Annotated in this window: 52 protein-coding genes and 1 riboswitch (2 of these 53 only partly in view); of the genes, 30 read left to right on the top strand and 22 right to left on the bottom strand. The window is 47.1% G+C overall.

The window, feature by feature from the left end:
- On the bottom strand, window positions 1-47 hold the 5' portion of the coding sequence (locus tag M3630_RS20245; protein ID WP_251253287.1) for a DinB family protein. 475 nt of this gene lie to the left of the window's left edge; 47 of the gene's 522 nt are visible here — the first part of the coding sequence; the start codon lies at window positions 45-47; its stop codon lies beyond the left edge, outside the window.
- A gap of 64 nt (window positions 48-111) precedes the next feature.
- Entirely contained in the window at window positions 112-1059 is a 948-nt protein-coding gene (locus M3630_RS20240) for a helix-turn-helix transcriptional regulator (protein WP_173610697.1), read from the bottom strand.
- A gap of 144 nt (window positions 1060-1203) precedes the next feature.
- Here M3630_RS20240 and M3630_RS20235 point away from each other — a divergent pair, with 144 nt between their 5' ends.
- The 5 genes from M3630_RS20235 to M3630_RS20215 are packed head-to-tail and all read left to right on the top strand — an operon-like array spanning window position 1204 to window position 7250.
- Window positions 1204-2085: a M15 family metallopeptidase gene (locus tag M3630_RS20235; RefSeq protein ID WP_251253286.1), complete on the top strand. Its 882-nt coding sequence runs from the start codon at window positions 1204-1206 to the stop codon at window positions 2083-2085.
- Between the two features lie 5 nt (window positions 2086-2090).
- On the top strand, window positions 2091-3143 hold the full coding sequence (gene vanG / locus M3630_RS20230) for a D-alanine--D-serine ligase VanG (protein WP_251253285.1): 1053 nt from the start codon (window positions 2091-2093) through the stop codon (window positions 3141-3143).
- A gap of 3 nt (window positions 3144-3146) precedes the next feature.
- Window positions 3147-3944: a M15 family metallopeptidase gene (locus M3630_RS20225; RefSeq protein ID WP_251253284.1), complete on the top strand. Its 798-nt coding sequence runs from the start codon at window positions 3147-3149 to the stop codon at window positions 3942-3944.
- On the top strand, window positions 3931-6093 hold the full coding sequence (gene vanT / locus M3630_RS20220; RefSeq protein WP_251253283.1) for a serine racemase VanT catalytic subunit: 2163 nt from the start codon (window positions 3931-3933) through the stop codon (window positions 6091-6093). The genes M3630_RS20225 and vanT overlap by 14 nt, the downstream gene beginning before the upstream one ends.
- Before the next feature lie 41 nt (window positions 6094-6134).
- Window positions 6135-7250 carry a sensor histidine kinase gene (locus tag M3630_RS20215; RefSeq protein WP_251253282.1) on the top strand — a complete coding sequence of 372 codons (1116 nt, stop codon included), beginning with the start codon at window positions 6135-6137 and terminating at the stop codon, window positions 7248-7250.
- 141 nt (window positions 7251-7391) lie between these two features.
- Here M3630_RS20215 and M3630_RS20210 read toward each other — a convergent pair whose 3' ends face one another.
- From M3630_RS20210 to M3630_RS20195, 4 genes are all read right to left on the bottom strand, one after another.
- The gene (locus M3630_RS20210; protein ID WP_251253281.1) at window positions 7392-8507 is read right to left on the bottom strand and encodes an aminopeptidase; all 1116 of its coding nucleotides are present in this window, start codon (window positions 8505-8507) and stop codon (window positions 7392-7394) included.
- A 94-nt stretch (window positions 8508-8601) separates the two neighbouring features.
- Entirely contained in the window at window positions 8602-9801 is a 1200-nt protein-coding gene (locus tag M3630_RS20205; protein ID WP_251253280.1) for an iron-containing alcohol dehydrogenase, read from the bottom strand.
- A gap of 94 nt (window positions 9802-9895) precedes the next feature.
- Entirely contained in the window at window positions 9896-11032 is a 1137-nt protein-coding gene (locus M3630_RS20200) for a methyl-accepting chemotaxis protein (RefSeq protein ID WP_251253303.1), read from the bottom strand.
- A gap of 32 nt (window positions 11033-11064) precedes the next feature.
- The gene (locus M3630_RS20195; RefSeq protein ID WP_251253279.1) at window positions 11065-11601 is read right to left on the bottom strand and encodes a hypothetical protein; all 537 of its coding nucleotides are present in this window, start codon (window positions 11599-11601) and stop codon (window positions 11065-11067) included.
- Window positions 11602-11867: 266 nt separating this feature from the next.
- Here M3630_RS20195 and purC point away from each other — a divergent pair, with 266 nt between their 5' ends.
- From purC to purN, 7 genes are read left to right on the top strand one after another with little or no spacing between them, the layout of a single operon-like run.
- A complete protein-coding gene (purC, locus tag M3630_RS20190) occupies window positions 11868-12587 on the top strand; it encodes a phosphoribosylaminoimidazolesuccinocarboxamide synthase (protein WP_012684340.1) in 720 nt (239 codons plus the stop codon).
- Window positions 12580-12828, top strand: coding sequence for a phosphoribosylformylglycinamidine synthase subunit PurS (gene purS / locus M3630_RS20185; protein WP_007717324.1), 249 nt, complete (start codon window positions 12580-12582; stop codon window positions 12826-12828). Before purC ends, purS begins: the two co-directional genes overlap by 8 nt.
- 4 nt (window positions 12829-12832) lie before the next feature.
- On the top strand, window positions 12833-13525 hold the full coding sequence (gene purQ / locus M3630_RS20180) for a phosphoribosylformylglycinamidine synthase subunit PurQ (protein ID WP_017249709.1): 693 nt from the start codon (window positions 12833-12835) through the stop codon (window positions 13523-13525).
- A complete protein-coding gene (gene purL / locus M3630_RS20175; RefSeq protein ID WP_251253278.1) occupies window positions 13506-15749 on the top strand; it encodes a phosphoribosylformylglycinamidine synthase subunit PurL in 2244 nt (747 codons plus the stop codon). Before purQ ends, purL begins: the two co-directional genes overlap by 20 nt.
- Window positions 15734-17152 carry an amidophosphoribosyltransferase gene (gene purF / locus M3630_RS20170; RefSeq protein ID WP_251253277.1) on the top strand — a complete coding sequence of 473 codons (1419 nt, stop codon included), beginning with the start codon at window positions 15734-15736 and terminating at the stop codon, window positions 17150-17152. The genes purL and purF overlap by 16 nt, the downstream gene beginning before the upstream one ends.
- 56 nt (window positions 17153-17208) lie before the next feature.
- A complete protein-coding gene (purM, locus tag M3630_RS20165) occupies window positions 17209-18249 on the top strand; it encodes a phosphoribosylformylglycinamidine cyclo-ligase (protein ID WP_251253276.1) in 1041 nt (346 codons plus the stop codon).
- A complete protein-coding gene (gene purN, locus M3630_RS20160; RefSeq protein ID WP_251253275.1) occupies window positions 18243-18851 on the top strand; it encodes a phosphoribosylglycinamide formyltransferase in 609 nt (202 codons plus the stop codon). Before purM ends, purN begins: the two co-directional genes overlap by 7 nt.
- Before the next feature lie 60 nt (window positions 18852-18911).
- On the opposite strand, the gene M3630_RS20155 is transcribed toward purN, so the two are convergent.
- A complete protein-coding gene (locus M3630_RS20155; protein ID WP_173610682.1) occupies window positions 18912-19847 on the bottom strand; it encodes a magnesium transporter CorA family protein in 936 nt (311 codons plus the stop codon).
- 294 nt (window positions 19848-20141) lie between these two features.
- Window positions 20142-20309: riboswitch (M-box (ykoK) riboswitch) on the bottom strand.
- A gap of 189 nt (window positions 20310-20498) precedes the next feature.
- On the opposite strand from M3630_RS20155, the gene M3630_RS20150 reads away from it, so the two are divergent.
- From M3630_RS20150 to M3630_RS20130, 5 genes are all read left to right on the top strand, one after another.
- The gene (locus tag M3630_RS20150; protein ID WP_173610681.1) at window positions 20499-20876 is read left to right on the top strand and encodes a hypothetical protein; all 378 of its coding nucleotides are present in this window, start codon (window positions 20499-20501) and stop codon (window positions 20874-20876) included.
- 181 nt (window positions 20877-21057) lie between these two features.
- The gene (purH, locus tag M3630_RS20145; protein ID WP_251253274.1) at window positions 21058-22608 is read left to right on the top strand and encodes a bifunctional phosphoribosylaminoimidazolecarboxamide formyltransferase/IMP cyclohydrolase; all 1551 of its coding nucleotides are present in this window, start codon (window positions 21058-21060) and stop codon (window positions 22606-22608) included.
- 79 nt (window positions 22609-22687) lie between these two features.
- Window positions 22688-23965: a phosphoribosylamine--glycine ligase gene (gene purD, locus M3630_RS20140; RefSeq protein WP_251253273.1), complete on the top strand. Its 1278-nt coding sequence runs from the start codon at window positions 22688-22690 to the stop codon at window positions 23963-23965.
- Window positions 23966-24266: 301 nt separating this feature from the next.
- Complete coding sequence (locus M3630_RS20135) at window positions 24267-25250, top strand: hypothetical protein (protein ID WP_251253272.1); 984 nt, start codon at window positions 24267-24269, stop codon at window positions 25248-25250.
- A 76-nt stretch (window positions 25251-25326) separates the two neighbouring features.
- Window positions 25327-26172 (top strand): hypothetical protein, encoded by an 846-nt coding sequence (locus M3630_RS20130; RefSeq protein WP_221866784.1) that lies wholly within the window; start codon window positions 25327-25329, stop codon window positions 26170-26172.
- Window positions 26173-26393: 221 nt separating this feature from the next.
- Here M3630_RS20130 and M3630_RS20125 read toward each other — a convergent pair whose 3' ends face one another.
- The 4 genes from M3630_RS20125 to M3630_RS20115 form a co-directional block, all read right to left on the bottom strand.
- A complete protein-coding gene (locus M3630_RS20125; RefSeq protein ID WP_251253271.1) occupies window positions 26394-27602 on the bottom strand; it encodes an MFS transporter in 1209 nt (402 codons plus the stop codon).
- An 11-nt stretch (window positions 27603-27613) separates the two neighbouring features.
- Window positions 27614-27997 carry a MarR family winged helix-turn-helix transcriptional regulator gene (locus tag M3630_RS20120; RefSeq protein ID WP_483298472.1) on the bottom strand — a complete coding sequence of 128 codons (384 nt, stop codon included), beginning with the start codon at window positions 27995-27997 and terminating at the stop codon, window positions 27614-27616.
- A gap of 171 nt (window positions 27998-28168) precedes the next feature.
- Entirely contained in the window at window positions 28169-28303 is a 135-nt protein-coding gene (locus tag M3630_RS30980; protein WP_285861517.1) for an EYxxD motif small membrane protein, read from the bottom strand.
- Between the two features lie 18 nt (window positions 28304-28321).
- Window positions 28322-28864 carry a YgaP family membrane protein gene (locus M3630_RS20115; RefSeq protein WP_251253269.1) on the bottom strand — a complete coding sequence of 181 codons (543 nt, stop codon included), beginning with the start codon at window positions 28862-28864 and terminating at the stop codon, window positions 28322-28324.
- A gap of 194 nt (window positions 28865-29058) precedes the next feature.
- Here M3630_RS20115 and M3630_RS20110 point away from each other — a divergent pair, with 194 nt between their 5' ends.
- From M3630_RS20110 to pdxR, 7 genes are all read left to right on the top strand, one after another.
- On the top strand, window positions 29059-30816 hold the full coding sequence (locus M3630_RS20110; RefSeq protein WP_251253302.1) for an adenine deaminase C-terminal domain-containing protein: 1758 nt from the start codon (window positions 29059-29061) through the stop codon (window positions 30814-30816).
- A 218-nt stretch (window positions 30817-31034) separates the two neighbouring features.
- Window positions 31035-32270: a branched-chain amino acid ABC transporter substrate-binding protein gene (locus M3630_RS20105; RefSeq protein WP_173610675.1), complete on the top strand. Its 1236-nt coding sequence runs from the start codon at window positions 31035-31037 to the stop codon at window positions 32268-32270.
- A gap of 61 nt (window positions 32271-32331) precedes the next feature.
- A complete protein-coding gene (locus M3630_RS20100; RefSeq protein WP_082910039.1) occupies window positions 32332-33378 on the top strand; it encodes a branched-chain amino acid ABC transporter permease in 1047 nt (348 codons plus the stop codon).
- Window positions 33379-33387: 9 nt separating this feature from the next.
- Window positions 33388-34671, top strand: coding sequence for a branched-chain amino acid ABC transporter permease (locus M3630_RS20095; protein ID WP_251253301.1), 1284 nt, complete (start codon window positions 33388-33390; stop codon window positions 34669-34671).
- Window positions 34672-34692: 21 nt separating this feature from the next.
- Window positions 34693-35469 (top strand): ABC transporter ATP-binding protein, encoded by a 777-nt coding sequence (locus M3630_RS20090; protein WP_007717354.1) that lies wholly within the window; start codon window positions 34693-34695, stop codon window positions 35467-35469.
- A gap of 14 nt (window positions 35470-35483) precedes the next feature.
- A complete protein-coding gene (locus M3630_RS20085; RefSeq protein ID WP_221866787.1) occupies window positions 35484-36191 on the top strand; it encodes an ABC transporter ATP-binding protein in 708 nt (235 codons plus the stop codon).
- An 82-nt stretch (window positions 36192-36273) separates the two neighbouring features.
- Entirely contained in the window at window positions 36274-37725 is a 1452-nt protein-coding gene (pdxR, locus tag M3630_RS20080) for a MocR-like pyridoxine biosynthesis transcription factor PdxR (RefSeq protein WP_251253268.1), read from the top strand.
- Between the two features lie 164 nt (window positions 37726-37889).
- On the opposite strand, the gene M3630_RS20075 is transcribed toward pdxR, so the two are convergent.
- On the bottom strand, window positions 37890-38153 hold the full coding sequence (locus M3630_RS20075; RefSeq protein WP_251253267.1) for a hypothetical protein: 264 nt from the start codon (window positions 38151-38153) through the stop codon (window positions 37890-37892).
- 149 nt (window positions 38154-38302) lie between these two features.
- On the opposite strand from M3630_RS20075, the gene M3630_RS31220 reads away from it, so the two are divergent.
- Entirely contained in the window at window positions 38303-38575 is a 273-nt protein-coding gene (locus tag M3630_RS31220; RefSeq protein WP_353057252.1) for a hypothetical protein, read from the top strand.
- A gap of 3 nt (window positions 38576-38578) precedes the next feature.
- On the opposite strand, the gene M3630_RS20070 is transcribed toward M3630_RS31220, so the two are convergent.
- Together M3630_RS20070 and M3630_RS20065 are read right to left on the bottom strand one after the other, a co-directional pair.
- Window positions 38579-39118, bottom strand: coding sequence for a hypothetical protein (locus tag M3630_RS20070; protein WP_251253266.1), 540 nt, complete (start codon window positions 39116-39118; stop codon window positions 38579-38581).
- Window positions 39119-39356: 238 nt separating this feature from the next.
- A complete protein-coding gene (locus tag M3630_RS20065) occupies window positions 39357-40118 on the bottom strand; it encodes an IclR family transcriptional regulator (RefSeq protein WP_106785379.1) in 762 nt (253 codons plus the stop codon).
- A gap of 228 nt (window positions 40119-40346) precedes the next feature.
- Here M3630_RS20065 and M3630_RS20060 point away from each other — a divergent pair, with 228 nt between their 5' ends.
- Genes M3630_RS20060 through M3630_RS20040 form a run of 5 tightly spaced genes read left to right on the top strand, consistent with a single transcriptional unit; the run spans window position 40347 to window position 45360 of the window.
- Window positions 40347-41465: an ABC transporter substrate-binding protein gene (locus tag M3630_RS20060; RefSeq protein WP_251253265.1), complete on the top strand. Its 1119-nt coding sequence runs from the start codon at window positions 40347-40349 to the stop codon at window positions 41463-41465.
- 8 nt (window positions 41466-41473) lie between these two features.
- Complete coding sequence (locus M3630_RS20055) at window positions 41474-42568, top strand: ABC transporter ATP-binding protein (RefSeq protein ID WP_251253264.1); 1095 nt, start codon at window positions 41474-41476, stop codon at window positions 42566-42568.
- A 3-nt stretch (window positions 42569-42571) separates the two neighbouring features.
- A complete protein-coding gene (locus M3630_RS20050; RefSeq protein ID WP_173610662.1) occupies window positions 42572-43414 on the top strand; it encodes an ABC transporter permease in 843 nt (280 codons plus the stop codon).
- Entirely contained in the window at window positions 43411-44211 is an 801-nt protein-coding gene (locus tag M3630_RS20045) for an ABC transporter permease (RefSeq protein ID WP_173610661.1), read from the top strand. The genes M3630_RS20050 and M3630_RS20045 overlap by 4 nt, the downstream gene beginning before the upstream one ends.
- A gap of 12 nt (window positions 44212-44223) precedes the next feature.
- Window positions 44224-45360 carry a M20 family metallopeptidase gene (locus tag M3630_RS20040; protein ID WP_106785383.1) on the top strand — a complete coding sequence of 379 codons (1137 nt, stop codon included), beginning with the start codon at window positions 44224-44226 and terminating at the stop codon, window positions 45358-45360.
- 91 nt (window positions 45361-45451) lie between these two features.
- On the opposite strand, the gene M3630_RS20035 is transcribed toward M3630_RS20040, so the two are convergent.
- The 8 genes from M3630_RS20035 to M3630_RS20000 all read right to left on the bottom strand — a co-directional run.
- Complete coding sequence (locus tag M3630_RS20035) at window positions 45452-45748, bottom strand: hypothetical protein (protein ID WP_251253263.1); 297 nt, start codon at window positions 45746-45748, stop codon at window positions 45452-45454.
- A gap of 170 nt (window positions 45749-45918) precedes the next feature.
- Entirely contained in the window at window positions 45919-46272 is a 354-nt protein-coding gene (locus M3630_RS20030; RefSeq protein WP_047072301.1) for a hypothetical protein, read from the bottom strand.
- An 89-nt stretch (window positions 46273-46361) separates the two neighbouring features.
- Window positions 46362-48860, bottom strand: coding sequence for a hyaluronate lyase N-terminal domain-containing protein (locus M3630_RS20025; RefSeq protein WP_251253262.1), 2499 nt, complete (start codon window positions 48858-48860; stop codon window positions 46362-46364).
- Window positions 48860-51016 carry a hypothetical protein gene (locus tag M3630_RS20020; protein WP_251253261.1) on the bottom strand — a complete coding sequence of 719 codons (2157 nt, stop codon included), beginning with the start codon at window positions 51014-51016 and terminating at the stop codon, window positions 48860-48862. Before M3630_RS20020 ends, M3630_RS20025 begins: the two co-directional genes overlap by 1 nt.
- 3 nt (window positions 51017-51019) lie before the next feature.
- Window positions 51020-52177: a discoidin domain-containing protein gene (locus M3630_RS20015; RefSeq protein WP_251253260.1), complete on the bottom strand. Its 1158-nt coding sequence runs from the start codon at window positions 52175-52177 to the stop codon at window positions 51020-51022.
- A 65-nt stretch (window positions 52178-52242) separates the two neighbouring features.
- Window positions 52243-55065, bottom strand: a complete 2823-nt coding sequence (locus M3630_RS20010; RefSeq protein WP_251253259.1) for a discoidin domain-containing protein — start codon at window positions 55063-55065, stop codon at window positions 52243-52245.
- Between the two features lie 20 nt (window positions 55066-55085).
- On the bottom strand, window positions 55086-56234 hold the full coding sequence (locus M3630_RS20005) for a beta-xylosidase family glycoside hydrolase (RefSeq protein ID WP_251253258.1): 1149 nt from the start codon (window positions 56232-56234) through the stop codon (window positions 55086-55088).
- A 12-nt stretch (window positions 56235-56246) separates the two neighbouring features.
- A protein-coding gene (locus tag M3630_RS20000; RefSeq protein ID WP_251253257.1) for a hypothetical protein crosses the window boundary here: on the bottom strand, window positions 56247-57671 show its 3' end. Its footprint extends 2535 nt past the window's final position; 1425 of the gene's 3960 nt are visible here — the last part of the coding sequence; its start codon lies off the right edge, out of view; the stop codon is at window positions 56247-56249.

Here is a 57671-nt window from a genome sequence, read left to right as displayed (position 1 = left end):
TGGTTTGTCACGTCTTCGAATTTGGTTACGATTTCTTTTGTATTCATGGGCGAATCAGCTCCTCTTGGTTTTCTTGCTTTATCATATGAAAACGCTACTGACAGCAGTATGTCAGTAGCGTTCGAATAATTTTTTGGCTTCTTCGCGTATTCGGCTGCGCAAGGATTCAGGCGTAAGAACAACCGCATCTGCCCCCAACCCAAGTACCCAAGACAATATTTCTTCGATTTGTCTGACGCGCAATCTAACGAGAATGCCGTCCGGATGCTCCGTAATCTCTTCGATAAAAAAATTGCCCGATTCCTTTACCCGATCAGCGATAGCTGCGCTGATGACGATCTGCACCTCCAGTGACCGATCGTCGAGAGGCTGGTAATCAGCAAAATGGAAATGGTCAGGGAGGATAAAGCGGTCTTCCAAAACGATCAGCCCGCTCATGCGTGACAGGCGGAATCGACGAATATCCTGTCGCAGATCGCAATGCGCGAGAAGTATCCAAGAACCACGAACCAGCACGAGACCATATGGAGCAACATCACGAACTGTTTCACGATCATCACCCTCCCCAGGCGTGCCCCTCCGATAGCGGAACCGCACCTTCTGCTCACTAATGATCGCATCGTGGAGGAGCTGCGCGTGCGCTTTTTCCTGTTCGCGCAGATCGTTTGCTCTGGGGCTTACGAGGCGAAAGGTTGAACGGATACGTCTGGTTTGTTCGCCTACATCCTCCGACAGGATCGCTTCGACTTTGCGTTGTACGGCTCTTGCGCTATTTCCAAAGTTTTGGTCAAATGCTTGCTCGACCAAGTCTGCTCCGATTAAGAGTGCAACGGCTTCTTCTACGGAAAAGCTGACGGGCGGCAGAAAATACCCTTCCATTAACGAATATCCCTGACCCGGTGCCCCAACGATGGGGACGCCGGCTTCGCTCAATGCCTGCATATCACGATAAATCGTCCGGACGCTCGTCTCGAAAGTCGCGGCCAAATCTTCTGCGCGTAGCGTACCTTTTCGCTGCAGTTCCAGAACGATCGCCAACAGACGGTCTGTTTTATTCATGCTAGGCTGTTGACCTCCTCTCTATCCAGTTAAGCAACTTTATAAAAATGAATGGACTTCTTTAAAATTATTTTAGATTTACCCTACTTTTTATTTTAACAGTTTTCCCTATCCTACATGTGTAAGTGAAGGAGGAAGCTGTCAATGAAAAAGAGGGTTTTTTGGCTTGTCATTTTAGCGCTGTTCGGATATATCGTTTTTCAAAAAATAACAGAAGGACCACCTAATGATGGCGGATATATCGAAACAGTGGGAGAGGCTACCGGTGTGGGTGTGGAGTACCAATCGATACAAATAACAAAAGATCAAATTTATCAGGGAGACCTTCTCTTGGTCAATAAAGACTATCCGGTTCATGGGGCAGGGGTAAAAAACGATGTGGTTCGGTTGTCTGAGCATGAAGAACTGTTACAAGGCTATACTTTGCTCGATCATAGACTCGAAGTGTCGGAGCGTGTAGCCAAAGAATTTTTGGAGATGGTCAAAGCTGCGCAACAAGATAACGTGAGTCACTTTATCCTGAACAGCGGTTATCGAGGTAAGGAAGAACAAGAGAAGCTGTATGAAGAAATGGGGCCAGCGATCGCGATGCCAAGCGGTTATAGCGAACACAATGTAGGTTCCGCGCTGGATATTGGATCGACGCAAATGAAAATGGAGCACGCCCCTGAAGGCAAGTGGTTAGAAGATCATTCTTGGAAATACGGTTTCATTTTGCGCTACCCAAAGGACAAGGTAGCCATTACAGGAACGGTATTCGAGCCTTGGCACTTCCGATATGTCGGTTTGCCGCATAGCGCGATCATGAAGCAGAATAACTTCTCGCTGGAAGAATACCTGGATTACCTACGAGAAAAAAGAAGTATCTCCGTGACAAACGATGGGAAGATCTACGAAATTAACTACTACCCTGTCGATCAAGAGATGACGATCAATGTACCGATTTCGAGGAACTATGAGATTTCGGGTGACAACATGGGCGGCGTGATTGTGACAAGCTACGTCAACGAGGAACAGAAGGAGTGAATCTAATGAGGAAATTGACTGTCGCGATTTTGTTTGGGGGATGCTCCTCGGAGTATGAAGTATCCCTTAAATCTACGAGTTCGGTGCTGGAGAGCTTGTGTCTGGAAAAATACGAGGTGATTTTGCTAGGAATTACGAGGGAAGGGCAATGGCTTCGATATACCGGCAACATCGAAAGCATTCGGAATGACAGTTGGCATCAAAGTGAGAAGTGTGTGCCTGCCTTTCTCTCTCCTTGCAGACAAGTGCGGGGAATTGTTGCACAGGAGAACGGCGCCATGACGGTCACAAAGGTTGATGTGGTATTCCCGATTTTGCATGGCAAAAACGGAGAGGATGGAACGGTGCAAGGGCTCTTGGAGCTCGCTGGAATTCCTTTTGTCGGTTGTCATACGCTATCCTCCGCGATTTGTATGGATAAGGATATTGCCCACACGCTGGCGGAAAGCTCCGGTATCAAAACGCCAAGATCCGTTACCGTTTATCCAAATACGGACCTTGCAACTGTTCAAGCTGCCACCGAACCACTGGGATTCCCTTTGTATGTCAAACCGGCAAAGGCAGGGTCCTCCATTGGGATTACGAAAGCATACAGCCCATCAGAATTGTTCTTCGGGATAGAAAACGCCCTTTTGCATGATGAAAAAGTGGTCATCGAGGAAAACATCGCGGGATTCGAGGTGGGCTGCGCGGTACTCGGAAATCGTGAGGTCATTGTGGGGGAAGTGGATGAGATCGAATTGCTCCAAGGCTTCTTCAATTACACAGAAAAGTACTCATTGGAGACTGCCCATATCCATGTCCCAGCAAGAATCGACGACGAACTCGCTTATAAAATCAAGCAAACAGCCACCCATCTCTATCAGGTTTTTGGCTGTCGTGGCTTTGCTCGCGTGGATATGTTTGTCACACCAGACGGAGATATTGTGTTTAACGAAGTGAATACGATCCCGGGCTTTACCTCGAAGAGCAGGTATCCAAGCATGCTGCGTGCTGCGGGGATTTCTTATAAAGAGCTTCTTGATACGTTGATTATGCTAGCGTTGGAGGAGGACTAACCGATGACACAATCTCATGTCTTTACGGTTACGTTGAACAGCGACAATTTGCATCACGGCCATCTGATATTGGTAAATCGCCAGTATCCGATCCGCTGGCAAACAGACGACGGTATCCTGCTGAACCGCATGCGGCTGATTGACGGAGCACACAGCAATATGATGATGGAAAACACGGCTGCCCAGATGTTTGCCAAGCTGCTGAAAGCCTGCGACGCAGAGCATACGATTGTCCCTGTTAGTGGCTTTCGCAGCAAGGCGGAACAAAAGGATATTTATGATCAATCCCTGCTCGAAAATGGACAGGTGTTTACCAGTCAATATGTAGCGCGCCCGAATGAAAGCGAGCATCAGACAGGGCTTGCGATAGATGTTGGGGAGAAAAAGGAAGTAATCGATTTTATCTGCCCTTCTTTTCCCGACCATGGCGTATGCCGAATGTTTCGCCAACGTGCCAGTCAATATGGGTTTATCAAACGCTACGACAAAGACAAGGAACAGCTAACAGGGATTTCGGATGAGCCTTGGCATTTTCGGTATGTGGGCTATCCGCATGCTGTTTTGATGGAAAAGCTCCAGCTTTGTCTGGAAGAGTATATCGAGTATGTGAGAAACTACGAATTCTATCAGGAGCATTTGCTAGTAGATAATGAGAGCATTGAAATCTACTATGTAAAAGCTACCGATACAGTTACGCACATCCCAGTTGTGGCTGGTGAGAGCTACGAAATATCGGGAAATAACGTGGATGGCTTTATCATTACGGTGTTTCATCAGGAGGAACGTAATGAACGCGGGTAATGAAAAGCAGTATGGTGGGCTGGATCAATTCCGAATCATTGCGGCGATTCTTGTCATCGCAATCCATACTTCTCCGCTACTGTCCATAAGTGAATGGGCTGACTTTACACTGACACGAACAATAGCCAGGGTGGCGGTTCCGTTTTTCTTTATGTGCACAGGATTTTTCTTCCTGCAAAAGCTTGGCACAGATCGCGACAGAAATGAGTCTATGCTAAAGCAGTTTTTATGGAAAGTAGGAAAGCTATATTTGCTTTCGATCCTTCTCTATCTTCCTGTGAATGTGTATACGGGGTACTTCACGGATGGATTTACTGTATTTTCAGCAGTGAAAGATCTCTTGTTTAACGGGACCTTGTATCATCTGTGGTATTTCCCTGGCATCATGCTGGGGGTGTGTATCAGTACTTTTTTGTATACAAGAATGTCGACATGGAATACGTTTTGGGTGACCTTGCTGCTGTATGGCATCGGGCTGTTGGGAGACAGCTACTTTGGCTTGGCACAGATGAGTTCGTATGTGGATAGCATTTATCAATCAATGTTTACTTTGTTTGATTACACGCGGAACGGCATATTTTTTGCCCCTGTGTTTATTGTCATGGGAGGCATGATTGCCAATACCCGCAGACGGAAAAAGAAAAAGGTCGCACCGTATGCCATCGGGTTTGTTTTGTTCGGAAGCATGCTGGTAATGGAAGGCTTGCTTTTGCATGCTTATCAGCTGCAACGCCATGATAGTATGTATATTTTTTTGATACCGTGCATGTATTTTCTCTTTCAACTTTTATTGTTCTGGAAAGGCAAAAATCGCCCAACGTTACGAAAGCTGAGCCTGTATGTTTATGTCATCCATCCGCTGTGCATTGTGCTCATTCGCGCAGCAGCCAAAGTAACGGGACTGACAGGGCCGCTTGTTGATAATATCTTGGTGCATTTTACACTGGTCACAGTGCTGTCGTTTGTTCTCTCGGTGATGGCGATTAAGATGATGAAGGTGATCCGGCGCTTTCGAGTTGGGAAACCAGATCAAACCGGGCGAGCATGGGCTGATATCCATCTTCCTCATCTCCAGCATAATGTCAGGGAAATCCAGCGGGTTCTTCCCAAGGATTGTTCGATGATGGCAGTCGTAAAGGCGCAGGCATATGGCCACGGCGGTTGGCAAATCGCGAGGTTCTTAAACAAGCTCGGAATTGATCACTTCGCAGTTGCCACAATCGATGAAGGAATCGAACTACGGAAGAAGGGCGTAAAAGGGGAGATTCTGGTGCTTGGCTATACCGATGATTGTCGGATACGCCAAATCGCCCGTTTCAAACTGACGCAAACCGTAGTAGATGACGAATATGCCCAAAAACTGAGCGGCTACAACGTGAAAATCTCTGTTCATGTCAAGATCGACACGGGGATGGCAAGACTCGGGGAATCTTGGGAACACGCGGAAAAAATAGCGGCCATGTATCGATATAAAAATTTGCAGGTATGCGGTACCTTTACGCATCTGAGTGTGGCTGACAGTTTGGAAGCTTCGGATGTCGCATACACGAAAAATCAAATCGCCCGTTTCCAAAAAGTGATCGAACAGCTGAAAGAAAAAGGGATCGATCCACAGAAGCTGCACGTTCAAAGCAGTTACGGCGTGCTGAATTATGGGGAGCTGCAATACGATTATGCTCGGATTGGGATCGCTCTCTACGGAATGTTGAGCAAGCAGGAAGACAAGGTGAAAACGAGCATCGACTTACGACCTGTGCTATCACTGAAAGCCAGAGTTGTGCAGGTGAAACAAGTGGAAAAAGGAGCATCCGTGGGTTATGGACGTGCCTATGCAGCGCAGAAAGACAGTAAGATTGCCATCGTATCCATCGGATATGCAGATGGGGTTCCACGCATGCTGTCACAAGCGGGGGCTACCTGCTTGATCAAAGGAAAAAGGCGACCGATTCTTGGCTTTGTCTGCATGGATCAGCTTATTGTAGATATTACAGATATGGAAGCAGTGCAAAAAGGAGATATGGTGACCTTTATCGGCAGAGATCAAGAAGAGGAGATCACTGCTGAGGAAATGGCCCAACAGTGCAAAACCATTACGAACGAGCTGGTCAGCCGTTTGGGAGAACGTGTCAAAAGAGTCTATCAAGATTGAGCCTTGGACGAAAACGAGTGTAGGGAGTGGTTCATTTTTCCATGGTGAAGAGGAGACATAGTTTTCGTGCCAAAATGCTTGGGCTTCTTGGGCTTGGCATGCTTCTGGCCGGTATCGTAACCTATCTGCTCTATAAAGTGCTCCAGTTTTACTATAAGGCGGGGGTTAAGTACGAAGATCGGCTCGCCCAGGTTCGCCAATTCATCAGGGAGATGGGGGATATCAATTTCTTTTTGATTGTCTTTGCTCCCATCGCGATCTTGTTTTTCTATCTCCTGACCAAACGATATGCTGGCTACTTTCGGGAGATTTCTACGGGCATTCATTTTCTCGCGAGTGGAGACTTTACAAGGCATGTCCATATTCCATCCAATGATGAGTTCGCAGATATTGCCAAGGATATCAATCAAGCAAGCGAGATGCTGCAAAAGGCGGTAGAAAGAGGAGATTTCGCCGAAAGCAGCAAGGATCAGCTTGTTTTGAATCTCGCGCATGATTTGCGTACACCACTGACATCCGTACTGGGTTATTTAGATTTAGTTTTGCGAGATGGGCAGATGTCACAAGAACAGATGCGGCATTATGCGACGATTGCTTTTACCAAGTCGCAACGATTGGAAAAGCTGATTGATGAGCTATTCGAAATTACGAGAATGAATTATGGCATGGTCAACATCGAGCAAAAGGTTATTGATTTGAGTGAATTGCTTGTCCAGTTAAATGAAGAGATGTATCCCTCCTTTGAGAAAAATGAGCTGGTCTCGCGGTGTACAATTGCGGCTCAATTAGTGATCGTGGGAGATGGGGAGCTTTTGGCGCGCGTATTTGAGAACATTCTGACCAACGCGATACGCTATGGGGGCGATGGTCACTTTATCGATTTGAACGCTTATCGCGAGGGCGATGAAGTGGTTGTGCAAATCTTGAATTACGGTGACCAAATACCTGAGGAGGCGCTGCCGCATATTTTTGAAATGTTTTTTACGGGCGACAAAGCGCGAACGCATCAAGGGGGAGGCACAGGGCTCGGCTTGTATATTGCCAAAAATATCGTCGAGAAGCATCGGGGAACGATTTCTGTTCAAAGTGATTTGATTCGTACATGTTTTGAGATCAGGTTGCCAAACGGAAGCAAGGGCTATCCAGAAAGTCAGTGAGTACGACTTTCTGTAGACCAAGTAAGAGCCGTAATTCCATTTATCACGTGTCACGTTAATGATTTGTTTGTTTTTCACAGATATAGATAGAAAATGGGCTAGGGAACCTCATTCCCTAACCCATTTTTTCATTCACTGCACTTAAATCAAATTCTCCGGGTTCAAGCCTTCCAACTCTGGCAACACAAAGCGCCCATCTTTTCTGATCAGCACATCGTCAAACCAGATTTCGCCGCCGCCGTATTCAGGGCGTTGGATTTGGACCAAGTCCCAGTGAACGGAGGAGCGGTTGCCGTTGTCTGCAACTGTGTAAGCATTTCCTGGCGTGAAGTGGAAGCTGCCCGCGATTTTTTCGTCAAACAAGATGTCCAGCATCGGGTGGAGGATGTGCGGGTTGAAGCCGATCGCGAATTCTCCGATATAGCGTGCGCCCTCGTCCGTGTCGAGGATGTCGCTCAATGCTTTGGTATTGGAGCTGGTCGCTTCCACGATTTTGCCTTCTTTGAAAGTGAATTGCACATCATTGAAGGTAATGCCGTTGTAGATTGATGCCGCGTTGTAGAAAATCGTTCCTTCTACGGAATCGCGCACAGGAGCGGTGTATACTTCGCCATCCGGGATATTGCGTTTGCCGTCGCACTTGATGGCATTGATTCCTTTAATGGAGAAGCGCAGGTCTGTTTTTGGACCGACGATGCGTACGCGATCGGTGCGCTCCATCAGCTCTTTCAACGGAGTCATGGCAGCGGACATTTTCGCGTAGTCCAGATTGCAGACGGAGAAGTAGAAGTCCTCAAAGCCCTCGAGACTCATTTTGGACAGTTGCGCCATCGACTTGTTCGGGTAGCGCAGTACAACCCAGCGTTTGTTCGGAACGCGCTCGTTCGTATGTACAGGTTGATACAGGACGCGAGCGTAAATGCCCATTTTGTCTTCTGGTACGTCGGCATACTCGTTGATGTTGTCGTAAGCGCGGATGGCGATGTAAGCGTCCATGTCCTTCATCCGGTCATACTCGTATTTTGCCATCAGAGCCATGTGTTCTTCGCTCGTGCCTTGATAGAGTGCACGCATGACTTCCTGGTCTTTCAAGGTGACCAAAGGCAGAGCCCCAACTGCAAATGATTCACGCACAAGTGCACGAACGAGTTCAGGTTGCAGGCCTGTATTTTCGATCAGAACTTTTTCGCCTTTTTGCAAATTAAGCGAGTAACGGACGAGACGGCTTGCCAGTTCATTAATGCGTGGATCTGCCATGGTGGTAACCTCCGTAGTAAAATAATTTTGATTAATGATTAATTTGTATTATTACATAACTGAACGTAGGCTCGCCAGTGTGTTTGATGCTCAATTACAGGCAAGCCTCGTAGATCGCGATGACATCGGCTTCATTCAATTTTCGTGAGCTAGGCAGATACCCGATTCCGCGTCCGCCGATGCGAACCGCTTCTTCGGCCATTTGGGCCAGCGATTGTTTGGTCACACCGAAGTCAGACAGACGCTCTGTGATTCCCATGCGCTCATACCAATGGCGAACGGCTTCAATCGTTGCTCGTGCTGCTTCGCCTTCGTCCTCCACGGTAACGCCAAAGCAATGACGTCCCATACGGGCTAGTCTCTCGGGACGATCTTGCAATATCACTTGTTCGAAATATGGAAGGGACAGGATCGCCAGTCCGCGACCGTGAGCCATATCGTAGATTCCGCTCAGCGGATGTTCAACTCCGTGCAACGGCATGCCAGCACCGCGACCGCCAGCAGCGAAGGGACTGATGCCCAGCGTGCTCGCCCACAAAAGGGTTGATCGTGCTTCAGCGTTGTCTGGTTGCTGGATCGCTGTGATGGAGTGCTCGACGACAAGGCGAATGAGTGTTTCGGAAATCCCGTCCTGAACGTGGGTTCCTTCCGCGCTGATCAAATAGTTTTCAAACAGATGAGAAAAGATATCCGCGCAAGATTCCGCTGTGACACGAGCTGGAACGGTAAAGGTCACAGACGGGTCAAGAATGGCAATCTTCGGGTAAAGTGCTGGACCGTTGATCGAAGATTTTTCATGCGTATCCCAATGAGTCAGGACGCTGATATGGTTTGCTTCCGAACCTGTAGCGGCTACTGTCGGAACGGTCATGATCGGCAGTGCTTCCTGAACAGGTACCAGCAATTGACCAGAGCCGCTCGGATTTCCCCGCATGTAATCGTAAATCGGGCGTCCGGAAACGGCTGCTGCCGCAATCGCTTTGGAGGCATCCATCACGGAGCCGCCACCGATAGCGAGGATGAAGTCACACTGATGCTCACGAGCAAGAGCAGCTCCGGCATCAACCGTTGCCGTACGCGGATTCGGTTCGATTTTGTCAAAAACAAGATACGCCACTTGAGCTTCCTGCAACAGAGCCTTGGCGCGGTCCAAAAGTCCTGTACGTTTGGCCGCATTGCCGCCTGTGACGAGCAATGCTTTTTGGCCCATCGATTTTGCTTCTTGGCCCAAACGCTCCAGTTCGCCCATGCCAAAGTAAATTTTGGTAGGAAAAGACACTTCAAATGGAAACATCTGAAATTCCTTCTTTCACGTATTGGTTGTACCACTGACAAGTTTATCATAAACAAAAGAAAAGAGCCTGCCCGGAGGGGAAGGCTCATCTTGTTCAGGCAACGCGAAAGCGATCACTGATCTCTTGCAGCCGCTCAGATAAGGATAGAAGCTCCGTTGCCAATTGACGAGATTTTTCAATGGAGGTGAGCTGTTCTCGCGAGGCGACCAGCATTTCTTCTGTGCTGCTTTTGGTCTCTTGTGAAACGGCAACAAACGCATCGAATGCCATGTCTACGGTGTGCAAGTCTTCGGTTATGTCGGATAACCCCTCGTTGGCAATATGCAGCTCTCCCGTTGTCTGATCGACAGCTTGTCGAAGCTCAAGAAAAGCAGATGCAGCGTCTGAGAGCTTTTGCAGGCTTTGCTGAAGCTGTTCGGATGCTTGTGAGGTTTCGGAGGAAATCTCATGGGTTTGTTCCTGAACAGCGTCCATCAGCCGCGTAATTTCTAATGTAGCGTTTTCCGACTCGCTGGCTAGCTTGGCTACCTCGTTGGCCACGACAGCAAATCCGCGTCCGTTTTCTCCAGCACGGGCTGCTTCAATACTGGCATTTAAAGCGAGAAGCTTGGTTTGCTTCGCCACGTTTTGGATCAGATGAACAACATGTCCAATAGATTCTGATTGTCGACGCAGTTCTGTCATGCGGGTGTCGACCTGTGTGTACGTGTGGGAGAAGCGGTTGATCATCGTGTTCAAATCATCGATACGATTTTGTCCATGGTGGGTGACTGTCTGCATCTTTTTACCCGCTTCAATCACAGAAAAAATACGCGCAATCAGTCCATCCATCGATTGCTTGATGTGCTGAAAAGAGGCGCTGGCACCATCTGTTGAGGCAGCTGTTTGTTCGACGCCTTGATTGACTGTATCGAGACGAAAAGACAGCATCGACGAACGATCGCCTGCTTCATCGGCTGTTTGCCTGATTGCGATGCCGCCTTTGTTCAGTTCCACAATCATGAGTTGGATCTCGGCAATAATCTCGCACATTTGTTCTACCATATGGTTGAAGCTGTTAGAAATCCCGCGAATCTCTGGACCCTCGTTTTGCAAAAGGGCACGATGGGTGAGATCGCCCGAGCTGACCTGTTGCATGGCCGCAATCAACGTCTGAAATGGCGTGGTTATCCCCTTCACAACCAGCAAGCACAGCAACAAGGAAAGGACGAGACTAGCGAGAATGGTCATCACGATGATTTTGGTTATCTCATAGAGAGGACCTAGATAGGACCCTGCAAAACGTCTATGACGTATATGTAGCTCTCCTCAGGAGAATGGGTAAAGGCCAGTGTATGTATGTGGTCATCGACAGGGACGTGAATCACGCCGAAGCGCTCCGCTTCCATCCGTTTCGCAATATCTTGCGGGATTTCAATAGCGCCCTTTGTCACTTTTTCAATAGGATAAAAAGCTCCATTTTTGACCAAATATTGCAGGAGTATCAAGCCTTCTTGAGACAGATTACTTTCTTGCTGTTGCAATTCGTATTGAAGACGCTTTTGATAGGATTGATCGTCGCTAGCAAAAGTGAACTTCAAAAGCGAAATTTTTTCGGTGGTCTTGTCCGTCTCTGAGTCAAGGCGGGACTCCATTTGTGAAATCATCACCTGTTTTGCCTGGGTGTAAAAGATCCAGCCAATCATGCCAGAGGAAACGAGCAGGATGAACAGTAGTGGGATCGTCAGCTTGGTACGGAGCCGCACTTGCCTGTGTAAGCGAGAAAAGGGAGTGAGTAAATGGCGAAAGATAGCGTGCATCTCCAGTTGCCTCCTGATAAGTGGATGGTCGAAAAGTCCCGAGACTAAGGACTATTGTAATCAGGAGATGTAAAGCCAGTATGGAGAACATGTAAACGAATGTTAACATCTACCGTTCGAAAAACATACAGTAAATCCCGAACATTTGTCGAAGTCTATTCCAGCATTTTTCGTTGATAAATGCGTATGTTTGTGTTTTAATGTATTTGAAACGTTCGTGAATTAACCTAAACTCAACCTTTTTGACTGGGAAGGTGACTCCTACAGTGGAAAAACAGGAACAACTCTACGAAGGTAAGGCAAAACGTATTTATCGGACATCTTTGCCTGATCAGTACTGGGTAGAGTACAAAGACGACGCAACAGCATTCAATGGAGAGAAACGGGCGCAAATCACCGGAAAAGGCGAGTTGAACAACCGCATTACGGCAATCTTTTTCACCATGCTGAAGGAGCGGGGCATCGACAACCATTTTGTCCGTCTGCTGTCCGCCACAGAGCAAGTTGTTCGCAAAGTGGAGATTATCCCTTTGGAGGTAGTCGTCCGCAATATCGCAGCAGGCTCATTGGCCAAGCGTCTTGGCATGGAAGAAGGAACTGTGCTTCCGCAGCCCGTTGTCGAGTTTTACTACAAGGATGACGCACTGGGAGATCCATTGGTGAATGCCTCCCATATCAAAGTGTTGGGGATTGCAAGCGAGAGTGACCAGGCGACATTGGAGCGCATGGGTCTTGCTGTAAACGAGGTCCTCGTACCTTACCTGCGCGAGCGCAACATTACCTTGGTCGATTTCAAACTGGAATTCGGAAAAACAGCGGACGGGGAGATTCTCCTCGCCGATGAAATATCCCCGGATACATGCCGTTTCTGGGATTCGGTAACGAATGAAAAGCTCGACAAAGACCGCTTCCGCCGCGATTTGGGCAATGTGGAGGAAGCTTACAAAGAAATGCTTACGAGACTAGGAGGAGACGTACATGTTTAAAGCTGTTGTTTATGTAACATTGCGCGAGAGTGTTTTGGACCCGCAAGGACACGCTGTAAAAGGTGCTCTGCACACCTTGGGTTTTGATGAAGTAAACAATGCGCGTATCGGGAAGTACATGGAGCTGGAATTGAACACTTCTGACCGTGCGCAAGCAGAAGAGCGTGTACGTGAAATGTGCGAAAAGCTGTTGGCCAATACGGTGGTAGAAGACTACCGCTTTGATATCGTGGAGGGCTAAGGATATGCGAGTAGCTGTTATCGTCTTTCCAGGCTCGAACGCCGACATTGATTTGTTTAACGCAGTTGAAGATGTAATGGGAGTGCCAGTGGATTACGTATGGCATTCCGATACGGATCTTTCTAAATATGATGCGATTCTCTTGCCAGGCGGATTCTCTTATGGAGATTATCTGCGCTGTGGCGCGGTCGCTCGTTTTTCACCCGTTATGGAGCAAGTAGTGAAAGCAGCAGAAGAAGGCAAGCTGATCATGGGAATCTGCAATGGCTTCCAGATCCTGACCGAAGTCGGGCTGTTGCCAGGAGCACTCTTGCGTAACCGTTCACTGAAATTCCGTTGCAAGCTGTCCGAATTGCGTGTGGAAAACAACGATACCTCCTTTACCCGAGATTTCGCGGCAGGGGAAGTCATCCAAATTCCAATCGCGCACGGCGAAGGAAACTACTACTGTGATGAAGAAACGCTGGCGAAGCTTAAAGCGAACAAACAAATCGTTTTCCGCTATCATGGCGAGAATCCGAATGGTTCACTGGAAGACATCGCGGGCATTTGCAACGAACGTGGAAACGTACTTGGCATGATGCCTCATCCGGAACGTGCCGTCCATTCTTGGATGACTTCCGATGACGGACGCCGCATGTTTACCTCGATCCTGAAGACTTGGAGGGAGCAGAACAGTGTCACAACTCACGCATAAAGAACCGACAGCCGAACAAATTGCCGATCAAAAACTGTACAAAGAAATCGGTCTGACTGACGAAGAATACCAGCGTGTCGTAGAAATTCTCGGCCGCAAGCCGAACTGGACGGAGACAGGTTTGTACAGCGTCATGTGGTCGGAGCACTGCTCTTACAAAAACTCCAAGCCTGTCCTGCGTCGTTTCCCGACAAAAGGACCTCGCGTTTTGCAAGGACCAGGGGAAGGTGCGGGTATTGTCGACATCGGTGACAATCAGGCTGTTGTTTTCAAAATCGAAAGCCATAACCACCCATCTGCGATCGAGCCGTACCAAGGAGCTGCGACTGGCGTTGGCGGTATCATCCGTGACGTATTCTCGATGGGCGCGCGTCCGATTGCGCTGCTCAATTCGCTTCGATTCGGGGAGCTCAAGTCTCCTCGCGTCAAATATTTGTTTGAAAATGTAGTAGCTGGTATCGCAGGCTACGGGAACTGCATCGGGATTCCGACTGTGGGTGGCGAAGTGAATTTCGACCCTACGTATGAAGGCAATCCGCTTGTCAACGCCATGTGTGTCGGCTTGATCGACCACGAGAAGATTCAAAAAGGGGTAGCGTCCGGTATCGGCAACCCTGTTATCTACGTTGGTTCCAGCACAGGGCGCGATGGTATTCACGGAGCGACCTTCGCATCCGAGGAGCTCACAGAAGAGTCGGAGAAAAAACGCCCGGCAGTTCAAGTTGGCGATCCATTCATGGAAAAGCTCCTGCTGGAAGCGTGCCTGGAGCTGATCGACACAGGTATCGTCGTCGGGATTCAGGACATGGGAGCGGCAGGCTTGACGAGCTCCAGCTCCGAAATGGCCTCCAAGGCGGGCAATGGTATCGAAATGAATCTGGACCTGGTGCCACAGCGCGAAGCTGGCATGTCTGCATACGAAATGATGCTGTCTGAGTCACAGGAGCGTATGCTCGTCGTCGTGGAAAAAGGCAAAGAGGCAGAAGCGATAGCGATTTTTGACAAATGGGGTTTGGCGTCCGCTGTCGTGGGCAAAGTAACCGAAGACAGCAAGCTGCGCTTGTTGCACCAAGGTGAGGTAGTAGCAGAGGTGCCAGTAGACAGCTTGGCAGACGACGCACCTGTGTACCATCGTCCATCTGCGGTGCCTACTTACTACGAAGCAAATGCGAATGTAGATGTGTTGGCAGCCATCCAAGAACCGAAAGATCTGAATGGTACGCTGAAAAGCTTGCTGGCTCAGCCAACAGTGGCGAATAAAGCGTGGGTATACGAGCAATACGATCACATCGTGCGTGCAAACACAGCTGTAAAGCCTGGTTCTGACGCTGCTGTTGTCATGGTGCGCGGTACTCGCAAGGCACTTGCCATGAGTACAGATTGCAACGGTCGCTATGTGTACCTCGATCCAAAAGTGGGCGGTGCCATTGCGGTTGCAGAATCTGCGCGCAACGTCGTCTGCTCCGGTGCAGAGCCGCTGGCGATTACGGACTGCTTGAACTTCGGAAGTCCGGAAAAGCCTGAGGTGTTCTGGCAATTTGAAAAATCGTGCGAGGGCATGAGCGAAGCGTGCGTAGCACTCGATGCTCCGGTTATCGGCGGAAACGTATCTTTTTACAATGAACGCAGCGGTGACGCGATCTATCCAACCCCAACGGTGGGAATGGTCGGCTTGATCACTGATGTTGACCATATTACGACCCAGGATTTCAAAAACGAAGGCGACGCGATCATCCTGTTGGGCGAGACCTTCGCTGAGCTGGGCGGCAGTGAGTATCAAAAGATGGCTACGGGCAGCATTTCCGGACGTCCTCCGCAAATCGATCTGACAAAGGAAGCGGCAGTACAAAAGCTGGTTCTCACAGCGATTCGCCAAGGTTTGGTGAACTCCGCACACGATCTGTCCGAAGGTGGTCTCGGCGTCGCACTGGCTGAATCTTGCTTCGGCAAAGGCGTCGGTGCGCAGGTGACTCTTGCGTCCGAGCTGCGTGCTGACGTGCTCCTGTTCAGTGAATCTCAATCGCGCATCTTGCTCAGTGCATCTGGAGAGCATGCGGCGGCGATTCTCGCATTGGCAGGTGAACATGGCGTACCTGCTGAAAACATTGGTACGGTTGGCGGTGATCGTCTGGTAGTGAACGTGAACGGTACAGAAGCAATCAACGCTTCGACTCAAGAGGTGAAAGCAGCCTGGAAGGATGCGATTCCATGTTTGATCGGCTAATCTGGGACAAATTGAACGAAGAATGCGGCGTCTTTGGCATCTACAACCACAAAGAAGCATCCCAATTGACCTATTTGGGTCTGCACGCCCTTCAGCATCGCGGTCAGGAGAGCGCAGGTATCTGCGCCTCCGACGGCGTGAAATGGTATAAGCACCGCGGAATGGGTCTCGTGTCAGAGGCTTTTGGCAAGGGTGATTTGGAGAAGTTTAGCGGTCATATCGCGATTGGTCATACCCGTTATACGACTGCTGGCTCGAGCAAGATTGAAAACGCCCAACCGCTCTTTTTCCGCTATGCACAAGGCAGCATGGCAGTTGCCCACAACGGGAATCTCGTGAACGCTGCTGTGCTTAGAAAAGAGTTGGAAGCAAAAGGCTCCATTTTCCAGACGACCAGTGACACAGAAGTGATCGCACATCTGATTGCTCGTTCAGAGAGCAAAGATTTGCCGGGAGCGGTGAAGGACGCTCTGCAATACATCAAGGGAGCCTATGCACTTCTCGTCATGAACGAGAATCAGCTCGTGATCGCTCTCGATCCGAATGGCTTGCGTCCGCTGTCATTGGGACGACTCGGAGATGCGATCACTGTCGCGTCCGAGACTTGTGCGTTCGATATCATTGGCGCGCAGTACTGGCGTGATGTGCAACCGGGTGAGCTGATCGTCATCGACAAGAATGGCATTACCGAGAGCAAGCATACAGAAACGACACAGCGTTCGATTTGTACGTTTGAATACATTTATTTTGCCCGACCAGATAGCGACATCGACGGAATCAACGTCCACATGGCGCGCAAACGCCTCGGCAAGCAGTTGGCATTGGAATCCGCGATTGATGCTGATGTCGTCACAGGTGTTCCTGATTCGAGTATTTCTGCTGCTATCGGATTTGCGGAAGCGACGGGAATTCCGTACGAAATCGGCTTGATCAAAAACCGCTATGTGGGACGTACCTTCATTCAGCCGAGTCAGGAGCTGCGTGAGCGCGCTGTCTATCTCAAGCTGTCTGCAGTTCGCAAAGTAGTGGAAGGCAAGCGCGTCGTGATGATTGACGACTCCATTGTTCGCGGTACGACGAGTAATCGGATTGTTCGCATGCTGCGTGAGGCTGGCGCCAAAGAAGTGCATGTGCGCATCAGCTCTCCGCCCGTTATGAATTCTTGTTTTTACGGCATCGACACCTCGTCGCGTGAGGAACTGATTGCGTCGACCAAATCGGTAGAGGAAATTCGTCAAATCATTGAGGCTGATTCGCTGTCGTTCTTGTCTATTGAAGGAATGATCGATGCAATTGGCCGCAGTGATTCGGCTCCTAATAGAGGACACTGCCTCGCATGCTTTAACGGAGAATATCCGACAGAGATTGAGTTCGAAGAAGCGCTACCTGCGCTTAAATGCTAACAGTGCTACTTATGAACAACCGCTAATACAAGCACCTCTTGCTAGGGGGAGAAACGATGAGTGAAGCATATAAACAAGCTGGCGTAGACATCGATGCGGGCAACGAAGCCGTCGAACGCATGAAAAAGCATGTCAAACGAACATTCCGCCCCGAAGTTATGACTGATTTGGGTGGGTTCGGAGCGCTGTTTCGCCTGGATACCAAAAAATACGAGAAACCGATTCTCGTTTCTGGCACAGATGGGGTAGGAACCAAGCTGAAGCTCGCTTTTGCCATGGACAAACACGATACAATCGGTATCGATGCTGTTGCTATGTGCGTCAATGACGTAGTGGTCCAAGGGGCAGAGCCGCTCTTTTTCCTCGATTATCTGGCAGTAGATAAGGTCATTCCGGAAAAAATCGAAGCGATTGTCAAAGGGATCGCGGAAGGCTGCTCCCAGTCCGGCTGCTCGCTGATTGGCGGGGAGACTGCCGAGATGCCTGGCATGTACGCAGAAGGCGAATACGACATCGCGGGCTTTACGGTAGGTGTCGTGGACGAGAGCAAAATGATTACGGGAGCAACCGTGGCGGCAGGCGATGTGCTGATCGGGCTGGCTTCCAGCGGCGTGCACAGCAACGGTTTCTCGCTCGTTCGCAAGGTTCTTTTGGCAGACAAAGGCATGTCCCTGCATGATCATGTTGACAAATTGGGCAAAAAGCTCGGCGAAGAGCTGTTGACACCGACCCGCATTTACGTGAAGCAAGTGCTATCCGTTCTTGCGTCGCATGAAGTGAAGGCCCTGGCACACATCACAGGCGGCGGCTTTACTGAAAACATTCCACGCGTGCTTCCAGAAGGAATGCAGGCTGTGATCAACGTTGGTTCCTGGCCGGTGCTGCCGATCTTCGAGCTGGTACAAGAGTTGGGTAACATCTCTTACCCGGATATGTACAAAACGTTTAACATGGGCATTGGCATGATGCTTTTCGTGAAGCCGGAAGACGCAGTGAGTGTTATGGAAAAGCTGCAAGAGCTGGGAGAACAGGCGTATTTGCTCGGACATATTCAAGAGGGAGAGCGCAAAGTCGTATACAACGGGGTGGAATGGTGAGAAAGCTGGCCATTTTCGCCTCAGGCAGCGGCTCCAACTTTGAAGCGATCGTCCAGGCTGTACAGGACGGCAGGCTCACAGGTGTAGAAGTTGCCTTGCTCGTGTGCGACAAGCCCGGCGCCAAGGTTTTGGAACGCGCAGAGCGTTTAGGGATCGACACCTTTGTTTTTCAACCGAAGGAATACGCAGACAAGGCAGCTTTTGAGCAGGAAATAGTGGCGCAGCTCCAAAAACGTGAGATATCGCTGGTTGTGCTGGCAGGCTACATGCGGTTGGTGGGCGACACGCTTTTGTCATCCTACGAAGGAAAAATCATCAATCTGCATCCGTCGCTTTTGCCTGCTTTCCCGGGAAAAGACGCGATTGGTCAGGCACTCGCTTACGGGGTAAAGATAACAGGGGTAACGGTACATCTGGTTGATGCCGGTCTGGACACAGGGCCGATCATTGCCCAGATTCCCGTAGCGGTGCAAGAAGCAGATACGGCTGAGACTTTGGCGGCTCGCATCCATGCGGTGGAGCATGAGCTTTTGGTGAAGGTCATTGGCTTTTTAGCAGAAGAGAGAGTGAAGCTGGAAGGAAGGCTCGTCCAGCTGACGTAAATCGAGAGATAAAGTAGAAACCGACATCCTTTTACGATGTCGGTTTTTTTGTCATCCGTTTTAGAAATACTTCTTTCTCCAAAACAAGAGAGCTGTTACAGACGTGATGGCAGTGGACATGATCATAATGATCGTGAATGCGTGCGGATGACCCTGAAAAGGAAGCGCGACGTTCATCCCGTAGAAGGTGCCGATCACCATAGGCAAGGTGATGACAATGGTAATGGCGGTCAACAGCTTTAACACGCGATTCAAATTGTTGGAGATGACGGAGCCAAAGCCATTCATGATGTTCCCTAAAATCGCCGTATAGATTTCCGTCATTTTGATGGCCTGCTTGGTTTCGATTTTTACTTCTTCCAGCAGTTCCTTATCTTCTTCGTACATTTTCAAATAACTGCCGCTCCGAAGCAGGGAGATCAACAGACTGTTCGTTTCCAGGGACGTCGAAAAATATACGAGACTTTTCTGCAATTCAAGCAAGGTAAGCAGTTCAATGTTTTTCGTCGATTGTCGCAATGATTTTTCCAGGGTTTCTGTCTGCTTGTTGATTTTTTTCAGGTAATGCAAATATTCATGCGACGTATTCGATAAAATTTGCAGAACGAACCGGTTGCGCATATGCGTGTGAAAGCTTTTCACTTTCCCTTGGACGAACTCATTCATGACAGCCGTTTCTACCAGGCAAACGGTTAAGATGTAATCTTCCATCACCATGATTCCCAACGGAACCGTCGTATAGTTGTTCTTCGTCCCTTCCTTCGTGGAGACTGGGATGTCCACGTAGAGCATCACGCGGTTTCCTTCCTTGTCGATCCGTCCGATTTCTTCGTCATCAAGGGCATCCTGCAAAAAATGAAGGTCAATCGCCAACTCCCTGACGACTTGTAGCTTTTCTTGCTCAGAAGGATCTGTCAGATGGATCCAGCAGCCTTTTTCAAATTGTTGCAGTTCTTCTATTTTTCCCATGGCATTCGTTTTGTAAATGTTCAACATGGTTTTCTCATCCTTTCGCATATAAGGATAGGAGGGATACGACCATGTTGCGCAAGCATGTCTACATAATAGCTACTTACATACACTCGTCCCATAAAAAGGGAGAATGTCAAATAAGGTATGGGGAACATGCCGCAGCGCCACAAGGCCGTAAAACTCTCCGTACACAATCTTGATTGCAGTTATTCATTCGGCAACTTGGACTACTGTCCATCAAAACGTTCCCCCCTTTCGAAAATGAAAACCCTCTAGCGGGAATCCAGAGGGTTAGAAAAGTGCACAAAATAACACCGTTTTTCTCCCCTACCAGAGCTTTGGCACTATACAACGTAAAGGAAACATTCCTTAGCCACCTTAAGAAAAGCCTTAGTTCGGCAGTTCCTGTTCTACCCATTGGCATCTTTCGATATTTCCGGGCAGTGGCCTATTTTTGTATAGGAGCCTCACCTAACGAGGATGAATGATTGACTTTGCCAATCACGTTTTCTCGTCCTACATGCATGTTATTCATGTCCTATCAGACGGTGTCGGCTTCTAACTATGACCCACTCACCCTATTTTGCTGCTATTCTTCCGCGAATCATGACAAACCAAATTGGTCCGTGTGACATACAGTAAGAGAGGGATATTCCCACAAAGGGAGGGGCCGACTTGAGCGGAGATTTTGTTTCGAACTTGCTCGATAAGCTAAGCCAAAAAACAGGGCGGCAATGGACGCTTAACGATATTATGAAGCTCGCGGAAAAAATGCCGAAGGGCGGAGCCAATGTAGATGCGCTGCTCGATGAGCTGGGAAATATGGGATTCGAAGTGCCAGAGGAGACGAAAGAGCGCGTCAGGGATCGTGTAAAGGACGGCAACTCCATCTCCATGGAAGAGTTAGGGAACTTAATGCCCAAAGAAGTAAAGGCGAAGAGCCGCAAGTCGAAGAAGCCGATCAAGCCAATCAGGGCGACTGCCAAAAGCAAAACAGTCTTACTGTCAGATCGCATCAAAAAGCTATCAGGCAAAGGCAAGAAAAAACGATAATATCATCCAAGCAAATGCAGATGCATGCAGTCGCAAGTGCCGAACAGGCAGGGGCGGCTGTGTTTGTTTTCCTGACGAAGTTATTGATAATAGCGTACAATTAATTTATAATATATGAGTATTGTTCGTGTTTTGGTCATTGGTTACTCATGTTTTCACTAAAATTCAGGAGGTTCTATCCGTGAGTGTGAAAAAAGCGTTGATCAGCGTTTCTGACAAGACAGGATTGATTCCGTTTGCCCGTCGATTGGTAGCCGCCGGGGTACAGATCATTTCTACCGGGGGTACGGCTTCTCTTTTAAAAGCAGAGGGAGTTCCCGTCATTGGCATTTCTGAAGTGACCGGATTTCCAGAAATTTTGGACGGTCGCGTCAAAACGTTGCATCCCAATATCCACAGCGGCCTCTTGGCTGTAAGGGACAGTGAAGCACATGTGCAGCAACTAAAAGACCTGGGGATTGAAACCATTGATCTGGTTGTCGTGAACCTTTATCCTTTCAAGGAAACGATTGCGAAGCCAGACGTGACATATGAAGACGCCATTGAGAATATTGATATTGGTGGACCAACGATGCTGCGTTCTGCTGCGAAAAATCACGCGTTCGTCAGTGTAGTGGTCGATGCAGCCGATTATGAAAAAGTAGCAGAAGAAATTGAAGCAAATGGCGATACTACGCTAGAAACCCGTCGCAAGCTGGCTGCAAAAGTTTTCCGCCATACAGCAGCCTATGATGCCTTGATCTCTCGCTATTTGAGTGAGCAGGTGGGCGAACTGCTGCCTGAGAGCTACACAGTGACTTACGAGAAAGCACAGGATTTACGCTATGGAGAAAATCCACATCAACGTGCGGCATTTTACCGTGAGCCGTTGTCCGATCAGTTGAGCATCGGGAATGCAAGCCAACTGCAAGGAAAAGAGCTTTCCTATAACAACATCAATGACGCAGATGCAGCGTTGGCGATTGTACGCGAATTCGCTGAACCTGCTGTCGTTGCGATCAAGCACTCCAACCCGTGTGGGGTAGGGATCGGCACTGATATTCGCGCCGCTTACCAAAAAGCGTACGAAGCAGACCCTGTCTCTATTTATGGTGGGATCGTGGCAGCAAACCGCCCGATTGACCGTGACACCGCACTCGCGATGAAAGAGATTTTCTTGGAAATTATTATCGCACCGGACTTCACCGACGAGGCGTTGGCTGTTCTGGCTGAGAAAAAGAACCTGCGTCTGTTGCGTATCTCGGCGCTGAATGAACCAGCCAAAAAAGTGGACAATCTGTTCCGCGTGGCTCCTGTAGCAGGCGGGGCACTCATTCAAGACTTCGACTACAAGCAGCTCGAAGAAAGCGAGATTCAGGTGGTCACAGACCGTAAGCCTTCGGAAGAGGAACTGGCACAGCTGAAATTCGCGTGGAAGGTCGTCAAGCACGTCAAATCAAATGCAATTCTCTTGGCAAAAGACAATATGACCATCGGCGTGGGTGCAGGCCAGATGAACCGCGTTGGGGCAGCGAAAATCGCCATCGAGCAAGCAGGTGCATTGGCAAGTGGCGCGGTTATGGCCTCGGATGCGTTTTTCCCGATGGGAGATACCGTGGAAGCGGCAGCTAAAGCAGGGATTACTGCTATCATCCAGCCAGGCGGCTCCATTCGCGACCAAGAATCGATTGATGCTTGCAACCGAGCGGGCATTGCGATGATCTTTACCGGCACGCGTCATTTCAAGCACTAAAAGAGGCTATTCGGGAGTAACTTTCGCTTTTTTAACACGTATGAAAGAGTGGATTACCTCTCACACAGGAGGAAATACGATGAAAATATTAGTGATCGGTGGCGGCGGTCGAGAACACACGATTGCCTGGAAGCTGTTGCAGAGTTCTAAAGTGACAAAGGTGTACTGTGCGCCAGGAAATGGGGGCACCGCCCAAATCGCTCAAAACGTACCGATCGGCGTCCATGATTTTGCTGCACTGGTTCAATTCGTCAAGGATGAAGGAATTGATCTGACTGTCGTTGGCCCGGAAGATCCTTTGCTGGCGGGGATTGTTGACTTTTTCCAGGAGCGCAATCTGCCGATCTATGGCCCGAATCAAAAAGCGGCAATGATCGAGGGAAGCAAGTCTTTTGCGAAAAGTTTAATGAAACGCTACGAGATTCCGACGTCTGCCTATGAATCGTTTCTGGATTACGAATCGGCGAGTGCATACGTGAGAGAGCAGGGCGCTCCTATCGTTGTCAAAGCGGATGGCTTGGCAGCGGGGAAAGGAGTCGTTGTCGCAGAGACGGTGGAGGAAGCAGAAGAGGCACTCCGTCAGATTATGCAGGAAAGCGTCTTTGGTGAAGCGGGAGCTCGCGTGGTCATTGAGGAGTGCATGTTCGGCGAAGAGCTGTCGCTGTTGTCTTTCGTCGATGGAGAGACAGTTAAGCCGATGATTACTTCTCAGGATCATAAGCGAATCTTCAATGATGACCGCGGTCCCAATACAGGCGGCATGGGAACATACGCCCCGGTACCGCAAATGTCTGCTGAGCTGGTGGACGAGATCGTCAAAACGATTGTCCAACCGATGGCGTCAGGGATGGCCAAGGATGGCATTCCGTTCAAAGGCATTCTCTACACAGGTCTGATGATTACGGAGCAAGGACCAAAAGTGGTGGAGTTCAATGCGCGTTTTGGCGATCCGGAGACACAGGTGCTCTTGCCGTTGCTCGAAACAGATTTGCTCGACATTTTTGTCGGAACAATCAATGGCGAGCTCGATGCAGTCGATGTGACATGGAAAAAAGGAAGTGCTGTCTGTGTCGTCATGGCAGCGCCGGGTTATCCGGGAGAATATCCAAAAGGTACGTTGATACACGGACTGGGTCAGGCAAACGAGGGAGCTACGGTGTTTCACGCAGGGACGAAGGAAACCGAGGAAGGCATCGTTACGAGCGGTGGCCGTGTGCTTGGCGTCGTGGCAACAGGAACGGATTTGGCGCATGCACGTGAGACAGCGTACGCGAAGGTGCAAGGGATCTCGTTTGATGGGGCGCAGTATCGCACGGATATTGCGGCACGAGCGATGAAGTATCAACAGAAGTCGTAATAGCAAAAGAAACTGTTTCTTGGTAGGAATTTCTACCAGGGAACAGTTTTTTTTGAAAGACAAGTGAGTTCACATTAGCGTCAAATTTTATTGATTTAAACTTCATACTTATATAACTTAATTTTCCAAAAAATACAAAGTTTATTTACCGAAGATAGAGAATGTAGTATAAATATATATGGTAATATCTAGTTTATTTACCAATAAAATAATTTGAATGCAGGGGGTGGAAGGTTGAATACTACAAAATGTAGTATCAACTGAATTTATGTTTAAGAATCAAAGATGGATAACAGTTTTTATGGTCATCGCATTGTTATTCGGAAATGCTTCTAGTATTTTTGCAAAGACGAGCGATCAGAATGACGCCTATATTCAGCGAAGTGAAATTGAGCAGTATATAGACAAATTGTCAGATGAGGGTACAGAAGATTCCGTAGAATTGAGTGATAAATTAAAAGAATATTTGGGAGATAACGAAGATTACTTGTTTGAAGAGATTGTTTCAATTGTTGATGAGTATGCAGATAATACAACGCAGTCTGAGAACAACGATAATAATATGATAGATATAGATCAAGAAGATTTACAGAGGGATTTTGAGCGTATAGATGCGCTTGCTAAAGAATATTATGATTACTATCAGATTCACAATGAATTCCCAGAAGAGGTGGAGATCAGAAGTATAACGACGAGCCATGCTCTAACAGTATTAGAAGAAATTGGGATTAAAATAACCGAGAAACAGTTACTTAAACGCTTAGCAGCATTGGGGGTTATTGCTGCGATTGATGGCCCAATACCTGTTGGGGATTTTATAGCTCTTGTTACAGGAGCGGTAATAACAGGTGAATTTGTAGGTGATTATGTTGCAAACCAAGGAGCCCTTGCTAAGGAAATAGGCGAATATTTTGGTAGAGCCTTTATTAAAGTTGTGACTAAAAGTGTTACAATGAGTGAAGAAGTTGAATATCAAATAAAAAAGAAAAAAGTAAAACATTTTGCAGCTAAATTAAATTCTGATGGTGGAATATTTGTAGAAGAACCACTAACTCTCAGACAGGCTCAATTAGAAGCTACAAGGGGAAAAGATACGTTTAGCGTTAGCAGAAAAGATGCCGAAAGTGTAGTCACTCAAACGAACTATAGAAAAGTTTATGAAGATCCTCATTTTATAGATGGTGAGGGAAGGCTCATGATTGCTAATCTTCCTCATTTCCATTTAATAAAGAAGATTGACGGTGAATGGAAAAGAGTGAGAGGTCATCATTTCTTTTCTTGGTAGGCAAATATCTTTATGTGGCGTAACATATTTTTGTTACGCCCTTACTTGCTATGATCGCTAAAAACGAGGAGATATAATGAAATTAAGAGTTATTGAACTTGAAACTTTTTTTGTTGTGGGCAAAGTGCTAGACGATGAATTCGATTGGGAGGGTTTTATTGAATCACCCGATCCATTATTCTCAGAAATTGCAAGTAGTGTGGAATTTCCTATATTTTATGAGGTCTGGGACCAAGAGTCAGAAAATGTTGTGATTGGAATAAGAGTAAATACAATCACTCGTGTCCCCGAAAATTGTGTGGTGGTGAATATTCCCTCTGGTACATATGCTTTAATTCATATGAGTCAATCAGATTTTGAACATGATATGTTTGCAATGACGAGTTATGAGACTATTGATCGGATTGAATTTAGAACCTTTAATATAAGAAATGGCTCCCTAAATGGTATGCATTTTTATCGACCAGTTGAGTACAAAGAAGATGTATTGAACATTCGTAGCATACCTGTCCTTTCTAATGAAGTGTCAACCCAATTAAGAGAGAAGTACATACATACATTCTTTAACGTCAGCGATGATTGTGTAAGCAATTTTTTTTATAAACGGTACGTCAAGCTAGACAAAGGTTTTTTATGGCAATTTCTTCAGAGAGAGAGAGCCACAGGGTTAACCATCTCAGAAGTAAATGATTATCTTGATGACAAAGAAGAAGTATTATTTTTCTGGGACTCTGCTAGTTTGGTTGGGAGAGACTTTACCCGAAATAAAGTATTCAAGCTAGGTACCAAGCGATTATTAGAATCATATACACGATTTACTTTTGATTTGTATATTTTTGACTCTATTTTGAACTGGACGATTATTTTTCAGCATGAACCAGATGCGGAAGGCTACAAATGTTTTCTGATCACTAGTCCATAGATTTTGAGCGAGAAGGAGATGCTCCCTTAAAGAAATATCTCTATAGGGAGCATCTTTTTTCTGAAAAAATACAGTTGTGTTAGTATGGGGCATGGGGTCATTGATGATGAATGGAAGAATAGCAGGAGGACAAGAGCGGGTCAAAATGCTCGTCGTCCAACATGCCAGACAAACTCTCGCTACACTTAGGCATACCGCAAAACTAGAATAATAAGCTTCTCTTACATGCCCACGTTTTCACTAGCGAGGGCCGCTTTTTTCGCTTTGGCCGCAGCCACCTGCGAAAGGAAATAAACAATCAGAAACAGCAGCAAGCAAGCCGCCGACCAGCGGTACATGACAGAGTAGCTCGAATGTGTCGCGATGACGCCGAGGAGCATAGAGCCGACCGCGATACCCAGATCGATGGAATTAAAGAACAGTCCATTCGCCATGCCGCGTTGCTCAGGCGTGACGACCTTCACCATCCAAGCCTGGATAGATGGCTGAATCATGCCATAGCCAAGCCCGTAGAAGGCAGCAGAGACGAGAAGCAAGGACTCTGTCGTTGTCAGGGACAGGAGCAAGAGGCTGACCCCGACGAAAATCGCACCGGGAGGCAGGACGGCGATGTGCCCTTTGCGATCATACAGCTTGCCGGAAAAGGGACGAATCAACACCATCGCCAGTGCGTTCGTAAGGAAAAACCAGCCGACATTCTCAATGTGGGCTTCTTTTCCGTACAAGGCCAAAAAGCTGAGAATCCCGCCATACGTAATGGACAAACAAAAATTCAGTCCAGCTGGAAGCAGCAGCTTTTTATCATAAAATCGGCGAATGCCTGTGACAGTTTGTACGTTCCCGGACGACACAGGAAGCTGATTGTAGGCACGGATAAAATGCATCAGCGGAAAAATAATAGCAACTAACAATACGAGAACCATGAGCATCGAGCCGAACCCAAACCCATTTAACACTCCAAGTCCAATCAACGGGCCGAGTGCCATAGCCAAGCTGGTCGATAAGCCGAAATACCCCATGCCTTCACCGATTCGTCTGGCAGGAATCACATTGGAGACAATCGTCGGAAAGGTCGTGCTGCCCATCCCAAAGCCAATGCCGACTAAAATTCGCAGCAGAAGAAAGAAAACAATGCTTCCTGCCCAGTAATAGCCTGCGCTAAAAATCGCGACGAATCCAAGTGCTACGATTGCCAAGAGCTTACTGCTTCTCGTTTTCAATGCTTCTCCGGTAAACACCCTTGCGATCACTGCTGCAAGTGAAAACAAGCTAATAACCAGGCTGACGACAAAATCATTGGCCTGATACGCTTCCTTCACATAAGCAGGGAATGTTGGGGTCTGCATTTGAACGGTGAGAAACAACAACAAATTGCATACAGTTAACAGGACAAAATCTCTCGTCCACAGTCTCTCTCTACTCTCTCCCAATGCTGTCACTCCTAGTCAGTCGTTTTTCTATTGATGTTCTCGTTAATCTCCAGCAAGATTTCTCGCAAGAAGGCCAGCTTTTCAGGAGAAATCCTCTCCAAAATGTCTGCAACGGCCTGAGCCTCTACAGGAATCGCCTGCTCAATCCATTCCCGTCCTTTCGGGGAAAGGGTAATGATGTAGGCGCGGCGATCTTGTTCGCTCAATGTCTTTTCGATAAAGCCTTTTTTGGCGAGTGTGTCCAAAATGCGTGTCATGGAAGGTTGATCCTTGGCAGAGCGCTGGGCCAGCTCTTTTTGATTGATGCCCTCTTCTTCTCGTAGCCGATACAGGACGGCAAACTGCTCCGTGGTCAAATCAAACTCCTTTAAAAAAAGGGAAACATAATGAATCATTCTCCGGTATGTATTTCCGATAAGAAATCCAACCGGTTCTTTTTGCCAATGATCGATCAGGGGAATGACCCTCTTTCGTTCAAAAATACTTGCAATGACAATTATATGTATAACAATTATTTTTGTAAATGGAAAAAACCGCCCGATGACAGGCGGTTGGTTGCTGCTCCTTTATTGACGATATCTTCCTCTTTTTCGCGAGGTGCGAAAGAAGTAATAACCCATTACGCTGATGACGCCAATGATTGTGGCAATAACAAAGAAGTTATGGGACATCCATTCATACATCTGGGAGCCGACAAGCATATGCGGTGCCTCCTCTCCTTACGTGTACGTGGGGTAGCGAGTGCTGCTGCTGTTGTTATTTTCCTGGGAGCGAAATGAAATGATCTCTCTTGCCGCTTTTTCGAGAAGTTGATCCTCGGGAGTAAGCTTCGTGTTTTGTTGATTGTTGATTGAATGCTTTTCCTGGTTCCTTGATAATTGTGGGCTTGCTGAATACTGTATGTTTGCTTTATTCGTTGTGGCTGAAGTGTTGCTCTCGTCGTCTTGGCCGGTGTTCGAGTCTTTGATGGGGGCAATATTCATGGAGCGGGTAAACTGGTTGACTGCCATCTGTACGCCTTTTTTCTTGAGCTGATCCATCATGCCTTGAATGCCATTTCCTTTTTTCGTATTGATGCCCATCGCTGCGTACATCGGACAAAAGCGAGTAGCTCCTTCTGCTACTTTCATTGCTGAAAAAGCCATGAGCAGCCATGGAGTGTTGGATGGGCGACGGCTCATTTTTCCGATGCCGTACGCCAAGCCTAACAGACCGCCAGTTATTCGAATCATAGCATCAGTTCTACCTACGTTTTTATGCATGAGAGTTGTCCTCCTGTCGCTATTACGTCTATTCCCTAGTGTGTAATAAAGGGCGACAAGACACCCGTGGGAATTGTTACTACCATCATCAAGCTTGCAGGGGAATGAATGATGGGCGGAGAAGGTGTAGAGAGCGATGAACGACCGTTCATTTTTGGAAAAACATCGGGAGACCAGCGAGGAGAGAAGAAATGATGCGTGTACGAGCCCTATCAGATCGTGATTACTTGAACATGATTCGCGTGAGCAGACGTCAGGCACCGGCAAGCCTCTGGATAAAAGGCGCAAGCGTTCTGAATGTGTACACAAAAGAATGGCAAGAGCATCACGTCGTAGTGGCAGGAGAACGTATAGCTTATGTAGGAGAAAAAGAGCCGCTGGTCGATGACCAGACCGTAATCATGGAGGCGGCTGGGCAATATCTCGTGCCGGGTTACATCGAGCCTCACGCGCATCCGTTTCAATGGTATAACCCTTACACGTTGGCTGACTTTGCTTTGCAAACGGGGACGACTGGAATGGTATCGGACACGTTAATGCTCATGCATCTGCCCTTTTCGCAAACGGCAGCGATCATGGATTCTTTGGCAGCACATCCCGTGAAGCAATTTTTCTGGGGTAGACTCGATCCGCAGACAGGGAAAGCTCATCCGTCGTTCACGAAGGACAATTTGGCGCGAATGCTGGAACATCCACGCGTGATCCAGGGTGGGGAGTTGACAAATTGGGGCGGCGTTTTGCAAGAGGATGAGACGCTACTTTTTGGTTTGAAGCATACGCGGGACCTGGGCAAAAGGATGGAGGGGCATCATCCGGGAGCTTCTTACGAGACATTGAACATTGCCGCAGCATCCGGCATAACAGCTTGTCACGAGGCTATCACCGCAGCCGATTTGCTGTCGCGTATCCGTTTAGGCATGTATGCGACACTGCGCCATTCCTCTATTCGTCCTGATCTGCCGGAGCTAGTGAAGGGCTGGCTGAAGTTGGGGGTGCCGTGGTCTTCACGAATGATGCTGACATCGGATGGAAGCACGCCGCCGATGCATCGTGACGGGTTCATGGATAGTACGATACGTGTGGCCATGGAAGCGGGGATGCCGCCAGAGGAAGCGTATGTCATGGCGACGCTGAACCCGGCTGTCTATTATGGGCTGGACGCGGAGATCGGAGGAATTGCGCCGGGTCGAATCGCGGATATGCTGTTGTTGACGGCAAAGGATCAACCGACTCCATCCATCGTGATTGCGAATGGACAACGGGTGGCTGAAAAAGGAAACCTGCTCGTCCCAACCGTTCAGCCGCAATGGGAGGAAGCTTCGTTACGTTTAGCAGATCCATTGAAAAAGCAGGCACATCCCGATTGGTTCCGTTTGCGCCCAGATGATGACGGCAAGGTACCTGTGCTGCAGATGCTGAATGCCGTTATCACGCGGCTGTCGATGGAGGACATGCCCGTTGATCAGGATGGATACGTATCCTTGCAGCATGATCCGCAGTTGGCAATGATCGCCATTATTGAAGCGACTGGAGGCAACCGAACAATGGCAGTGCTGCATGGCTTCGGTGAGCATCTCGAAGGGCTGGCCAGCACCTATTCAGCCTCTGGGGATTGGATCGTAATCGGACGTGATCCCCAAACGATGGCACAAGCACTGGAGCGTATTCGGGAAATAAAAGGTGGAGTCGTCCTGATCGATAAAGGAAAAATTATTTGCGAATGCCCATTGCCTCTTGCTGGAAAATTCGCGTCTGCACCGATGGAAGAAGTAATCAGCATGAGTGAAAATTTGGTAAATCAGCTTCGTTCCAAAGGACATGTCCATCTCGATCCGATTTATTCGATTTTGTTTTTTACGGCTACCCACTTGCCTTATGCACGTCTAACGGCAACAGGCATTGTCGACGTGAAGAGTGGGCAAATCGTCGTTCCGGCACTTCCTCTACCTTGAGGGAGTGTTTATTTTTTTGTTTGTAAATAAATGATATATGAATATAAAATATATTTTACTTCTTGTAAATTATCAGATTTATTTTAAAATAAAAACAACCAAGCCTCATCTATCTTTATCCCCAAAGAGTCATCGTTTTTGAAAGTCGCAACCTGGCTAGCAAGGTAGATGGACTGGGTAACAAGAAAAAAGAATGATAAAAGGGGGATTCATTCTTAATGAAAAAGCGTTCTTATGTGGGGGTTTTATCTGCGGTATTGGCTGCGAGTATGGCATTAACAGGTTGCGCAGGAAACGGTAATTCAAGCGGCGGAAGTAACGCAAGCGGGGGGCAAAGTCAGCCAGCTCCAGGTAACAGTGGTGGAGGAACGACCGAGGGTGGCCTCATCAAAATTGCCACACAATCCCCTCTGTCCGGGAGCAATTCTGCTATCGGTGATGCGATTAAGACAGGAGCGGGTTACGCTCTCGAACAGCGCAAGGAAGAGTTTAAAGCACTTGGCTTTGATCTCCAGCTTTTCCCTCAGGATGATCAAGGCGACCCGAAAATCGGGGTATCCAATGCGGAGATGCTCATCTCTGATCCCGATGTGTACGGTGTAGTTGGGCATTATAACACAGGGGTTGCGATTCCGTCGTCTGTAAAGTACGAGGAAGGCAAGCTGGTCATGGTATCCCCGGCAAACACAGGCGTAAAGCTCACGGAGGAAGGCAAGAAAACCGTTCATCGAATCTGTGCTCGCGATGACGCACAAGGACCAAAGGCTGCTCTATATGCAAAAAATACACTTGGTGTAAAAACGGCCTATATTATCCATGATAAGACAGCATACGGCCAAGGTCTGAGTGATCAAGTGAAGATGCAATTCGAAAAGGACGGGGTTCAAATCCTTGGCTTTGAGGGCATTACCCAGGGCGAAAAGGACTATAGCGCGGTACTTAACCAGGTAACGGTGAAAAACCCGGACATCATCTTTTTTGGCGGTCTTTATCCAGAAGGTGGAATTTTGATCAAGCAAGCTCGTGAAAAAGGATTTAAGGGTTATTTTATGGGTGGCGACGGCTTGGATTCTTCTGATATGATAAAAATAGCCGGTAATGCCGTCGAAGGAGTAGTCTTTACGTCAGTAGCAGGGGACGTAACGCAAACCGAAGAGGGCAAGAAATGGGCTGAAGAGTACAAGAAAGCCACAAACAAGCCTCTGGAAACCTATTCCGTCTATGGTTTCGACTCCATGAACGTCATCCTCAATGGTGTCTTGGAAGCTGCCAAAGCGAACGGAGGCAAAAAACCAACCCGCGAGCAAGTCCTCGATGCAGTCCACAAAACCAAAGATTTTCAGGGTCAATTCACCAAGGTTACCTTTGATGAAAAAGGTGACAACACAAATGCAGATGTATTCATTTACAAGTTTGACAAGGACAAATCCATTTTCGTAGGCAAGGCCGAGTAATCACACCACACAACGCGCACACACTCCCATGCCTCATACCAGGATAGGGGGCTGCACGCCGGTGTTGGCCCCTTTTCCACGAGAAAATAAGTCCAGTCAACGAAACGAATGCAGAAAATTTGTACAAGTCTACAAGGGAAATGAGGGATGGGAAAGCATGATCAATATTTTGCCTCAGGTGTTGGTTGACGGATTGACACTTGGATTTATGTACGCAGTCGTGGCTTTGGGCTACACAATGGTTTACGGGATTTTGGAAATTATCAACTTTGCCCATGGAGACATTTTCATGGTCGGAGCCTTTATCGGTACAGAGGTATTATTGATCTCTGATGCACTAGGGGCACTTGAAGGTATGAATCCATTTGTCGCACTTTTCATAACACTCATAATTGCCATGGTATTAACTGGTGCTTTGGGGGTAGGGATTGAGAGGATTGCCTATCGACCATTGCGTGGAGCACCTCGTCTTGTGCCGTTGATTTCGGCGATTGGCGTATCATTTTTGCTGCAAGACCTCGTACGTTTTACAGAAGCACTGGCTCGCAATGAGTTTTATCTGAACAGTCCCGCTCTTTTTACAGGATCGATTCCATTAGGAAGTATTGCTACGATTCCAACAAAAGGCTTAATCGTGATTGTAATTGCGATTGTCATGATGATTGCATTGACGTTGTTTGTGAATAAAACAAAGTGGGGAATCGCCATGCGCGCCGTCGCACAGGACCAGAGTACGGCTTCGCTGATGACCATAAATGTAAACAAAGTAATCATGCTTACCTTTTTGATTGGCTCCAGCCTGGGTGGCGCGACAGGCGTACTGTTTGCGCAAAACTACGGGACGATCGATCCGTATATCGGTTTTATCCTCGGTCTAAAAGCATTTACAGCTGCCGTACTCGGCGGGATTGGGAACCTGCGTGGTGCGATGATCGGTGGCGTACTTCTCGGTCTTCTTGAATCCTTGTCCGGTGCCTTTATGGGGCCGTTGACCAACGGTGCCTTTGGTGCAGAGTACAAAGACGTGTTTGCGTTCAGTATTTTAATTCTCGTGCTTCTCTTCAAGCCAGAAGGACTGTTTGGCGAAGCTGTAAAAGAGAAAGTGTAGGTGAAACAAATGGCAAATCTCGCTTGGAAATCGTTCAAAGGCATTCCGCTCGTATTCACGTTGATCTGGATTGTAGCCTTTTCGGCTGCATTGTACTTGATGGATAAATCAGTCATTGCGTTTCTCGGCATTCTTTCTTCCATTGTGCTTGTCTATTACACCAATACCTCCAAATCGATCAAAATGACGATTGGGGCTATCGTTCTCCTCCTGATCATTCCATTGGTAGCCGGTGAAAACCGATACTACATGGAAGTAGCTTCACAGGTAGGCATCTACGTAGCGATGGCTCTGGGCTTGAATATCGTAGTAGGCTTTGCTGGTCTGCTTGACTTGGGTTACGTTGCGTTTTTTGCTGCTGGGGCTTATGCGTATGCGATTTTCTCGACCTCGCAAGCGAATGAGTTTATTGCAGGGAATCTGTTCCCGCTCTCCGGTGAGTGGTTTTGGCCATTTCTTATAGTTGGCTTGATTGTGGCTGCTGTTTTCGGAATATTGCTAGGATTGCCAGTTCTCAGAGTAAAAGGCGATTACCTCGCAATCGTGACTTTGGGCTTTGGTGAAATTATTCGCATTGTTTTCAATAACCTGGACAAGCCCATCAACATCACCAACGGTCCGCAGGGAATCACGCCGATTCCGTCTCCTGAGCTGTTTGGGATCAAAATGGGGACGCCATTTTACTTTTACTTCATTGTGTTGTTTGTGATTGCCTTTATCGTTTTGGCGAATATACGCTTTGAACATTCCCGTTTGGGACGTGCATGGATTGCGGTACGTGAGGATGAGCTGGCTGCCCAGTCCATGGGGATTTCCTTGTTGAATACCAAGCTGGCCGCATTCGCATTGGGTGCTTCCTTCGCTGGTGTCGTGGGTGTTATCTTTGCGGCCAAGCAGACATTTATCGATCCGACTTCCTTTACGCTGATGGAATCGATCGGGATATTGGTCATGGTTATTCTGGGTGGGAGTGGCAGCATTCCAGGGGTTGTGCTCGGTGCCGCTTTTGTCACGATCTTGCAGGTACAGCTGTTAAAAGAATTCTCCAACTTCCTGCACGGTCTGCAAAATTCGGGAATCATCAGTTTGCCGAACCAGCTGGACCCATCTAAGTTCCAGCGACTCATTTTCGGAATTATGCTCATTCTCGTAGCCTTGTATCGCCCTAACGGATTGATTCCGGCCAAACGGAAGAAAAACGATCTCGATGCGATCAAAAAGAGCGAGTTTGGCAAAGAAAAGCTGGGGATTCTCGGCAGACTGTCCCAATTGACTTCTGGAAAACAGTCGTAGCGGACGAGGAGGGAAATGAGCATGGCATTGTTAGAGGCAAAAAATTTAACGAAGCGCTTTGGTGGCTTGGTAGCCAATCAAGACGTCTCGATTGACATCGAAAAAGGAAGCATTACGGCGGTCATCGGTCCGAATGGGGCTGGAAAAACGACTTTTTTCAATATGATTACCGGATTTTACGAGCCAGACGAGGGAGAAATCCTGCTGAATGGCAAAAGCATCAAGAAGCTTCGTCCCGATCAGATCGCGAGTCGCGGTATCACCCGCACCTTTCAAAACATTCGTCTGTTCAAGGAAATGACGGCATTGGAAAATGTCATGGTGGGTGTGCATAGCCGCTTATCCGCCGGAATTCTCGGAATCTTGTTCAACTCCAAACGTGTACGCCAGGAGGAAGAGCGGACGCGCGTCGAGGCTTATCAGCTCATGGAGTATGTCGGGATCGCGCATATTGCCAATGAAGCGGCTGGGAGTCTGCCTTACGGACTGCAACGACGCTTGGAAATTGCCCGGGCGATGGCGACAAATCCACAAATCATTTTGCTCGATGAACCAGCGGCAGGGATGAACCCTCGCGAAACGGTTGAGATGACGGATTTTATTCGTCGGCTGAAAAAAGAGCTCGATTTGACGATTATCTTGATCGAGCATGATATGAAGCTGGTCATGGGACTAAGCGAATACATTCACGTGCTGGATTACGGGAGAAAAATTGCAGAAGGAACACCCGAACAAATCCGCAACAACCCTAACGTCATTGAGGCCTATCTCGGAAAAAGTGCGTCGGACGTGTCGTAGAAGGAGGAAAATCGATGGCATTGCTAGAGCTGACTAACGTTCATACGTATTACGGCGGCATCCACGCATTAAAAGGATTGAGTATAACGGTAAACGAAGGTGAAGTGGTGACGCTGATCGGTTCCAACGGGGCAGGTAAATCGACCACGTTGAAAACGATTTGTGGGCAGACTCGCGCCAAAGAAGGAAAAGTCATCTTTAATGGCAAAGACATTACGCAGATGCGTACACATGATATTGCCTTAGCAGGAATCGCCCATGTTCCGGAAGGCCGCCGCATTTTTCCAAAGCTGACCGTACGCGAGAATTTGGAGATGGGTGCCTTTAGTGTATCCGATAAAAAGGTGATTGAAGAAGGAATCGAGCGTGCCTTTGCTTACTTTCCACGCCTGAAGGAACGGGTCAATCAAAAAGGTGGCACGATGTCCGGGGGCGAGCAGCAAATGCTGGCGATTGCTCGTGGACTGATGATGAAGCCAAAAATTCTCATGCTCGATGAACCATCGATGGGATTGGCGCCAATTTTGGTGGAGCAGATTTTTGACATCGTTACGGAGCTGAACAAGGAAGGCATGACGATTCTCTTGGTTGAGCAAAATGCGAATCAAGCGCTGTCTGTCGCCCATCGCGGTTATGTTATTCAGACAGGCGAAATTATTTTGCAAGACGACGCCCAGACATTATTGATGAATCCGCAGGTAAGAGAGGCGTATTTGGCGTAATATTGGTGTAATAGAAACGTGAGTACCGATGGGGATTTTTGCTCCCGTCGGTTTTTCATTTATTCAGCGAGGAGGATGTGGCTTGCTAGATATTAGTCCCCGCTTTGTAGAAGGGAGCGAGCCTCTCTATTTACAGCTTTATCGCTATTTTTGTACAGAAATCCAAGGGAGGCGCTTAATCTCCGGGACGCGTCTGCCTTCTGTTCGGGCATTGAGCGGATTTTTGCAGGTGAGTAAAACGACTGTCGAGAGTGCCTATCACCAGCTCATGGCAGAAGGCTACATCGAGAGTCGGGAGCGCAGCGGATTTTATGTGGTCGATGTGGACTGGGATGGGCCTATACCTGCACCTATAGGGAAAGGGCAGCAAGCAGCTAAAACAGCTTACGTCCAACCCTCTCTGCCTACCTCCTCAGCAGTTCCGATCCAATATAATTTTCACCAAGCGCGCGTTGATGCCGAGCATTTTCCTTTTGACCGTTGGCGCAAGTACACCAACCAGTGCATGCAGGAAGAAAACAAGCAAGTGCTCTACTATGGCGACGGACAAGGCGAGCCGCAGCTGCGGGAGGAGCTCGCACGCTATCTCGGACGTGCTCGGGGTGTGCAAGCTACGCCAGAACAAATTGTGATCGGTGCGGGGACGCAGGTGATGATCAGCTTATTGGGGTTCTTATTCGGGACGCGGGGACAGGCTGTTGCGATGGAAGAGCCGGGCTATCACGGTGTTCGTGTCGTGTTTTCCCATTTGGGCTATGATGTGCGCCCGATCAAGTTGGCGGAGGATGGAATCGATTTGGAAGCGCTCAGTGAAAGTGGAGCGCAACTGGTTTATATTACCCCGTCTCATCAGGACCCGTCTGGAATTGTCATGCCGTATGCCAAACGCCTAAAGCTGCTACACTGGGCGAATCAGACGGGGAGCTACATCATGGAGGATGACTACGATGGTGAGTTTCGCTATCATGGCAAGCCGATTCCTTCGCTTCAAGGGCTGGATACACAGGGACGCGTTATTTATCTGGGGACGTTTTCCAAGGCGTTGCTGCCGTCGATTCGCATTAGCTATATGGTTTTGCCGCATGCGTTATTGACGGTGTATCAGGAGAAAATGGCTGACTTTGACCAGTCGGCATCGCGTATTCATCAGGAGACGCTGGCCCTGTTCATGAAAAATGGCGATTGGGAGCGGCATATTCGCAGGATGCGGACGCTTTACCGCAAAAAGCATGGGGCACTGCTTCAGTGCTTACAGGAACACTTTGGGGCGTACATCCGGATTAAGGGTCAGGATGCCGGGCTGTCTGTGACGGTAGAAGTGAAAAGTGAGAGCACTTCGCAACAGTTGACGCAAATCGCGGCTGCATCAGGCGTTCGTGTCTATCCAACCGCACATAAATGGGTCCATCCGCAGGAAAATGGACTGCCGGCCTTTCAGTTTGGGTTCGGGGGGCAGACCATCGAGGAGATTGAGGAGGGCATTCGTCTGTTAAAACGTGCATGGGAGCCTTATTTGCACAAGGATATGGGCTAGTAATTTTAAAATCACCACGGCACTCAGCATGATTTGAGTACCGTTTTATATGGTCCCTTTAACGTTTGGCTGGCGGGATACTCTGTCATAAATGAATTTTTTTAATTAATCGGTGTGATAAGCAAAATGATCATTCCAATGAAAAGACAAGAAATATTGGGAATTTACTTTTCCATAACGGCTTCATCGAAGATTTTTCTGTAATGGTGCAAATCAAATTGAGAGGCTAATGCGTCGACTCTAGCCCAAAATTCATCTTCATTGAAGCCAACAAAATCTATAACGATAAACTCTGAGAGATTATGGAAAGCATGGGCTATACGGAAATTTCTATAAAAGGTAGCCTCGTCAAAAGTACCACTGTTTTTTAGGTCTAGGAAAGCTTGATGAATTAATTTCTTATAAGCGATCTTCTTTACCTCAGTCATTAGATCAACTCCTTTAAACAAGCGAATACTACAGTTTGTTGGGGAATCCTGCATACTGACGGAGAAGACAATTTTGATTTTGGAATCATAACGCCAAAAGCATTGGCAAAGGAACTAAAGAAAAATCCTAAGGTTATCTTAAGTTTGATATTGAAGCTATTACCCAAATCATCAACGAAATTCTATCGGAATACCAAGCTGAAACATGGGAAGAATTAGCGGTACTGCTTAGACCATATTTTAGATGGGAGTATGAAAATGCTACTTATTTAACTGAGCAAGAATTATTCGAAATGATAAGGAAAGAAAAGAAAAGAATCGTGAATAGTGCCCCAATTGATTATAAAATGGCGATTGAACTATCCCAGTTAAACAAAAGAGAAAAAATGAAAAGCAGCACCCCAAAAAGGGAGTGCTGCTAATAATTAGGGGACGTACTGTTCTGTAACTTTTGTGATGACTCCATTCTTTACTTCAACGTGGAACGGTATCTGATAAGGAATCCCCTTGGAAAGCACAAACTTTTTAAAAGTATCGGCGTTTACAGCTTCATTCCAATGGAAATTTCCATCTTTTTGTGTAGAGTTGGTTTGAAGAGTAAACGAAGCCTTCGGAGAAACTTCAAACGTTCTAATTTTAAGATTGCTATTACGAATGTAATATGGCATTGGATAGTCCTCTTTTTCCAATGGATGATCCTGGCGATAAGCTTTTACTGCTGCCTCACCGAAAAACCATTGAACATAGTCAAGCGAGACGATTAACTTTCCGTTTTTCACTTGTAACGTTTTCACATAGCCCATTGATTTTTCAAGGGTATTTCCTTGTTTATCCTTGATGCTTGTTGGAACAATTACTTGGGGAGGAACAGGCGCAACTGTTCCTTGCTGTGAAGCTGCATGAGCGTCAGGAACAAGCAAAGCACAGAATAACAAAGAAGAAAGCAGCAAATATGTTTTTCTCATAGGGTGTCATTTCCTTTCTGTTTACATGTAATACGATTCACAATTAGTAGGACGAAAAACAAACGAGACCGTTACTCCTCAAGATGAAAAATTTAACATAACTATATTGAGTGTAAAATAGGTGAACGGATTGAGCCATTACAATTGGCAAAACAAGAGAGTCAGCAAAAAGAGCAACCTCCTGTCATCAGAGCAGACTGATAAACAGGAGGTTTTTTCATGGCAACTCAAGCTGATTTCAAGACATTCGATACCCTAACTGAGCCGACATCGCACGTACCGTCGCTAGCGTTTCTTGTAAAATCTCTTCTTGTTTTGGCATCACGCGATCAGAGGGACCGATGACACTGACGGATGCAGTGACGTGTCCAGTTGAATCAAAAATCGGGGCAGCGATTCCGGTCACACCTGTATTGCGTCGATTCGAGCTGATTTCATAGCCTCGCTTGCGGATTGTCACCAAGTCCTCTTTGATTTCCTCAACCGACGTGTACGAATGAGGTGTGTAACTTTTCAGTGGATGTTCCTGCAAAATCTCATCCTGAAACTCCTCTGGCTGATAGGCAAGCAAAACCCTAGCAGCGGAAGTAGAGTAAAGAGGAAAACGCCGGAAGGATTCTACGGTAAAGCGAATGGGATGAAGCGAATCCTCTTTGGCTACATAAATCGCGTCCTTGGAATCTTGTACACATAAGACCGCCAATTCGTTTGTCCGTGAGACAAGCTGTTCTAAGAACGGCTTGGAAAAATCAACGATATCGTGATTCGTGAGCACCTTAGTGCCCAGCTCCAAAAGCGTGTAGCCAAGCGTATACTGCTTGGTTTTTTCGTTTTGGCGGATAAAGCCTTCAGACTCCAGCGTGGACAGGAGCTTGTGAACGGCTCCCTTGGACAGCTGGAGTTTTTTGCTGAGCTCCGTTACCCCGAGTTCCTTTGGCGAATCGAGAAATATTTTTAACAGCCGACAGCCATTTCGAACAGAAGACAATACTTGGTCCATACAAACGTCTCCTTTAACGTACAGTAGCCCCTCTAAAAGAAGAGTCTCGATTGAAGTAATTTTACCATTAGAAAGAATGCTGGCAAGCCTGTAATTGGGGCAATGATGCTTCTAGTACGACTACCTTGAATAGTCAGTATCTTTGTGCTAGTATAACATTATCGTTCCCAAATAGGAAACGTTGTTCTCTATTTGTGAACAATATAGACAATCGGGGGTCGAACTTACATGAAGAAAAAGGCATTATCCGTCTTGTCCATTTTCGCTTTGACTGGTTCCTTGCTGGCTGGATGTGGCTCCTCCACGCCGCAAACATCTGCTCCTTCACCGGCTGCTGGCAACAATAGCGGCACCGAGGCACAAGCTCAGCTGGAAGACACACTGGTAGTAGCAGGGAACGGCGCGACCGTTGAAAAGATGATGAAGGATGAAGTGTTCAAGAAGTTTAACGAGAAGTATCCGAATGTAAAGCTGACCTATGTTTCTGGTGTTTCTACGGAGATCGTAGCGAAGGTTAAGGCACAGAAAAATGCTCCGCAAATCGACCTGACAATCGTTGAAGGCGGCGAACAAGAGAAGGGACGTCAAGAAGGCTTGTGGGAAACGGTATCCGCAACAGATATCCCGAACATGAAAAACGTACCGGAAGATTTGCGAGTGACGGAGGATAGCGGTGTAGTTGTAAACTTCACGCCGATGGGGATTTCCTACAATGCGGACCTGGTAAAAGAAAAAGGCTTGCCTGTACCGAAGTCCTGGAATGACCTGGCCAAGCCTGAAGTGAAAGGCTACATCACGATGACAGACGTAGCGAGCAACTTCGGACGCTCTGCAATGATCATGTTGGCGTACGCAAATGGCGGGTCTGAGAAAGACATCGAACAAGGTTTTAAAAAAATGGAAACGATTGCAGGATACATGCCGACCTTTGCGAAGAGTGCAGCACAGCTTCAGCAAAATCTGCAAAACAAGAGCGCAGCCTACACTACTTGGACAATGGCGCGTAGCTTGACACAAAAAGAGGCAGGCGTACCATTGGAGTTCGTTTTCCCTGAAGAAGGCGGAAACATCGTACCGAACGTAGCTACGCTGGTAAAAGGTTCGAAGAGTCCAAAAGCGGCAAAAGCATTCGTTGATTTCCTTTTGACGGATGAAATTCAAACGATGTACGCAACGAAGCTGTACTACAATCCGGCAACATCTGTGAAGCTGCCAGACGATGTAGCGAAAACATTGGAATTCGATCGTACAAAGGTTGTCAACTTCGACTATAGCGTAGTGAGCAAGGAAACATCTGCTTGGCTTGATCGCTTTAACAAAGAAATCGCACCTAAAACAGGAAAGTAGGTATTTACGTGACCAAGGTGATTGATGTTGAACTGCGCGGCATCATGAAAAAATTTCAAAGCAATGTCGTGGTTCAAAACTTCAACCTGCAGGTGGAGCAAGGCGAATTCATTTCATTCCTCGGCCCATCTGGTTGCGGTAAGACCACGACCTTGAATATGATTGCCGGTTTTTTGGACCCGGATGGCGGGGACCTGTTGATCAAAGGGCAGCGAATGAATGGCGTGCCTCCGTACAAACGGGAGCTGGGCATGGTATTTCAGACGTACTCGCTGTTCCCGCATATGACCGTAGCGGAAAACATCGCCTACGGCTTGAAATTGCGCAAAGTGAACAAGCAAGAAATGCAAGAGCGTGTGAATCGTGTACTTGGGCTGGTCAAGCTGCCAAACGTAGCAGACCGCTATCCGAAACAACTCTCCGGCGGACAACGCCAGCGGATTGCGATTGCACGGGCGCTTGTTATTGAACCGTCTCTCCTGCTTTTGGATGAGCCGCTCAGTAACCTGGATGCCAAACTTCGTGAAGAGCTGCGCGATGAGTTAAAGCGCTTACATCACGAAATTGGCGTTACAACCATTTTCGTTACCCATGACCAAGAAGAGGCGCTAGCGCTTTCTGATCGCATCGTGGTCATGAATCACGGATTTGTGGAGCAAATCGGTACACCGCTGGAGATTTACAATCAGCCCGCATCTGAATTCGTGCATACTTTCATCGGTAAGACGAACCGTTTGGAAGGGGAAGTCATCGGAATGGACGGGGATGTACTCACGCTGAGGACGACTGGTGGAATGCTCGTAAAGGCGGCAAAGCAACAGCGAACTGTGGCACTCCATGAAAAAGTGATCATTTTTATCCGACCAGAGAAAATCAAGCTGACCGATACAACAGTCAGTGAGGAAGCGAATCGGGTAAAAGGACATTTGCAGCTTGCCTCCTTCCTGGGCTCGTACACAGAATGTGAGGTCAAGGTCGGGGAGCATACGCTTTCGGCAAAAGTCCAAATGACCGATAGTTCGGTGGACCGCCAAGAAGGTCAAACGGTTTACTGTCAATGGAACGCGGACGACGTACTGGTCATGCCCGCGGGAAGGGGATGACGGATGAGCAAGCGTCTCTCGGTTACATTGTTGACAGCACCTGCGATGATTTTGCTGCTTGGCGTATTCATCCTCCCCATGCTGATGATGCTTTTGCTCAGCTTTCAGGATGAGAATCAGGCGTTCTCTTTGCACAATTATTCATTATTTATACAAGATCCGTACTACTTGGAGATTCTTTGGCGGACGATTCGCGTGAGTCTCTGGACGGTTCTGGTAAGCCTCTTGCTCGGATTTCCTGTAGCGATGTACATGGCGCAGGCTACAGGGAAAATGCGTGGAATCGTCACGATGCTGATCCTGGCCCCTCACCTTATCAGTGTGGTTATTCGCAACTTCGGTTGGGTAGTGGTTTTGGGGGAGAAAGGGTGGATCAATGAGACGTTGATCAGTCTGGGTCTGATCGATCAACCGTTGCGGCTTTTGTATAACGAGCTGGGTATTGTGATCGGTCTGACGGATTCCTTCATTGCCTACATGGTTCTGGCGATTGCAACCAGCTTGTATGCCATTGATCCGTCCTTGAATAAGGCGGCATCGATTTTGGGGGCTTCCCGCGTACGTACGTTTTTCAGTGTGACATTGCCCTTGTGCTTGCCGGGGATTATTGCCGGGACGACACTGGTGTTCAGCTTGTCGATGAGCGCCTTTGTGACACCTGCCCTGATGGGGGGAACGTCCGTGAAAGTCTTGCCTGTCATTGCCTATGAGCAAATCATGGCGACACTGAACTGGCCTTTGGGTGCGGCACTTGCCTTCCTGCTCTTGGGCAGCACGATCCTATTGGTGACTTTGTATACAAAGCTGATTGAAACCAAGCGGTATAAAGAGGTGTTTGCGTCATGAAAAAAATAAACGTACTTGGACTCATCACGTTCTTTGTGCTTGTTTTGGTCAATCTGCCATTTCTGGTCATCATCCCGAGCTCCTTTACGGCAGCCGGATACCTCGCTTTTCCGCCCGAAGGATTTTCGTGGCAGTGGTATGAAATGATTTTGGATCGGCCGGAGTTCATCGATTCGTTGTGGATCAGTCTGAAGCTAGCTACGATAACGGCGATTTTGGCGACTTTTTTAGGGACATTGGCTGCATTCGCGCTGTCCAAATACAAGTTTCGTGGGAGCGGCATCATCAACGCACTGATGCTTTCACCGCTTACCGTTCCTTCGTTGATTATCGGGATTTCCGCGCTGCTGTTTTTCACGCGAATTGGTATCGCGGGGACGTTTACAGGACTTTTGCTGGCGCACATGCTGATCTCGATTCCGTATGTCGTCAGGCTGGTGCTCACAGGGCTTAGCTCGTTCGATTATACGTTGGAAAAAGCGGGATACATGCTGGGTGCCCATCCGTTTCGGGTGTTCTGGGATATTACGTTGCCACTGTTGCGTCCGGCTATCGTGTCGGGGATGATCTTTTCGTTCTTGACGTCGTTTGACAATGTGACGGTTTCTTTGTTCTTGGTGGCACCGGATACGACGACGCTGCCACTCGCGATTTTCACCTATATGCAGGAAACACTTGACCCGTTGGTGGCTTCGATTTCTTCGGTGGTCATCCTGCTGAGTCTGGTGTTCATCGTCTTGTTGGAAAAAGTGTACGGACTAGAGCGCCTGTTCGGACTCAATTCACAATCTCACTAAGGAAGAGGCACTATGTCAATCCACACTTATGTACAAGAGAATATGCCCCACTATCTCCAGCTACTCGAAGAGGCAGTCAACATGGACTCGCCTTCTCGTGACAAACAGCTGGGCGACCGCATGGCGGGCTGGTTCGCTCTGCAGTTTCAACGGCTGACAGGGGGAGTAGCAGAGCTAATCCCGAATAAGACGTATGGCGATCAGGTGCGTTGTACGCTGGGCAACGGGGAAAAACAAATCCTCATCATCGGCCATTACGATACCGTATGGCTAGAAGGAGAGGCGGCTCGCCGACCGTTTGCGATCCGGGATGAGAAAGCGTACGGGCCGGGCGTATACGATATGAAAGCGGGCGTTTTGCAAGCAATGTTTGCCATGCGGGCATTGGTAAAGCTGGATCGCCTGCCAGCAGATAAAAAAATCGTGCTCCTGCTAAACAGTGACGAGGAGATCGGCAGCCCGACTTCTCGCCGACTGGTAGAAGAAGAAGCCGCGCGTTCGGTGGCGAGCTTTGTGTTGGAGCCGCCGACCGAACCGAGCGGCGCACTCAAAACATGGCGGAAGGGAAGCGCCCATTTTACCTTGGCAGTCAGCGGAATTTCCTCACACGCGGGCGTCGATCATCAAAAAGGTGTCTCTGCTATTGAAGAGCTGGCGAGACAGGTGCAATTTCTGCATGCCTTGACCGATTATGAAAAAGGAACGACCGTCAATGTGGGCGTCATCAAGGGCGGTATTGGCTCCAATGTCGTAGCCGACTCAGCAGAAGCAGAAGTAGACGTGAGATTTATCTCGATGGAAGAGGCATTACGCATTGAGAAGGTAATGAGCGAGCTCACGCCAGTGCTCGCCGGTACAAACATCAGTGTAAAGGGAGGCATTCGCCGACCGCCGATGGAACGAACCGAAGAGACAGGCAAATTATTTTCCCTTGCACAATCGATTAGCATCAATGAACTAGGGATGGCTTTGGAAGAGTCGGGGACAGGTGGAGTCAGCGATGGCAATTTCGCTGCTGCTTGCGGAGTCCCGACGCTGGATGGACTTGGTGTAAAGGGTGGCTACGCCCACTCGCCGGATGAATGGATCGAACTGGGAGAAATATCGACGCGCGCTACCTTGTTGGCGCGGTTGATAGAGGAAGTATAGAGAGAAGCAAGAGAAAAAGAGAAGAGGCACCTGCCTGATGCGTAAGATGGTTGCATCAGGCCAGGTGCCTTTTTGTGCGGACAAGGAGAAGTTATTGTTTCGAGGATGTATTCAGCTTTTTCACAAAGCTATTGAGGTAGTTCGCTCCGCGGCTGGTGAGGATACCAGCCAGCACGGCAGAAACGTAGTAGCCACTGCCCTCAAGACCAAAGGGGTTGACTTGAAAAGCGAGGGAGAGCGAAATGCCGATGAGGATGGAGAGGATGTAAGTGGAGCGGTCTTTTAGTACGGGGAAGGCATTCTTTAAAATTTCGGTTACGGCTTCAATCAAGATCGCCATAAAAGTAAGCAGACTCAGGCTGTGAATGAATTGGTCAATGTGAATCAAAGGTTGTTCCTCCTTTTGCAAGTAGAGCGGGGCGTACTTCGGGGAAAACATCCAGCCGTCATTCATTTGGGAGGGAGTTAGTTCATGAGGCGAGATTTCGCCCAAAGGTAGGTAGGTGTCACTTTCGTTGATGATGACTTGTGGAGGAGGTACGGCTGGATCGGCAACATCTAGGAAATCCTCGCTTGCATGTAGGTTTTGAGTTCGGTTTCCAGTTCTTTTACACGAAACTCCAGCTGTTGCCTCTCTACTACCAGCGTCGTGTATTTATCTCGCCACTCCTGTACGATGGTTTCAAGCTCCATGCAACGGTTGCGCCAAACATGGAGTTCTTCCCGAAGCTTGTCCATTTCCTGACGAAGCTCCTGGCGAATTTGCTGGTTCTCCTGCGAGATTTGTTGCCTGTCTGTTATCATCAACTCTTTCTTGTTGTTGTGGCGAGCAACCAGATACGTAACGATTGCGGTCAGTACACTGGATACTACCAAGGGGAGAGTGGAAGAGTTGAGTAGTGTTTGGATCATCCGTTTATTCACCTGCTTTCTCTTGTGAGGTCTTATATATAGAGTAGACAGTTTGGAGAAATTCTCACGGTGGTTTGAGAGCTTGTCTTTTACCATAACTGCTTGATTTGGAAGTAAGTATAAGCGGGGAGGGCTTCTATGACGCTGTTGGCAAAAAAAGAGTAGCCGAAAAGCTCTACGTAGTCGCCGGGCTTTAGCTGAACGATGCTTGAACCGTTTAAACACCAGGAATGGTTGGAATAGGAGACGATGCTGCTGAGTACTTTATGGAGTTCACCATTGATTCGTACTTCTAGTTGTAGACCATTTGGTGAGGTGGTTGGGCTTTTGATTCGTGCTGAGCCAACGATTAAGTAGTCGCCAAGTGCTTTTGCAACAAAGCGGCTTTGGTTTTTATCGAACTCTTGGAGGGCGTCGTGGGTGGTTGTATTGAAATTGATTTTAGTGAAGGTGTCAGCTGCGTTTAAGATCTGGTCGGCGGACATGGTGGCGGTCAGGTTGGTTCCTGTTTTACCTATAAAATCGGATACAAGATTGGAGGAAAGGACGGTGAAGCTATGGATGGCTGGACTATCAAGAACTCCACTCGGAGAATGAAGAATTGCTTTTACTCTCAGGTCTGAGTTGATCGGATTTTGGAAGGTAATCTGTTCCCCTAATGTTGTAGGAAGCCAATTAGAACCCCCGTCATTGGATAGAAACCAACTGATTGTACCATGCTTCTGATCCTCTTCTGCTGTTAACACTGCATTAAGAATGGGAAATACAGACGGCAGGCGATTACTGACGAATTCTTGTGTGAGATCGCCTGATTCTCCCCCGATTGTCAGGCTGAATTTTGTTATCTCTGGGGTCATGGTTACTGTTGGCGTTATTAGCTTTATCCTAAGGTTGACCGTATCGGTTGGAGATGAAAACTTTATCTCTTGTCCATTTTGAGCTGGTAACCACTGTGCCCCATAGTCTGGGGAAATTTCCACTTTTATTGAAGAGGGGGTAGATACAAAATTACTACGCATCATCGTGAGATTTTTACTATAGGCGGTGGATGCGTAAACACAGCGAATATTTTGATTGGAGTCCTTATAGACATAGGAGAGGCTGCCATTAAAATTCGTCACGAGTGTCTCATCATCGGCGATGTCCAGTGTATCTGCATTCACAGATAAGGAGCAGATTTTTCCAGTCAATTGGGTGTCATAGGTGAAGCGGTAGGTATTCCCGTCCTTCACTAAGCTGTGGATACGATCGGCAGTTCGGGTAAGTGCTTTTGCTTGAAGTAAGGTACCTGAAACAGGGTCTATTGTACAAACATAAATGAAGCGAGGACTGGCATTTTGTACGGCTGCAACAATAATTTTACGTGTATCTGGGTCAAAATAAGTGGCTAAGGAGTCAGTGAAGTGCTGGATAGTAAGTTGCTTGATAGTTTGTATGGGAGCGCCCATTAGGCTTATTTTTGTGAGGTAGACCCCACTCTTGCTATTTGTATGATGGATGGATACAATTGCCTCTTGCGCATTGTCATAAAAAAGGTTAAGGCTGATCAAGTGTCCATAAGCGAAAGAATTCGTTCCCGGTAGTGGAAACGCCGGTATTAAGATATTCATTTCACTATCGAATTTTATGACATATGTGCTCATGGATCCATATGTCCAACCAAACCAAATATGATTATTTTTATCTACACATAGAGACGAAGACTTGTAATAAAGATCTGCATTACTTGCGGTACTGATGATTCGCCAATCCTTAATGAAACTGCCATCACTATTAATGCACCCAAGATACAGGTGTCTATTGTAGTTATTTTTGCTAGTCGGCACACCCAGCCATACACGATTGTTATAGTCGACCACGAAACTTACATTAGGAACAAAGCTTCCATAAGAGGAAGCAGGATCAAAATCAGAACTGAAGGGAGTTGAAGATATTTTCTCAAAAGCAAGCGATCCATCTGGGTTTTCAACCCGATAATAAACTCCCTCGGTTTTCAGGAAAGCGACATGCCATGTCCGATTCGTTCGATCTGTAAATGCAATTGGCTGGAAATAGGAGCGAGTATCATCGTTGGTAAGACGTTCCGAATGAGAAAACGCCATCGTAGAAGGAAGGATAGTATTGGTATTTATCGTGACGGAATCGGAGTTTTTAACAGGGATCGGTTTGGTATAGAGAATTCCTTCCAGATTTCCGAGGGCAAGTGATGCTTTTTGGGCCGAAGTATCGAATAGGATGTTACTGGAGTTGATATTGTCGTAGTAATTGGTGTTTTCAAAGCTCTCTTGAAAGGAAGCTGTTTTGGCAACTCTGACTGCGTTTGTCTGAACTGCTGCCGTAGTTTTATCAAAATCAATACGGGAGCGGTTGCTAAAATCTTCGTGGTGCGTATAAGTAATGGTGCTTCGCTGCTTTTCTATGGAATCAATCCGGTCTTTTAATGCTGGATCAGCCCCGACACTAATAATCCCCGTACCAGTCCCAATAAATAGTTTATGCGTGTCTGTAGTAAAAAGCGGTTCCCCTGCAGGAGCTGAAGAAGGTAAATTAGTTTCTTTTCCTCGTTTGAATTTGATTGGTAGAGCCATTAGAATGTACCTCCATCTACTTCTGTGATCGTGGAGCCACTGCTACCGCCAGAGCTTATGTTTATTTTGTAATCTCCATCTGAGAGTAAAAGGATACGCAAATTGGTATTTCGGTTATACCCGTATTTGTAATCAACTCCGGGCATCGCCATATCCCAAGAATCTAGTAAGTCCACATTCATGGTAAGGGAGTCTAAACTTGTTTCATCAGCGGATAAAGACTGTTCGAAGTAGAAGGCGAATCGCAAGTTTTTAGCTTTACCAAGCTTCTCGTCCCAGTTTTGGATGCTATTGAAATCGTCTATTGTCATTGCATTTGCTTTGAAATCAATGGGGTTAGTAATATCAACTGTTGTCCACGAGCCATCCATTTGTTTTGTTTCCCATATTGTTCCACTGTCTGTACTTATTGCTATCCTTAGGACGCCTGTCTCTGTACCTGATAAGGTTAAAGAGTTGACTTTTGATGTGTTGAGAAAGCTAACATCATTATTCATCTTTACGATTCTTGGTACTGGGATGCCAGTAAGATAAGCAACGGAGGGCTCTCTTTTAGGTTTCGAAACAAGGATTTTGATGTGGGATTTGTCGATTAAATCTTTCAAGTACGGGGCGCATGTAGAGAGGTCGAGCATGCCTTTATTTAAAAACATATCGTCTGTAGGGGGAGCAGCGCCGACGGTTTCCCAGCCGGAAGAAGTGTACGTTTTCACATCTGTACCGTCTTGTATAAGAAATCTATTGTTTATTGACTCAATCAGAAGAGCCGGACGGAAGCCTCGGCCTGGAGTTGTAAGATCTGTTGAACCAGATGTCCAGTTTTTGAGACCGTTATAACCTCGAATCACGCGGGCCTTTGAATTGGATTGATCGGTCGTACTGGTCCATGAACCGTGATTTACATTATTCCAGATCTGGTCATCGGTAATGTACTCATCCCATTCGTTGTCTTTATCCGATGAGTTTACTCCGCCTGTCGGTAGTCGCAATGTTATTTCTCTATCAGAGGATGTGAACAATTGGACAGTATAAAAGCCCACATAATAAAGTCCGTTCCATACGTAACGTTCTGATACTCTGATGCGATATTGTGTATAAGCTTTATCATTTTTGAATGAGAAGGTCTTTTTGAGACCGTGCCAGCTTGATACTTCATTTCCAGTATGCAAGGTATCCCAAGAAGTTCCGTCGTTAGAAGCTTCGAAGTACCATTTTTTCGGACTGTATATGGCATATAGATAATACGAAGTAATTCTTGATGGTGTTGAATACTCGATCTTTACAATCTCTTCTGTTGTTTCAGTAGCAGCAGTACTTGTCCAGTACGTAGTCTCTATTCCGTCAAAAGCCTTCCATGACTGATAATTTGCTGTGTCATACTCTGTTGAAGCAGAAACTTTACACACGGCAGAAGAATACCCAGACAATCCTGGAATGGTGTGCAAGCTTTTTATTGGCGATCCGCTTCCGCTTGCAATCCCTGCAGTATTTAAGGCATCCCATGAAATGGTTTGGATATTGCGGTCAGCCATCAGCAACTTATCACCTTTGTGATTTGTACCGTACATGATGAAATACCCATCACCATTTGCACTTATTGCAGGAGCATTGGGAAGAAGTCCTGACATTTCTTTTCCGATAGATATGGTTCCAAACGTACCAGCAGGTGCCAAGTAGTTAAAACGAATACGTTTTCCTACAGTTAAATCTTTTACATCTACGACTTCATCAGGGTGGAGAATTCTACCATCAGCATCAATATCAATGGCATCAATTCCAAGATAATCTGTCCCAGAATTCAATTTCAGCTCAACACGGTGCTTGCCTTCAGACAATCCTATTTTTTCAAATACGATGACTTGTGGGGTATTTGAAGCACTTCTTTCACTAAATGCATGTGCGACCCCATCAATCGTGATTTTCGCATCTGCCGTGAAGTTGTTCCAGAAAAAAGATATGATACGGATTTTTGTTCCTACAAAGTCAAATGTTGCCGTGTCCCCTGCTGTTGAAGTGTAAGTATCTGTGAATTCATAGCTACCTGCGTATCCTGTTCTTTTCGCCCATGTTCCATTATATGCAATAGACGGATATGTGTTATCATATCTCTTCCATCCTGCCTCTGGTGTAGTTAATTGATCTCCAACTGTAGCCATCCGCTACACCTCCCTATATTCAAATACTGGACGGAATCCTTGATTTATACCCATTGATAGACCGATCCAAGTTGATGTAGCCCAAGCAAACTCAGTAGTTAATCCATCGGTTGATTCCGCTAGCCCTCTATGGACTCTTCCTATATTGCTAGATGGATTTGGTTGGCCACCTGCAGGATGTGACATCCCATTAGTAGGCGTATCCTGACACCATGTAACAACATTTAAGTCAGTATTAAAAATATCTCTGTATGTCTTCCCGCTCTGAATCAAATCTTGCGGAAAGCTTACAATATACTTATCCCATTCATTATTTACAGGCCAACAACCTAATCCCTTATCAGTGGTAGACATTGCGCCATTTGCATCTACATAAGCAACTCCACCTGTTAAGCTCCGTATAATACCTGCCACTTCATACATTCTGATGTCTCCTATGCGGACATAAGTGTTAGTTCCCACTCTTTCTGTGATGTGTATTCTATATTTTTTATAGGCAGTCTTATTGTCTATGACAACCTCCATCTTGTCTGTCCATGTGCGATTTGATTTTCTATCAAGTACGTCCCAGGTTGTTCCATCATTCGATCCTTCAAAAGTCCATACTTTTGGTCTTGCAGGGTCTGCTGATGAGTATGCAAGAATATCGTACCGCTTTACTATTTTTGGCTTGGTAAATTCATACACAATCCATTCAGGAGATGTAGGTAATGGAGCGCTTGCAGAGTGCCAAGCGGTTGCTATACTTTCATCAAAAGAATGCCAAGGAGGAGTATTAGATAAGCTACTACTTGCACTTGCAATACCACTGGGAGCTGTGTTTCCTGTCATGACAGGGATGATATTTCCATTATTCCAAGGTAGTCCTTGAATAAGCCTTCCTGTATTTAATGCGTCCCATGAAATGGAGTGTTGTACAACTCTGTCTCCAATTAACAATCCTTTATCAACCTTGACAAAATAAAACGTTCCACCATTTTCGCTGGTTGTTGCTGTTGTCATCCCTGTGATTGGAATTTCACCACGAGTTGCTGTGCCAAGTAAGCTAAGACTTCCAGTTGAGCCTGCTTTGTTTTGCCAATATTCACAAATGATATAATCACCAATCTGCATGTCTGAAACGTTTGTTCTTTTTTGTCCGGCTGTTGCTGGAATAGGCATTTTTTTCACCTCAACAATTCATTGAACTTTTCGTAATACTAAATCGTCTCTAATCGTAGTTATATTCAATTCAACTTGATTTTCTCTATATGCGAGAATTGATTCACATCAAGGGGGAAAGAGTACACACTATTACCAGATGGAAGCACTACGTCTTCTGTTAATTCAATTGAGTAGTTGGTTTTAAGCCGTAACGTACCATCCAGCTCCAAATAATTGTCATGGTCAAAGTTATAGGCCTCGTTTCCAGAAAAGGCTGCAATTTCGAGAGTATAATTTTGTTTACCGGGGGCAAATTTCAAAACCTCAATAGGGGGTAATTTATAATCAGCAGTGTAGGGGATGGTAATATTTACTTCTGTGGGAGAAATAGGTGATGCGGTAACTCCATACTTTTCTACTTGAATCATTGAATTACCGTTGCCAGGTACGTTACCCCCTGAACTACCTCCTACCGTATCTGTATAGGTGGGGAGAGTGTCTTTGTCATACCAAATGCAACCAATATTGTTGAGGACTGCTTTATCACTAAGGTTGGCCCGAATGACAAGAGAATTACTTGGTAAAAAAGTGCTTAAGTCAATCAACTGATTCAAAGGAAAACCAGTTGTAAACGTGGTACCTCCATCGAATGACAAATCAATGCTGGCGTTACCCTCATACTCTGCATCCAATAAAAGGTGGGTTGGGACTTTTGCCAATGGAATTGGCTTGGAAACCATAACAGGATTTTTATCAGATGCTTGCAGTATTTGTACCTCAGTGACGGTCATATATGAACTTTTATTCCAGACAGTTATTTTGATTTCATTAACGAAATAGTCTAGGTTGATGGGGTAGTGCCATGAACCGTCTCCATGTACTCCTTTATCGGTCTTAGAATCGAGATTAATCCTTGGAGTAACTGCTTCCCATTTACCTGTTGATGGATTTTTGACAAAAATTTGATGATCGCAGTAATCGTGTCCGTTTTGTCTTAAACTACCATTCATCCAAAGAATGATTTTATATACTTCTACAGGTGTTACCCATTTCATGAATAAGTCAGCACTTGTACCACTATGAAGCCAGTAATCAGTATATCCACCTGGGGTTGCGATAGCATTATCGTCTGCGATTTTTTCAACAGCATAGGTAAGGGAAGTACTATTCGATTTGTAAGGTCTAAAGTTAGTGCTACTATTATTCCAATCTCCAGTAGATGAAGCGGTTTGAACACCTAGATCCTTCCAGTTGAAAGGTGCTCCAGCAGTTTTGGTAAACTTTCCATTTTGTATTTGAAATGCTTCTGATTTAGATACATCGACCCCAGATGAATCTACAAAAGCGTCTGCATACAAATTGTGCCAAACTGATGCTCCCTGATTCATACCTTCTAAAGTGCGATAAGCATTACGCAAAATATTAGTAGCAGCAACAACGTCTACTAACGGTTTGGTACTGCTACGATCCCCGCCTCCCCCTTCTTTGCCTGGCATCTCAACAAGCATACTATCGTCATACCAAGTAAATCCTAACGATTTTAAACTGCCTGTAGACGGAATGTTAGCTCGTAATTGGAGGTTTGTACCTTTTAGTGAAGAGGTATCGATTAGCTTGTTTAAATCGATGTTGTTTACCCAAGTTGTTCCATCAAGGGTCAGGTCGAAGGTGACCGCGTCAGTATACTCCGCAGTTGTAATAATCTTCTTTGGAGAGCGGCCAACATTAACTGCCTTAGTCACGAGCGTAACAGCGTCAATAGCTTCATAGAATTTAATCTCGTGCCAACCGGTATAAATCACTGGGTATGCCCTGAGATAACTGCGAAGCTTGGCCAGGCGGTAATAGCGGTATGCAGAAGTATTGGTGAAGTTGTGTTCTGTTTCTGAATCAGTGTTTACAGGAGATCCTGCGTATATATCTGTCCAATTCGTATCATCGTTTGAACCTTGAAGCGTAAACGAGGCAATACTGTACTGTCCACTGGAAATTCGAAGAGGTTTAATTGCGAGCTTAGTAATAATTTTGGGGACGAAAAAGTCAATTTGCCACCAATGACCTTCTGCCGGAGGAGTCGCTCCATTTGAATAATAGTAATCAGTTACATTTCCGTTGATTCCCATCCATCCAGGGTAAATAGATGTTTCACTAGACGAGGTTACGTGATAAGGGGCGGGTTCAGTTGGACTGGACATGATGATGTTTGTATCGTAAAGCCCGGGTGAGACAGTACCATTTATAATGGCAAAAGAAGATGACTTTTCGGTATCAATTCCTGAGGAATCGCTAAATACATCTACATACATGTTGTTTTGACGATAGGCGGGCCTGTTATGTGTTTCCGCATCACGGAAGGTATTCAGTAAAATATTGATTGGGGTCTGTAAATCAAAGGAACTGCTTGAGGCCCCCCCATTATTTCCCCCACCACCCCCAGAACCAATCCTCCCCTGCATATCATCCAACCGAGCTTTCAAACTGGGAAAGGTCTTCCCATCCCGATCCCGACGTGCAGCGATCACCTCGGCATTCGGGTTAGAGGAGACATCGCTTTGCAGCTTCAAAATGGTTTGGTCTTGCTGTGCGTTTTTTTGTTCGACTTGCGAAAGACGGAGATCTTGCGTCTGATTTTTCGCTTCTGCTGCACTGACGGTTGACGATAACGTATTCAGCCCGGTTTGAAAGGTAGAAACAGCACCTTTCACGGCATCAAGCTGACGATCCTGTTCATCGTCTTTGTCTTTTAGCTCACGGAATTTATCCTGTAAGCTCGGTTTATTCTCTCTTGCATCATCCAGCTCCTGGAGGTAGGAGTCGATTTCAGCGTGGGTACGTTTTCCCTTGTTGGCCAACTCATTATGATCCAGGACGACTTCGGTGCCTGTTCGGGTGATTCTGACCGACATACGTTCAGCTCCTTTTCGATTTATTTGGTATAAACGGCGGACAAATTGAGCCCAAAATGGACATGCGTCGTTTTATCAACGAGTGCTGGATCGGTCTCACGGGAAATCCGCGTCCAGAAAACTTGTTCATTTCCTGCCGCAGTATCCGGCAGGGTGAAAGAATCGCCCCACGTACCAGGCACGCCGTTTTTGTCTGTAGCGACATCTACTAGCCGCTTGTACTGATCGGTACCTGCATAGGAGGTGAGAACCCCTTGGATACCCGTAAAAGTCCCATGATGCATCGTATTTCGGGCGATCATTTTCACTTCCCTATACTGGCCTTGGAGCATATGACCGAGAAACTCCTCCGTGTTGTCTTGCAGGTGGACCTCATTTCCTTCGCCATCGATAAAAAAGAGGGTGAGAGAGGGAGAAAAGTCGTATTCGTCTCCGCCCCACATTTCCATCTGGTCGCTGGAGCTAATGATTGTTTTTCCGTCTGCTTCCGCAAAACGGAGGGAGCCAGTGAAAGGAATAGGATGCTGAGTCATATCAAAGCGAATGGATGTTTGGCTTGTCCGACACGTTTTGGAGTCGACAACGGCTCCTGTGGAATCGAGCAGCTCCACGCGGATGCCGGGGGAGAGGTTTGAGACTGTGAGAGTGGGGAGGGAGAAAACGCGGACGTGTTCTATGTCCAGATAGTCGTTTGTAGCGCTGCTGTTGAGAAAGATACCAATTTTGGGAGCAAGGCGGTTGAATTCCTCTGAACCGATGATGTGCCAGATGGCTTCGTCCTCGGACCAGTAAGCGGTGTAGGTATTGTAGTCGCGTATTAATCGAAGCCAGGGGAAGGTTTTCGCAGTGCCTTGTGAAGCATCGTAATATTCTTCGACTTGGAAAAAATCATTGTGGTTTATGAAAACAGTCAATCCGCCTGTACTTCCGGAAGCTTTTGGATTGTATGAATTTTTCATATCAAGGACGAATTGTTTCACGGGGGTAAGCGTGTCTAAAAAGAGTTGAAGCGGCTCCGCTCCGCCTTTTAAACGGAGCGAGCCTGGTGCGCCTGATAGCGACCACCTTGAAGAGTCATTTGGTGTCATGTTCCACTTGGAATCGAGGGTAATAGAATCGAAAGAATCCTCGAAGAGAAACCCCGATTTACGCCGAGAAACTACACTCATAGAAGTACCTCCTTACGTAAATAGCCATATTCGTTTGCCAATCACACATGCCTCAGGGCGTTGTTTCCAGATCGCGAGCAAGCATTTGATCAGTGCTTCGACGCATTTGTCTCCGCTGCCGGGATCGCAGTAGGGGGTGACGAGGACCTTGTCGCAGATCCAGTTGGTTAGTTTGATGTAATCTACTTCGCAACCATCCCAGACCTGTCCGCTGCTTTGCGCGATGAATTTCCATTTATACGTATGCTTGCCCGCTTCGACAGGGTAGTAGTGATCATAGAAGCCGCCTTGTTGCGTGAAAGTGTCCATTAATATGTTGTCGATATAAAATTCGAGCTTGGAGTTGAAGGGTTCGGGAATCAGCTCCCATGTTTCTGTAGCTTGGAAATCCTTGATCCGAAATGTTGTTTTATACTCTTTACCAGTGACGGCGCTGGTTGTGCCTTTTTGCTCAGTGATGAATTCAAAGCGATAGGAGGGGGAGGGGGTAGGTAGGAGGGAAGCGAGGCTAAAGGATTGCTTGCCTTCTTCCAGGAAGGTTTGTGAATGAATCAATGTTCCGTTTTGTCCATACACGTTCAAATGCATCTTGCTCCCGTTGCATCCACCCATCCAAATAGCCGTGTTTTCAGTAACCTTGAACCCAAGGACGGTACAGGATGACTTTTGGAGAGGCTTCACGTCTTCCAATTGCACATGTGCGTCCGATAGGGAAACCATGTCGTCGCATTTCGTTAAAAATCGGTAATTTACTCTGTACCTTTTTGCTTCTGGGGTATTGTTATTTAATGCAACTTCGATTAATTGCTCGTCATCACCATCGTATTCATCCTCGGAGACCAATTCGTCGGAATCCTCGTCGTAGACTCTGACACGTAATCTCGTGTCTTTGCATAAACGAACTGGATCAGGGCTTTCCCATATTTCGATGGCATCTAACCAGCACCATGAGTCGGGAGGGATTACCCATTCTGTAGCAGGTGGGGTTGGGGGAGTTCCGGTATAAGGGGTTTCTTTTTTGGGGTAGTAATGTCCGTTGGAGTCGTGACAATAATCTTCCCATTTCTCTTTGAATTTTCCTTCAGACAATCGAAATGATCCGCCATTACCGTGTAATCCGCCTTTGGTTCCAGGGCCTTTTATAAGTGTATATCGAATTTGATAGGTTTTACCTGGTGGAATGATTACCTGTATAGGATGCTCTCTCTCTGTTAGGTTGTATGGGCTCATACTGTTATAGTAGGCTGGGTATGGTTTACCTATAGATTTTCCTGTGGATTTATCGATGACTTCCATTTTTACTTCTGTCGTGTCATAAAGATCTTCTCCTTCGTTATCCCGCTGTGTGGTTGTTATTACTAAATTATTGATAGCGGCAAACTGTAGATTACCATCTACCTTATCATTATCAGGATATTCATCCTTAAAGATAAGCTG

The sequence above is a fragment of the Brevibacillus sp. MER 51 genome (genome assembly GCF_023714195.1).
Lineage (GTDB): Bacteria > Bacillota > Bacilli > Brevibacillales > Brevibacillaceae > Brevibacillus.
The sequence above is the reverse complement of the archived record's forward strand: the minus strand, read 5'-3'. Positions and strand labels throughout refer to the sequence as shown.

Coding starts and splice junctions, on each gene's coding strand:
- M3630_RS20015 (WP_251253260.1), bottom strand. CDS start 52,177: ATGCCTATTCCAGCAACAGCCGGACAAAAAAGAACAAACGTTTCAGAC.
- M3630_RS20130 (WP_221866784.1), top strand. CDS start 25,327: ATGAAATTAAGAGTTATTGAACTTGAAACTTTTTTTGTTGTGGGCAAA.
- M3630_RS20065 (WP_106785379.1), bottom strand. CDS start 40,118: ATGGACCAAGTATTGTCTTCTGTTCGAAATGGCTGTCGGCTGTTAAAA.
- M3630_RS20105 (WP_173610675.1), top strand. CDS start 31,035: ATGAAAAAGCGTTCTTATGTGGGGGTTTTATCTGCGGTATTGGCTGCG.
- M3630_RS20215 (WP_251253282.1), top strand. CDS start 6,135: ATGGTGAAGAGGAGACATAGTTTTCGTGCCAAAATGCTTGGGCTTCTT.
- purF (WP_251253277.1), top strand. CDS start 15,734: ATGTTTGATCGGCTAATCTGGGACAAATTGAACGAAGAATGCGGCGTC.
- M3630_RS20030 (WP_047072301.1), bottom strand. CDS start 46,272: ATGATCCAAACACTACTCAACTCTTCCACTCTCCCCTTGGTAGTATCC.
- M3630_RS20060 (WP_251253265.1), top strand. CDS start 40,347: ATGAAGAAAAAGGCATTATCCGTCTTGTCCATTTTCGCTTTGACTGGT.
- M3630_RS20025 (WP_251253262.1), bottom strand. CDS start 48,860: ATGGCTCTACCAATCAAATTCAAACGAGGAAAAGAAACTAATTTACCT.
- M3630_RS20225 (WP_251253284.1), top strand. CDS start 3,147: ATGACACAATCTCATGTCTTTACGGTTACGTTGAACAGCGACAATTTG.
- M3630_RS20120 (WP_483298472.1), bottom strand. CDS start 27,997: ATGATTCATTATGTTTCCCTTTTTTTAAAGGAGTTTGATTTGACCACG.
- M3630_RS20050 (WP_173610662.1), top strand. CDS start 42,572: ATGAGCAAGCGTCTCTCGGTTACATTGTTGACAGCACCTGCGATGATT.
- M3630_RS20135 (WP_251253272.1), top strand. CDS start 24,267: ATGGTCATCGCATTGTTATTCGGAAATGCTTCTAGTATTTTTGCAAAG.
- M3630_RS20095 (WP_251253301.1), top strand. CDS start 33,388: ATGGCAAATCTCGCTTGGAAATCGTTCAAAGGCATTCCGCTCGTATTC.
- vanT (WP_251253283.1), top strand. CDS start 3,931: ATGAACGCGGGTAATGAAAAGCAGTATGGTGGGCTGGATCAATTCCGA.
- M3630_RS20010 (WP_251253259.1), bottom strand. CDS start 55,065: ATGTCGGTCAGAATCACCCGAACAGGCACCGAAGTCGTCCTGGATCAT.
- M3630_RS20005 (WP_251253258.1), bottom strand. CDS start 56,234: ATGAGTGTAGTTTCTCGGCGTAAATCGGGGTTTCTCTTCGAGGATTCT.
- purQ (WP_017249709.1), top strand. CDS start 12,833: ATGCGAGTAGCTGTTATCGTCTTTCCAGGCTCGAACGCCGACATTGAT.
- M3630_RS20155 (WP_173610682.1), bottom strand. CDS start 19,847: ATGTTGAACATTTACAAAACGAATGCCATGGGAAAAATAGAAGAACTG.
- M3630_RS20045 (WP_173610661.1), top strand. CDS start 43,411: ATGAAAAAAATAAACGTACTTGGACTCATCACGTTCTTTGTGCTTGTT.
- M3630_RS20075 (WP_251253267.1), bottom strand. CDS start 38,153: ATGACTGAGGTAAAGAAGATCGCTTATAAGAAATTAATTCATCAAGCT.
- M3630_RS30980 (WP_285861517.1), bottom strand. CDS start 28,303: ATGCTTGTCGGCTCCCAGATGTATGAATGGATGTCCCATAACTTCTTT.
- purD (WP_251253273.1), top strand. CDS start 22,688: ATGAAAATATTAGTGATCGGTGGCGGCGGTCGAGAACACACGATTGCC.
- M3630_RS20085 (WP_221866787.1), top strand. CDS start 35,484: ATGGCATTGCTAGAGCTGACTAACGTTCATACGTATTACGGCGGCATC.
- M3630_RS20200 (WP_251253303.1), bottom strand. CDS start 11,032: ATGACCATTCTCGCTAGTCTCGTCCTTTCCTTGTTGCTGTGCTTGCTG.
- M3630_RS20235 (WP_251253286.1), top strand. CDS start 1,204: ATGAAAAAGAGGGTTTTTTGGCTTGTCATTTTAGCGCTGTTCGGATAT.
- M3630_RS20240 (WP_173610697.1), bottom strand. CDS start 1,059: ATGAATAAAACAGACCGTCTGTTGGCGATCGTTCTGGAACTGCAGCGA.
- purM (WP_251253276.1), top strand. CDS start 17,209: ATGAGTGAAGCATATAAACAAGCTGGCGTAGACATCGATGCGGGCAAC.
- M3630_RS20070 (WP_251253266.1), bottom strand. CDS start 39,118: ATGAGAAAAACATATTTGCTGCTTTCTTCTTTGTTATTCTGTGCTTTG.
- M3630_RS20020 (WP_251253261.1), bottom strand. CDS start 51,016: ATGGCTACAGTTGGAGATCAATTAACTACACCAGAGGCAGGATGGAAG.
- vanG (WP_251253285.1), top strand. CDS start 2,091: ATGAGGAAATTGACTGTCGCGATTTTGTTTGGGGGATGCTCCTCGGAG.
- M3630_RS20205 (WP_251253280.1), bottom strand. CDS start 9,801: ATGTTTCCATTTGAAGTGTCTTTTCCTACCAAAATTTACTTTGGCATG.
- M3630_RS20040 (WP_106785383.1), top strand. CDS start 44,224: ATGTCAATCCACACTTATGTACAAGAGAATATGCCCCACTATCTCCAG.
- M3630_RS20115 (WP_251253269.1), bottom strand. CDS start 28,864: ATGCATAAAAACGTAGGTAGAACTGATGCTATGATTCGAATAACTGGC.
- M3630_RS20195 (WP_251253279.1), bottom strand. CDS start 11,601: ATGCACGCTATCTTTCGCCATTTACTCACTCCCTTTTCTCGCTTACAC.
- purS (WP_007717324.1), top strand. CDS start 12,580: ATGTTTAAAGCTGTTGTTTATGTAACATTGCGCGAGAGTGTTTTGGAC.
- purN (WP_251253275.1), top strand. CDS start 18,243: ATGGTGAGAAAGCTGGCCATTTTCGCCTCAGGCAGCGGCTCCAACTTT.
- M3630_RS20110 (WP_251253302.1), top strand. CDS start 29,059: ATGCGTGTACGAGCCCTATCAGATCGTGATTACTTGAACATGATTCGC.
- M3630_RS20090 (WP_007717354.1), top strand. CDS start 34,693: ATGGCATTGTTAGAGGCAAAAAATTTAACGAAGCGCTTTGGTGGCTTG.
- M3630_RS20210 (WP_251253281.1), bottom strand. CDS start 8,507: ATGGCAGATCCACGCATTAATGAACTGGCAAGCCGTCTCGTCCGTTAC.